Origin of the sequence: Chelatococcus reniformis (assembly GCF_014640075.1) — a bacterium.
GTDB classification, from domain to species: Bacteria; Pseudomonadota; Alphaproteobacteria; order Rhizobiales; family Beijerinckiaceae; genus Camelimonas; species Camelimonas reniformis.
Genome location: NZ_BMGG01000012.1, coordinates 61,381 through 117,199, shown reverse-complemented (window position 1 = coordinate 117,199; position 55,819 = coordinate 61,381). Strand labels below are relative to the sequence as shown.

At 68.8% G+C, this 55,819-nt stretch carries 51 protein-coding genes and 1 tRNA gene (2 of these 52 running past the window's edge); 28 read left to right on the top strand and 24 right to left on the bottom strand.

Translation table 11 applies throughout. From position 1 onward, the window contains the following. On the top strand, positions 1–134 hold the final stretch of the coding sequence (locus tag IEW34_RS28340; protein ID WP_188612608.1) for an acyl-CoA synthetase. 1,426 nt of this gene lie to the left of the window's left edge; 134 of the gene's 1,560 nt are visible here — the last part of the coding sequence; its start codon lies beyond the left edge, outside the window; its stop codon occupies positions 132–134. 123 nt (positions 135–257) lie between these two features. Then, a complete protein-coding gene (locus IEW34_RS28335) occupies positions 258–473 on the top strand; it encodes a hypothetical protein (protein ID WP_188612607.1) in 216 nt (71 codons plus the stop codon). 137 nt (positions 474–610) lie between these two features. Here IEW34_RS28335 and IEW34_RS28330 read toward each other — a convergent pair whose 3' ends face one another. Continuing rightward, positions 611–1,942 carry a Hint domain-containing protein gene (locus IEW34_RS28330; protein ID WP_188612606.1) on the bottom strand — a complete coding sequence of 444 codons (1,332 nt, stop codon included), beginning with the start codon at positions 1,940–1,942 and terminating at the stop codon, positions 611–613. 334 nt (positions 1,943–2,276) lie between these two features. Next, on the bottom strand, positions 2,277–2,564 hold the full coding sequence (locus IEW34_RS28325) for a hypothetical protein (protein WP_188612605.1): 288 nt from the start codon (positions 2,562–2,564) through the stop codon (positions 2,277–2,279). A gap of 791 nt (positions 2,565–3,355) precedes the next feature. On the opposite strand from IEW34_RS28325, the gene IEW34_RS28320 reads away from it, so the two are divergent. The 6 genes from IEW34_RS28320 to IEW34_RS28295 all read left to right on the top strand — a co-directional run bounded on the left by IEW34_RS28320 (position 3,356) and on the right by IEW34_RS28295 (position 9,262). Then, positions 3,356–4,231 carry an enoyl-CoA hydratase-related protein gene (locus tag IEW34_RS28320; RefSeq protein WP_188612604.1) on the top strand — a complete coding sequence of 292 codons (876 nt, stop codon included), beginning with the start codon at positions 3,356–3,358 and terminating at the stop codon, positions 4,229–4,231. A gap of 60 nt (positions 4,232–4,291) precedes the next feature. Beyond that, positions 4,292–5,275 carry a phosphotransferase family protein gene (locus tag IEW34_RS28315; protein WP_373288347.1) on the top strand — a complete coding sequence of 328 codons (984 nt, stop codon included), beginning with the start codon at positions 4,292–4,294 and terminating at the stop codon, positions 5,273–5,275. A 14-nt stretch (positions 5,276–5,289) separates the two neighbouring features. Continuing rightward, complete coding sequence (locus IEW34_RS28310) at positions 5,290–5,673, top strand: DUF6285 domain-containing protein (protein WP_188612603.1); 384 nt, start codon at positions 5,290–5,292, stop codon at positions 5,671–5,673. 64 nt (positions 5,674–5,737) lie between these two features. Continuing rightward, a complete protein-coding gene (locus IEW34_RS28305) occupies positions 5,738–7,048 on the top strand; it encodes an acyl-CoA dehydrogenase family protein (RefSeq protein ID WP_188612602.1) in 1,311 nt (436 codons plus the stop codon). A 101-nt stretch (positions 7,049–7,149) separates the two neighbouring features. Beyond that, a complete protein-coding gene (locus IEW34_RS28300; protein ID WP_188612601.1) occupies positions 7,150–8,361 on the top strand; it encodes an ABC transporter substrate-binding protein in 1,212 nt (403 codons plus the stop codon). A gap of 76 nt (positions 8,362–8,437) precedes the next feature. Then, complete coding sequence (locus IEW34_RS28295) at positions 8,438–9,262, top strand: SDR family NAD(P)-dependent oxidoreductase (protein WP_188612600.1); 825 nt, start codon at positions 8,438–8,440, stop codon at positions 9,260–9,262. 21 nt (positions 9,263–9,283) lie between these two features. On the opposite strand, the gene IEW34_RS28290 is transcribed toward IEW34_RS28295, so the two are convergent. The 8 genes from IEW34_RS28290 to IEW34_RS28255 form a co-directional block, all read right to left on the bottom strand. Then, positions 9,284–11,449 carry a hydantoinase/oxoprolinase family protein gene (locus tag IEW34_RS28290; protein ID WP_188612599.1) on the bottom strand — a complete coding sequence of 722 codons (2,166 nt, stop codon included), beginning with the start codon at positions 11,447–11,449 and terminating at the stop codon, positions 9,284–9,286. A 1-nt stretch (position 11,450) separates the two neighbouring features. Further along, entirely contained in the window at positions 11,451–13,109 is a 1,659-nt protein-coding gene (locus IEW34_RS28285; RefSeq protein ID WP_188612598.1) for a hydantoinase B/oxoprolinase family protein, read from the bottom strand. Positions 13,110–13,156: 47 nt separating this feature from the next. Further along, entirely contained in the window at positions 13,157–14,470 is a 1,314-nt protein-coding gene (locus IEW34_RS28280) for an aspartate aminotransferase family protein (protein ID WP_188612597.1), read from the bottom strand. 97 nt (positions 14,471–14,567) lie between these two features. Then, entirely contained in the window at positions 14,568–15,275 is a 708-nt protein-coding gene (locus tag IEW34_RS28275; RefSeq protein ID WP_188612596.1) for an ABC transporter ATP-binding protein, read from the bottom strand. Then, positions 15,262–15,999, bottom strand: coding sequence for an ABC transporter ATP-binding protein (locus tag IEW34_RS28270; protein WP_188612595.1), 738 nt, complete (start codon positions 15,997–15,999; stop codon positions 15,262–15,264). The genes IEW34_RS28275 and IEW34_RS28270 overlap by 14 nt, the downstream gene beginning before the upstream one ends. Beyond that, a complete protein-coding gene (locus IEW34_RS28265) occupies positions 15,996–16,970 on the bottom strand; it encodes a branched-chain amino acid ABC transporter permease (protein ID WP_188612594.1) in 975 nt (324 codons plus the stop codon). Before IEW34_RS28265 ends, IEW34_RS28270 begins: the two co-directional genes overlap by 4 nt. Before the next feature lie 5 nt (positions 16,971–16,975). After that, positions 16,976–17,851 (bottom strand): branched-chain amino acid ABC transporter permease, encoded by an 876-nt coding sequence (locus IEW34_RS28260; RefSeq protein ID WP_188612593.1) that lies wholly within the window; start codon positions 17,849–17,851, stop codon positions 16,976–16,978. Between the two features lie 29 nt (positions 17,852–17,880). Next, the gene (locus IEW34_RS28255; RefSeq protein ID WP_188612592.1) at positions 17,881–19,029 is read right to left on the bottom strand and encodes an ABC transporter substrate-binding protein; all 1,149 of its coding nucleotides are present in this window, start codon (positions 19,027–19,029) and stop codon (positions 17,881–17,883) included. Positions 19,030–19,187: 158 nt separating this feature from the next. Between IEW34_RS28255 and IEW34_RS28250 the strand changes: the two genes are divergently transcribed. The 3 genes from IEW34_RS28250 to IEW34_RS28240 all read left to right on the top strand — a co-directional run bounded on the left by IEW34_RS28250 (position 19,188) and on the right by IEW34_RS28240 (position 21,958). After that, complete coding sequence (locus tag IEW34_RS28250) at positions 19,188–19,994, top strand: IclR family transcriptional regulator (protein ID WP_188612591.1); 807 nt, start codon at positions 19,188–19,190, stop codon at positions 19,992–19,994. Positions 19,995–20,309: 315 nt separating this feature from the next. After that, the gene (locus tag IEW34_RS28245; RefSeq protein ID WP_188612590.1) at positions 20,310–20,894 is read left to right on the top strand and encodes a TetR/AcrR family transcriptional regulator; all 585 of its coding nucleotides are present in this window, start codon (positions 20,310–20,312) and stop codon (positions 20,892–20,894) included. 167 nt (positions 20,895–21,061) lie between these two features. Next, positions 21,062–21,958 carry an alpha/beta fold hydrolase gene (locus IEW34_RS28240; RefSeq protein WP_188612589.1) on the top strand — a complete coding sequence of 299 codons (897 nt, stop codon included), beginning with the start codon at positions 21,062–21,064 and terminating at the stop codon, positions 21,956–21,958. A gap of 55 nt (positions 21,959–22,013) precedes the next feature. Here the strand turns inward: IEW34_RS28240 and IEW34_RS28235 are convergent, their stop codons facing one another. From IEW34_RS28235 to IEW34_RS28220, 4 genes are all read right to left on the bottom strand, one after another. After that, a complete protein-coding gene (locus IEW34_RS28235; protein WP_188612588.1) occupies positions 22,014–22,853 on the bottom strand; it encodes an SDR family NAD(P)-dependent oxidoreductase in 840 nt (279 codons plus the stop codon). Beyond that, positions 22,853–24,418, bottom strand: a complete 1,566-nt coding sequence (locus IEW34_RS28230) for an AMP-binding protein (RefSeq protein WP_188612587.1) — start codon at positions 24,416–24,418, stop codon at positions 22,853–22,855. The genes IEW34_RS28235 and IEW34_RS28230 overlap by 1 nt, the downstream gene beginning before the upstream one ends. 120 nt (positions 24,419–24,538) lie before the next feature. Next, positions 24,539–25,768, bottom strand: a complete 1,230-nt coding sequence (locus IEW34_RS28225; RefSeq protein WP_373288343.1) for an ABC transporter substrate-binding protein — start codon at positions 25,766–25,768, stop codon at positions 24,539–24,541. A 310-nt stretch (positions 25,769–26,078) separates the two neighbouring features. After that, on the bottom strand, positions 26,079–27,200 hold the full coding sequence (locus tag IEW34_RS28220) for an LLM class flavin-dependent oxidoreductase (protein ID WP_188612586.1): 1,122 nt from the start codon (positions 27,198–27,200) through the stop codon (positions 26,079–26,081). A 406-nt stretch (positions 27,201–27,606) separates the two neighbouring features. Here IEW34_RS28220 and IEW34_RS28215 point away from each other — a divergent pair, with 406 nt between their 5' ends. After that, positions 27,607–28,818, top strand: coding sequence for an ABC transporter substrate-binding protein (locus IEW34_RS28215; protein ID WP_244642270.1), 1,212 nt, complete (start codon positions 27,607–27,609; stop codon positions 28,816–28,818). Positions 28,819–28,868: 50 nt separating this feature from the next. After that, the gene (locus tag IEW34_RS28210; RefSeq protein WP_188612585.1) at positions 28,869–29,513 is read left to right on the top strand and encodes a 2-hydroxychromene-2-carboxylate isomerase; all 645 of its coding nucleotides are present in this window, start codon (positions 28,869–28,871) and stop codon (positions 29,511–29,513) included. 136 nt (positions 29,514–29,649) lie between these two features. Here IEW34_RS28210 and IEW34_RS28205 read toward each other — a convergent pair whose 3' ends face one another. After that, positions 29,650–30,423, bottom strand: coding sequence for an SDR family NAD(P)-dependent oxidoreductase (locus IEW34_RS28205; RefSeq protein ID WP_188612584.1), 774 nt, complete (start codon positions 30,421–30,423; stop codon positions 29,650–29,652). A gap of 62 nt (positions 30,424–30,485) precedes the next feature. Continuing rightward, positions 30,486–31,502 carry an NADP-dependent oxidoreductase gene (locus IEW34_RS28200; RefSeq protein ID WP_188612583.1) on the bottom strand — a complete coding sequence of 339 codons (1,017 nt, stop codon included), beginning with the start codon at positions 31,500–31,502 and terminating at the stop codon, positions 30,486–30,488. 249 nt (positions 31,503–31,751) lie between these two features. Between IEW34_RS28200 and IEW34_RS28195 the strand changes: the two genes are divergently transcribed. Both IEW34_RS28195 and IEW34_RS28190 read left to right on the top strand, forming a co-directional pair. Continuing rightward, positions 31,752–32,594 carry an IclR family transcriptional regulator gene (locus IEW34_RS28195; RefSeq protein WP_188612582.1) on the top strand — a complete coding sequence of 281 codons (843 nt, stop codon included), beginning with the start codon at positions 31,752–31,754 and terminating at the stop codon, positions 32,592–32,594. Positions 32,595–32,634: 40 nt separating this feature from the next. Next, positions 32,635–34,191 carry an acyl-CoA carboxylase subunit beta gene (locus tag IEW34_RS28190; protein ID WP_188612581.1) on the top strand — a complete coding sequence of 519 codons (1,557 nt, stop codon included), beginning with the start codon at positions 32,635–32,637 and terminating at the stop codon, positions 34,189–34,191. A gap of 73 nt (positions 34,192–34,264) precedes the next feature. On the opposite strand, the gene IEW34_RS28185 is transcribed toward IEW34_RS28190, so the two are convergent. Next, positions 34,265–35,062: a hypothetical protein gene (locus tag IEW34_RS28185; RefSeq protein ID WP_194446532.1), complete on the bottom strand. Its 798-nt coding sequence runs from the start codon at positions 35,060–35,062 to the stop codon at positions 34,265–34,267. Positions 35,063–35,293: 231 nt separating this feature from the next. After that, positions 35,294–37,330 carry a S8 family peptidase gene (locus IEW34_RS28180; protein ID WP_188612579.1) on the bottom strand — a complete coding sequence of 679 codons (2,037 nt, stop codon included), beginning with the start codon at positions 37,328–37,330 and terminating at the stop codon, positions 35,294–35,296. Between the two features lie 204 nt (positions 37,331–37,534). Between IEW34_RS28180 and IEW34_RS28175 the strand changes: the two genes are divergently transcribed. The 4 genes from IEW34_RS28175 (at position 37,535) to zwf (ending at position 40,930) form a co-directional block, all read left to right on the top strand. After that, positions 37,535–37,831, top strand: coding sequence for a hypothetical protein (locus IEW34_RS28175; RefSeq protein ID WP_188612578.1), 297 nt, complete (start codon positions 37,535–37,537; stop codon positions 37,829–37,831). A 156-nt stretch (positions 37,832–37,987) separates the two neighbouring features. After that, positions 37,988–38,512 (top strand): sigma-70 family RNA polymerase sigma factor, encoded by a 525-nt coding sequence (locus tag IEW34_RS28170; RefSeq protein ID WP_244642282.1) that lies wholly within the window; start codon positions 37,988–37,990, stop codon positions 38,510–38,512. Then, a complete protein-coding gene (locus IEW34_RS28165) occupies positions 38,509–39,213 on the top strand; it encodes a hypothetical protein (RefSeq protein WP_188612576.1) in 705 nt (234 codons plus the stop codon). Before IEW34_RS28170 ends, IEW34_RS28165 begins: the two co-directional genes overlap by 4 nt. Before the next feature lie 253 nt (positions 39,214–39,466). After that, on the top strand, positions 39,467–40,930 hold the full coding sequence (zwf, locus tag IEW34_RS28160) for a glucose-6-phosphate dehydrogenase (RefSeq protein WP_373288341.1): 1,464 nt from the start codon (positions 39,467–39,469) through the stop codon (positions 40,928–40,930). A 48-nt stretch (positions 40,931–40,978) separates the two neighbouring features. Here the strand turns inward: zwf and IEW34_RS28155 are convergent, their stop codons facing one another. Continuing rightward, positions 40,979–41,548, bottom strand: coding sequence for a PaaI family thioesterase (locus tag IEW34_RS28155; protein ID WP_188612574.1), 570 nt, complete (start codon positions 41,546–41,548; stop codon positions 40,979–40,981). A 232-nt stretch (positions 41,549–41,780) separates the two neighbouring features. Between IEW34_RS28155 and IEW34_RS28150 the strand changes: the two genes are divergently transcribed. From IEW34_RS28150 to ada, 3 genes are all read left to right on the top strand, one after another. After that, positions 41,781–42,842 (top strand): acyl-CoA dehydrogenase family protein, encoded by a 1,062-nt coding sequence (locus tag IEW34_RS28150; RefSeq protein ID WP_188612573.1) that lies wholly within the window; start codon positions 41,781–41,783, stop codon positions 42,840–42,842. Positions 42,843–42,881: 39 nt separating this feature from the next. Next, complete coding sequence (locus tag IEW34_RS28145; protein WP_188612572.1) at positions 42,882–44,030, top strand: acyl-CoA dehydrogenase family protein; 1,149 nt, start codon at positions 42,882–42,884, stop codon at positions 44,028–44,030. 168 nt (positions 44,031–44,198) lie between these two features. Further along, positions 44,199–45,284 (top strand): bifunctional DNA-binding transcriptional regulator/O6-methylguanine-DNA methyltransferase Ada, encoded by a 1,086-nt coding sequence (ada, locus tag IEW34_RS28140; RefSeq protein ID WP_210324613.1) that lies wholly within the window; start codon positions 44,199–44,201, stop codon positions 45,282–45,284. A gap of 132 nt (positions 45,285–45,416) precedes the next feature. On the opposite strand, the gene IEW34_RS28135 is transcribed toward ada, so the two are convergent. Further along, positions 45,417–46,163 (bottom strand): SDR family NAD(P)-dependent oxidoreductase, encoded by a 747-nt coding sequence (locus IEW34_RS28135; protein ID WP_188612571.1) that lies wholly within the window; start codon positions 46,161–46,163, stop codon positions 45,417–45,419. A 382-nt stretch (positions 46,164–46,545) separates the two neighbouring features. Between IEW34_RS28135 and IEW34_RS28130 the strand changes: the two genes are divergently transcribed. The 3 genes from IEW34_RS28130 (at position 46,546) to IEW34_RS28120 (ending at position 48,817) form a co-directional block, all read left to right on the top strand. Further along, a complete protein-coding gene (locus IEW34_RS28130; protein ID WP_244642269.1) occupies positions 46,546–47,211 on the top strand; it encodes a L,D-transpeptidase in 666 nt (221 codons plus the stop codon). A gap of 161 nt (positions 47,212–47,372) precedes the next feature. After that, on the top strand, positions 47,373–48,299 hold the full coding sequence (locus IEW34_RS28125; RefSeq protein ID WP_188612569.1) for a glutathione S-transferase family protein: 927 nt from the start codon (positions 47,373–47,375) through the stop codon (positions 48,297–48,299). A gap of 32 nt (positions 48,300–48,331) precedes the next feature. Further along, on the top strand, positions 48,332–48,817 hold the full coding sequence (locus IEW34_RS28120; protein ID WP_188612568.1) for a PaaI family thioesterase: 486 nt from the start codon (positions 48,332–48,334) through the stop codon (positions 48,815–48,817). Positions 48,818–48,841: 24 nt separating this feature from the next. Here IEW34_RS28120 and IEW34_RS28115 read toward each other — a convergent pair whose 3' ends face one another. Then, positions 48,842–49,789, bottom strand: coding sequence for a DMT family transporter (locus tag IEW34_RS28115; protein ID WP_244642268.1), 948 nt, complete (start codon positions 49,787–49,789; stop codon positions 48,842–48,844). Between the two features lie 312 nt (positions 49,790–50,101). Between IEW34_RS28115 and IEW34_RS28110 the strand changes: the two genes are divergently transcribed. Together IEW34_RS28110 and IEW34_RS28105 are read left to right on the top strand one after the other, a co-directional pair. Next, positions 50,102–51,394, top strand: a complete 1,293-nt coding sequence (locus IEW34_RS28110) for an adenylosuccinate synthase (protein WP_188612566.1) — start codon at positions 50,102–50,104, stop codon at positions 51,392–51,394. A 32-nt stretch (positions 51,395–51,426) separates the two neighbouring features. Then, a complete protein-coding gene (locus IEW34_RS28105) occupies positions 51,427–52,758 on the top strand; it encodes a histidine kinase (protein ID WP_188612565.1) in 1,332 nt (443 codons plus the stop codon). A gap of 349 nt (positions 52,759–53,107) precedes the next feature. On the opposite strand, the gene rpoH is transcribed toward IEW34_RS28105, so the two are convergent. Further along, a complete protein-coding gene (gene rpoH, locus IEW34_RS28100; protein WP_188612564.1) occupies positions 53,108–54,025 on the bottom strand; it encodes an RNA polymerase sigma factor RpoH in 918 nt (305 codons plus the stop codon). 248 nt (positions 54,026–54,273) lie between these two features. Then, positions 54,274–55,302, bottom strand: a complete 1,029-nt coding sequence (locus IEW34_RS28095; protein ID WP_308424403.1) for an RluA family pseudouridine synthase — start codon at positions 55,300–55,302, stop codon at positions 54,274–54,276. Positions 55,303–55,552: 250 nt separating this feature from the next. Between IEW34_RS28095 and IEW34_RS28090 the strand changes: the two genes are divergently transcribed. After that, positions 55,553–55,628 (top strand) — tRNA-Glu (locus tag IEW34_RS28090). Positions 55,629–55,654: 26 nt separating this feature from the next. Here the strand turns inward: IEW34_RS28090 and IEW34_RS28085 are convergent. Next, positions 55,655–55,819: the 3' end of a tyrosine-type recombinase/integrase gene (locus IEW34_RS28085; protein WP_188612562.1), read on the bottom strand. It continues 330 nt past the right edge of the window; the window shows 165 of its 495 coding nt (coding positions 331–495); the start codon falls outside the window, past its right edge; the stop codon is at positions 55,655–55,657.

The window sequence follows — 55,819 nt, the reverse complement described above, 5'->3', positions numbered from 1 at the left end:
AGCAGCGGCTGGCCAGCTACAAGCTGCCTCGGCGCATCGAATTCACGGCCAGTCTGCCGCGCGAGGACACGGGCAAGATCTTCAAGCGCAAGCTCAGAGAGCCGTTCTGGCTGGGTGTCGGCCGCTCGATCTGACCGTGAGGCCCTCGGCGGTGTCTTGCGCAGGTTGCGGCTGCCCGATTAACCAATCGGTAGCCATGCCAGCGCCTTTTTTCCGCCAAGATGAAACCGGCAGGCCGCTTCGGCGGTTGATGCCCCATGACATCTGAAGACCAGAATGCGGCGGTCGGCTTCAGCGATGCGGTCGTCGCCCATATGCTCGGCCGCGCCATTGCCGAGGGGTTGTCCGACGTGGTCGGGCAGCCGCTGCCGCCGGCGCTTGTCGAGCTCCTACACCAGCTCGACAACGTTCCGGTGTGCAGAGGTGGCATGGCGGCGGGTGCCCGGCGACCGGCGACCGGCACGGTCGGTTGATCACCGCCGACGGCGCATATGCGTTCCGAAGCGATCGTGGCCGGCCGACGGGCATCCGTCGACCGGCCACGATTCGTGCTCATTGGCCGCTGCGAGCGGGGCGGAGAGCCCTGCCCGCGATCGCGAGCCCGTATGCCTCAGGCAGCCCGCTGGGTGCCAGCCGACAGCGCCACCGTCCGCGCCGCGAGCCGCTCGCGTGTGGCCTGGGGAAGCTGGCGCCAAGCCTTGGCCCGCGGCAGGAGCATTTCGGCGACCGGCGCTTCGGGGGCTTCCTGCCAGTTGTCGAACGCGCGGCGGCTGACATTGTCGACGAAGGTTTCGGCCGCCACGCCCTCGACCATGACCAGGGAGTGATCGTCCAACTCGACGTGGTAGTACACGAACGTCTGAGGCGCCTGGCCGAACTGCGCGATGGTGGTGCCGTTGAGGAGGGCGCCAGCTTGCACCAGGCAGCCGTCGATCAACAGGGCATGGTCCGGGGAAACGTAGAGGTCCCGCTCCGGCAGGTTGGCGCCCAGCGCGCCGGCCTGGATGCGGACCGGCAGGGACTTGGCCGGGTCGGCAAAGCGACGCGACACGGTCTGCCTGGCGAGCCAGCGCACCGGCTTGGCGGCGCCGTCCGAGGTCATGACCAGGTCACCGGCCTTCAGCTCTTCGATGGCGACCGCGCCGTCCGGCGTGGCGACATGGGTGCCGGCCAGGAAGCAGGCGGCGATGATGAGGTTGCCGTCGTCGGTGATGTTCAGCGGGCCGGTGCCGGCGGTGAACCCCGTGCCGGTCGCGAAGGTCGTGCCCGCCACCGCGAAGCTGAGGATCTCGTTGCCTTCGGAGTCGTAGCCGGTGATCGTCTGGCTGCCGCCGTTCTGCACGATATCGTAGCTGGCGAGCGGCGACGCGAGATCGTTGAACTGGATCTTGTCGGTGGTCGCGTCGAAGCTATTGATCGTCAGGCCCGAGATATCGAGCAGCCCACCGCCGGCGTCGGCGACGAAGGTTCCGCCACCGCTCTGGAAGTTGATGGTGGTGCCGGTGATCAGGTTCAGCAGGTTGAAGCCGCCGGTGAAGCTGCCGCCATTGTTGAGGTTGATGGTCGATCCGGACAGGGCGGTGGCCAGGACACCCGGCGCGAAGGTCACGTCGCCGCCGTCAGCGGTGATGATCGTGTTGCTGAGGGCGGTGGCGCCGGTGCTGATCACGGCCGACCCGCCAACGTGGATGTTGGTCGTGCTCGCCAGGGCAATGACGGTCGTCACCGTGCCGTCGATGGTCGGCGGAACGAAGAACTGCGAATTCAGGATGCTGAGGATGTTCAGCGTGCCGCCGTCGGTTTGCAGGACGTTGCCGGCCGGAACGGCGTTGAACGTCTGATCGGCGAAGCCGGGGCGCACCACCGTGACGTTGACCAGACCCAAGACGGGATCGGATACGTTATAGCTCACGCCGCTGGTGGGATCCGTGTAAATCGGCATCTGATCGCTCTCCGATGATCGTTGCTCAACGAACGAAGCCGGGTGGCTTCGCTCGACATGGATGTTCCGGGCAGCCGCGCTGGGCATTGCGCTGCTCGGGTAGCTCGACGTCTTCACCCCGTGCGATCGGCTTCGTTAAGCCGCGGGCGCCGACCTGAATCCATGCGCACGGCAGAGGCGGCGCGACACGGATTCCGCTGATCACTTGCTATGAATTCGCTCAACGCGGCGGCCAGTCTTTTGGGTTGCCGGCCATGCCCGAGCAAGCGACTTAGATCTACAGTAGAAGCAGCCAATTCGCTTGGGCAGTCACCTTTCCGCGATCCACTGAGGTTTAATTCGAGGTCCGGCCGACGCAATTCCGCATTTGCAGGATGCGATCTTTGGCGTTGGCGACCGCGACGCCGCCGAATGCAGCTCCTATACTTCGAACAACAATAGCGAAACTGCGCGCCGCGCAGACGGCGTCGAACAGCGCCGGCGCGAGTCGGCCCTGCCCGCCGAGCGAATTCTCGCTGCGCGCCGCCGACGCAATCGTTTGAACTGACAAATATAGAAGGCCGCCCCCGAAGCCTCCTCTATTGTGATGACGACGAAAGGCCGACTCGCACACCAGGAGCATCGCGATCTGCTTATGCAGCGCCGCCGCGGCTCCGCGCCGAAATTCCGCTAACCCCCTTATCCCCCGAGGTAGATCCGCTACCTCTTACGCGGTACATAGCCACGGGTCGTGCCTGTAATCAAGCAAAAAAAGCGCGCGCTCTAGCTCTTCGGCGTATTGACTGCAAAGACGGGAGTCTGGCGCCGTTGATCTCGAATCCTTATTCCGCGTGCCGGGGCGGGCACGAGCATCCAGCCGACTGGGGTCGACCCGCTCGGGCTGAAAAATGGCCACTAACCGCCCGGTCAGGCATTTTTCGACCAGACTATGTTGGGTAGTCGACACACCGACGGCGTCGCCCCTCAGTAAACTACGCAAAAGAACGTGATCCGCGGCATAGGCAGGCCAACTTCAAGTAAGGTCGACTACTGAAGCGGCATTTGCCACTTCACCATTTGGCCAACTATTCCCCGGCCCTCACTATGCGTGGGCTGAGCAATACGTCGCCCGCGGCACCTTCCGCCGATCGCACTGCGTTGTGAAATTGGGCAGTCATTTGCCGCCCCTGCGCGAATCAAGGTCGGAAGAGGCGCGCTTCGCCTCTACTTGGGCGGTCCAGCGAGAGCCGGTCTACAGCGGACGACGCCGATTGTAGCCCTCCTGCGGCGGCCCGCGCGCTGCTTGACGCTGCGGCGCTTATCTATAACCTGTTCTAAAATTGTGCCGGCGTGGCTGTTTGCCGCGCCGGTGGTGCTTGGGAGGACGGCGGTCCGCGCGCGGATCGCGTCGCAGCGGGAGGCGGGCCGACGCTCATGGATTACCAGCAGATCACGTGCGAAATCGACCAAGGGCTCATGGTCGTCACGCTCAACCGCCCCGACAAGCTCAATGCCTATACCGGCGCGATGGGCTCCGAGATCGAGCACGCCTTCCGGTCGGCCGACGCGGCCGACGATGTACGGGCCGTCATCGTCACCGGCGCGGGGCGGGCCTTCTGCGCCGGCGCCGACGTGTCGGGCGGCGCCGACAGCTTCAATACGGCGGGCGAGCACGGCGCCGGCGTGTTCGGCAACCGTCTGCCGGCGAGCAGCCCGCGGTCGGGCAGCGGCTTCGTCGATGCCATCTTCTCCTGCCGCAAGCCGTCCATCGCGGCCATCAATGGCCCGGCCGTCGGCATCGGCATCACCCTGACCCTGCCCATGGACGTGCGGATCGTCGCCGAGGGCGCCAAGATCGGGTTCATCTTCGCGCGCCGGGGCCTGGTGCCGGAGGCCGGCAGCGCCTGGTTCCTGCCAAAGATCGTCGGGCTTCCGCAGGCGCTGCGCTGGGCCATGTCCGGCCGCATCTTCGGCGTGGACGAGGCGGTGGCCGCCGGTCTGGTCAGCGAGGCGGTCGCGCCGACGGACCTGCTGACCAGGGCCAAGGCGATCGCCCACGAGCTGACGGCGGACTCCTCACCCGTCTCGGTCGCGCTCACCCGGCAACTGATGTGGCGCTTCGCGGGCGCCCCCGATCCCTTCGGACTGCTCGCCATCGACGGCCCCATCTCGGTCGAGCGCGGGGGCCACGCCGACGTGCGCGAGGGCGTCCAGTCCTTCTTCGACAAGCGGCCGCCGTCGTTCCCCGGCAAGGTGTCCCAGGACATGCCGAGCCAATACCCCTGGTGGTCGGACGGCGAGAAGGGCTGAGCCATGGCCCAGCCAATGCCCGCGGCCGCCGATTCACCGACCCCCGCCGATGATCGGGCCCTGCTCGAAGACGGGCTCGGCCGGCTCGCGCCGCGCCTGGCGCCGGGAGCCGTCCGTATCTCCGGCCTGGTCCGCCTCTCCGGCGGCGCCAGCCAGGAGACGTGGGCCTTCACCGTGGACGGCGACAGCGGGGCGGCAGCCCTCATACTGCGCCGCGCGCCGGGCGGCTTCCGCCAGGCCGACACGGCGGCTGGGCTGGAGACCGAGGCCGCCGTGATCGGGGCCGCAGGTGCGGCGGGCGTGCCGGTGCCGCCGATCCTCCATGTCCTGGAGCCGCGCGACGGCATCGGTCGCGGCTTCGTGACCGCGCGGGTCGACGGCGAGACCATCGCCCGCAAGATCCTGCGCGACGAGGCTTTCGCGCCGGCGCGCCGCATCCTCGCCCGCCAATGCGGCGAGGTGCTCGCGGCCGTCGCCCGCGTGCCGGCGGCGGCGCTGCCGCCGCTGCGGACCAGCACGGCGCGGGCCCAGCTCGCCGACGTCGAGCGCCGCTACCGCCAGATGAACGCGGCCAAGCCGGTGTTCGAGCTGGCCTTCGCCTGGCTCGCCGACCGCTGTCCCGACGATAAGGTCGCGCCGGTGCTGGTGCATGGCGATTTCCGCAACGGCAACCTGATCATCGGGCCGGACGGCATCCGCGCCGTGCTCGACTGGGAGGTCACCCATCTCGGCGATCCGATGGAGGATCTCGGCTGGCTGTGCGTGAACTCGTGGCGCTTCGGCGCGCTCGATAAGCCGGCCGGCGGCTTCGGCTCGCGCGAGGAGCTGTTCGCCGGCTACGAGGCCGCCGGCGGCGCATCGGTCGATCCCGAGCGTGTGCGCTTCTGGGAGGCGCTGGGCTCCCTGCGTTGGGGCATCTCCTGCACGGGGATGACCGCCACCTTCCGGGCTGGCGTCGACACCACGGTGGAGCGCGCGATGATCGCGCGGCGCGCTTCGGAAACCGAAATCGATCTGATGAGCCTGATCGCTCCCCGCTGGTAGGACGAGATTGCACCATGCAGGACGAACCCACACCGCCGGAAATCCTAGGCTCCGTCGCCGCCTTCCTGCGCGACGAAATCATGGCCGCAGTCCCGGCGCACCTCGCCTTCCATGTGCGCGTCGCCGCCAACGCGGTCGATCTCGTGCGGCGCGAATTGGAGCTGGCGCCCGCCGCCGAGGAGGCCGAACGCGCGCGCCTGGAGGGCCTGCTGGGGCGCGGCGGCGCGGCGGACGAGCTCAACCGCGAGCTCGCCGATGCGATCGCCGCCCGGGCGCTCGATGCGGCGACGCCGGGCCTCGTCGAGCATCTGTGGGCGACGAGCCTGGAGAAGCTCGCCGTCGACCAGCCGGGCTACTCGGCCTATCGCCGTGCGAAAGAAATAAGCCGGCAAGATTAGCGCACGCGCTGGGTGCGCGCGACAACAGCCGGGACGCCGCCCGGCAAACGAACGGGAGGACGCCATGGACTTCAATCTGCCGCCGGAACTCGTCGCCTATCTCGCCGAGCTCGACCGCTTCATCGATGCCGAGATCAAGCCGCTCGAGCAGCAGGACGACAACATCCGCTTCTTCGACCATCGCCGCGAGCACGCGCGGACGGACTGGGATAATCAGGGCCTGCCGCGCCACGAGTGGGAGGAATTGCTGGCCGAGGCCAAGCGGCGGGCCGACAAGGCGGGCCATCTGCGCTTCTGCCTGCCCAAGGAGTTCGGCGGCAAGGACGGCTCGAACCTGTGGATGGCCGTCATCCGCGAGCATTTCGCCACGAAGGGGCTCGGCCTGCACAACGACCTCCAGAACGAGCATTCGGTCGTCGGCAATTTTCCCTTCATCGTCATGCTGCGCGACTTCGGCACCCAGGCGCAGAAGGACGAGTTCATTCCCGGTACGCTCGAGCGCACCCGGCGCATCACCTTCGGGCTGACCGAGCCGCACCACGGCTCCGACGCCACGCATATGGAGACGCGCGCCGTGCGGCAGAGCCGCGACGGCAAGCCGGGCTGGCTGATCAACGGCCAGAAGATGTGGACGACCGGCATGCACGTGGCCACCCACTGCGCCCTGTTCGCCCGCACCAGCGGCAATGACGGCGACGGCCGCGGCATCTCCTGCTTCCTGGTGCCGACATCGACGCCCGGCGTGAAGGTCGAGGAATACCTGTGGACCTTCAACATGCCCACCGACCATCCGCGGGTGAGCTTCACCGACGTGTGGGTGCCGGACGAGGCCCAGTTCGGCCCGCCCGAGCTCGGCCTGGCGCTGGCGCAGTCCTTCGTGCACGAGAACCGCATCCGCCAGGCGGCGGGCTCCCTCGGCGCAGCCGTCTACTGCATCAACGAGAGCGTCAAATACGCCCGCCAGCGCAAGCCGTTCGGCGAGGCACTGGCGGTCAACCAGGCGATCCAGTTTCCGCTCGTCGAGCTCGCCACCCAGGCGGAGATGCTGCGCCTGTTGATCCGCAAGACGGCCTGGGAAATGGATCAGATGCCCCACCCCGAGGTGGAGAAGGTGCTCTCGGACAAGGTGTCCATGTGCAACTACTGGGGCAACCGGCTGTGCTGCGAAGCCGCTGACCGGGCCATGCAGGTGCATGGCGGCATCGGCTATTCGCGCCACAAGCCGTTCGAGCACATCTACCGTCACCATCGCCGCTACCGCATCACCGAGGGCTCGGAGGAGATCCAGATGCGCAAGGTGGCCGGCTTCCTGTTCGGTTTCATGGGCCCGCGGCGCAAGGAGTTCACCGAACTGGAGCGGGCAGCGGCCGAATAGGCCGTTGGGGCGTTGACGCCAACGCGTCAATGCCGATCATGATGAACGGCAAAGGCGGTGCCACAAGGTCACCGCCGCATGACAAACGGGGAGGGACAACCATGGAAACGCGTGATCGCGCCCGCTCGCAATGGCTGAGCTGGGCGCTCGCCGCTGCTCTGGCGGCGGCGCCAGCGGCGGCGCTGGCGGAGGGTAAATACGGGCCGGGCACCTCCGACAAGGAGATCAAGATCGGCCAGACCATCGCCTACAGCGGCCCGGCGTCGGCCTATGGTCAGCTCGGCAAGGTCCAGACGGCCTATTTCGATTGGCTGAACAAGACCAAGGGCGGCATCAACGGCCGCAAGATCACCTTCATCAGCAAGGACGACGGCTACCAGCCGCCGAAGGCCGTGGAGAACGTGCGCAGCCTCGTCGAAGGCGACGACGTGGCGCTCATCTTCGGCGTGCTCGGCACGCCGATCAACATGAGCATCCGCACCTATCTCAACGGCAAGAAGGTGCCGCAGCTGTTCATCGCGGCGGGTTCGTCCGCCTTCAATGATCCCAAGAAGTTCCCCTGGACCATGGGGTGGCAGCCCAACCTCCACGACGAGGCGAAGTTCTATGCCAAGCATGTGCTGAGTGCCAATCCGAACGCCAAGATCGCCGTGCTCTATCAGAACGACGATTTCGGCAAGGATCTGCTCAACGGCCTGCGCGACGGGCTCGGCGACAGGGCCGACAAGATGATCGTGTCGACGCAGAGCTTCCAGGCGGCCGACCCGACCGTCGACAGTCCGCTGGTCATCCTGCACAATTCGGGCGCCGACACCCTGTTTTTGTTCACTTATTCCAAGCAGGGCGCCCAAGCGATTTCCAAGATCGCCGACCTCAACTGGAAGCCCGCCACCTATCTGCATCTGGGTGCCGCCTCGGTCGGCGCCACGCTGAAGCCGGCTGGCCTCGACAAGTCGACGGGCGTCATGACGGCCGGATTCATGAAGGACGTCACCGATCCCAAGTGGGCGGACGACAAGGATGTCAAGGAATGGCTCGCCTGGACAAAGGAAAACATGCCCGGCGCCGACATCAACGACAGCTTGAACCCGGCGGGCTACGCCTACGCCCAGACGATCGAGCAGGTTCTCCGCCAGGCGGGAGATGATCTGACCCGCGAAAGCATCATGAAACAGGCGGCGAACCTCAAGAACTTCCGCGTCGGCCTGCTGCTGCCGGAGAGCCGCATCAATACGACGCCCGAGAACTACGCCGTCGTTACGTACATGAAGCTGCAGCGCTTCAACGGCAAGAGCTGGGACTTCGTCGACTGACCATGCCGGCCGGATCGCCCGGCGCTGCGCCGGGCGATCCGGCCTGTCTTCCTCGCGAACCAAACGGGACCTCACCATGGCACGGCTCACAGGGCGCGTGGCGCTCGTCACCGGCGGCGGCAGGGGCATCGGCGCGAGCCTGGTGCGCCAGCTCGCGGCGGAAGGGGCGGCCGTCGTCGTCAATGACCTGGACGAGGGGCCCGCGGCCGAGAGCGTCGCCGCCATCCAAGCCGCCGGAGGGCAGGCCGTCGCCTGCGCCGGCAGCGTCACCGACGCGGATTTCCCCGCCCGCTTCTTCGAGACCGCGCTCACGCGGTTCGGCGCCGCCGACATCGTCGTCAACAATGCCGGCTACATCTGGAACGCGGGCGTCGGCGCCACCACCGACGAGCAGTGGGATGCGATGCAGGACGTGCATCTCAAGGCGGTGTTCCGTATCGCCCGGGCGTTCGAGCCGGTGCTGCGCCAGCAGGTGGCCAAGGACGATGCGGCAGGCGCCCGCCACCACCGCAAGTTCGTCAGCGTCTCGTCCGTGTCGGGCACCCACGGTGCCTACAAGCAGATCAGCTATTCGGCCGCCAAGGCGGCGGTGGTGGGACTCACCAAGAGCCTGGCGCGGGAGTGGGGGCGCTACAACGTCAACGTCAACAGCGTTGCATTCGGCCTGATCGGCACGCGGCTGACGCAGGAGATCAGGGGCGAGACGGCGATCACCGTGGAGGGCCGGCAGCACCGCGTGGGCCTGACGCGGGCCATCCTCGATGACCTCGCCGCCCATATGCCCCTCGGAAGGCCCGGCCGGCCCGACGAGGCCGCCGGCGCCCTGCTGCTGTTCTGCCTGCCCGAATCCGACTACATCACCGGCCAGGTCATCGACGCCGACGGCGGCGCGGCGCTCTGACACGAGGGTCCGACGCGGTCGCTACGCAGGCGAAAGGCTCGAGCGAAGCGCGATGTCCAGCCAGCCGAGCTCGTTGACCGTCGCCCGATCGCCCTCGCCGATGACCACCGTGGTGGTCTCGGCCTCGAAGATCGCCGGCCCGTCGAAGGCCGCGCCCGGCGCCAACGTCTCCATGCGGTGCACCGGCACGTCGCGCCAGCCGTCGAAATAGGCGCGGCGGCGGGCCGTTGCCGGCGCCTCGCCGTCGGGGGCCGGCGGCTCCCGCTGCGCTCGAGCGGGATGGTTTTTCGTAGAATCACCATCCGGCCGCAAGACCTCGCCTCGCGCATGATCTTGTCCAAAAGCCGGTGTCCACCTCTTGGGATCATGCTCTAGCGTAGGCACGGCGCCCACTGCGGCGACGCGGGCGTTCACGAACACCACCTCCTGGCCGCGGGAGGCGTAGGTGTAGAGGTCTTCGTGGCGGCGGTGGAAGCACTCCTCCACACGGGCCACCAGATCGGGCGCCTGCCAATCGATGTCGCCCAGCGCTACGTCGATCTCGAACACCTGCTCGCCGTAGCGCATCTCGGCCGAGCGCTCGGTGCGGATGGCCCCGTCGAACCAGGCCGTGAGGCGTGCGCGGGCCTGCCGCTCCAGCTCGGCGAAGACGTCCTGCATGCGGGCGCCGGTCATCGCCCCGCCGTCGCCCACGTGGGTGCGGCTGACCTCGTAACGCAGGTCGCTCGCCAGCATGCCCCAGGCGGAGAGCACCGACGCGACGGTCGGCACGATGACGCGGGGGATCTCCAGCTCGCGGGCCACCTCGACCGCGTGCAGGCCGGCGCCCCCGCCGAACGACAGCAGCGCGAAGCGGCGGGGATCGACGCCGCGGCGCAAGGTCATCAGACGGATGCCGTCGGCCATCTTGAGATTGATGAGCCGGTGGATGCCGAGCGCGGTCTGGTCGCGGGTGAGGCGCAGGCGCTCGGCCATGGCGTCCATGGCCCGTTCCGCCGCCGCCAGATCGAGGGGCCGGCGGCCGCCCAGGAAGGTCGCGGCGTCGAGGTAACCGAGCAGCAGGTTGGCGTCGGTGACGGCCGGTGCTGCCCCACCCTGGCCGTAGCAGGCGGGGCCCGGCACCGCCCCGGCGCTCTCCGGCCCGACGTGGAAGCCGCCGCCGGCATCGAGCTGGGCGAGAGAGCCGCCGCCGGCGGCGACCGAGGCGATGTCGAGGGAGCGCAGGGCGATACGCTCGCCGGCCAGTCCGCGCTCGCTCGACAGGGCCGCCTCGCCGCCGGCGATCAGGGAGATGTCGGTCGAGGTGCCGCCGACGTCGAAGGGGATGAGGTCGCCGATGCCGAGCAGCTGCGCGCAGCGGCGCGAGCCGGCGACCCCGCCGGCCGGGCCCGACAGCACCGTCGCCGCGGCCAGGCGGCCGGCCTCGTCGACCGGCGCCATGCCGCCGTGGGACAGGATGATGAACAGGTTGCCGGCGAGCCCGCCGTCGCGCAGCCGGCGCTCCAGATTGGTCAAGTAGCGGCGCACCGCCGGCCCGACATAGGCATTGACGACCGTCGTGGAGAGGCGCTCGTACTCCTTGATCTGAGGCAGCACATCGCTCGAGCGCGAGACGTAGACGTCGGGCAGCTCGCGCGCCAGCCGCTCCACGGTGGCGATCTCGTGCGCCGGGTTCTTGTAAGCGTGGAGATAGCAGACGGCGACGGCCGCCACGTCCGCGGCCCGGATCGCGGCGATGGCGGCGTCGAGAGACGCCTCGTCGAGCGCCGTCTCGACCGTCCCGTCCGGCCGCAGCCGCTCGCGCACGCCAAGGCGCAGACGGCGCGGCACCAGCGGCGCCGGCGGCGCCACGCGCAGGTCGTAGCGGGCGTCCTTTAGCCCTTCGCGCATCTCCAGCACGTCGCGGTGGCCCTCGGTGGTCAGCAGCGCCACCCGTGCGCCCTTGCGCTCCAGGAGGGCGTTGGTGGCGACCGTGGTGCCGTGCACGATGCGCTCGGTGCGGGCCAGCATCTCGCCGAGCGGCAGCCCGTGGCGGCGGGCGAGTTCATCGAGCCCCGCCATGACGCCGATGGACGGGTCCTGCGGCGTGGAGGGGGACTTGGCGAACAGCGTGCGCCCGTCCGCATCGACGGCGACGAGATCGGTGAAGGTGCCGCCGACGTCGATTCCGATCCTGAGCGAAGTCACCTCACGCGCCTCCCTGCGCCGCCACCAGATCCTCAGCCACGTCCCGGGCGCGCGCCGCGGCGCTGCGCTCGGACGGCGGGCCCCAGCCGCCCCCGCCGCCGGAGCGGACTTCGAACACGTCGCCCGGGCGAACGGCGATGCCGACCTCCTTGGTCCTGAGCGTGCGGGGAGGCTGGCCGGCCGAGAGCAGACGGTAGGCGTGGGGCCGGCCGTCGTGGCCGCCGAGCATGCCGCAGGCGCCGTGGCGGGCCCCGTCGCCGGCCGTGTTGGCCAGCGCCGGCTCTGCCGTCTCGACCACGAGATCGAGCGCTACGCCGAGGCCGCCGCGGTGGCGGCCGTCACCGCCCGAGTCCGGGTCGAACTCGTGCCGCCGAAAGTGCAGCGGGAAACGTGCCTCGGCGAACTCCACGCTGCCGAACTTGAGCCCGCCGACGGTGTGCCATTCACCGATCGAAGACCAGCCGTCGCCGGCGACCGAGGCGCCGCCGCCGGGCCTGGCATGGAACATGTGCCAGATGAAGCTGCGGCCGGTGCGCGGGTCCTCGCCTTGCAGGGCAATGCGGAAGCGGCGGCCCCAGCCCGCCATCGCCCGCGCCGGGCAGGATTGCGAGAGCGCCTTCACGATCGCCTCGACGATCTCGTTGGATGGATGGCTGGTGCACATGGTCACCGGCCGGCCGGGCTCGGCCCACACGATGGTGCCCTCGCGCGCCACCACCGTCACCGGGCGGAACGAGCCGGCGTTCTTGGGGATGTCCGGATCGATCAGGAAGGCGAAGGCCATCATGCAGGCCGACTGCATGTTGGCGTGCGAGGAGTTGACGAAGCTGGTCGACTGCTCGTCCGAGTCCGAGAGATCGATGGTGATGTCGCTGCCCCGCTTGGTGACGCGGGCATGGATGCGCAGGTCCTGCCGGCCGTGGCCGTCGTCGTCGAGGAAGGCCTCGCCCTCGAAGACGCCATCCTCCCATTCGGCGACGATGGCTCGGGTGCGTTGCTCGGCGGCGTCGAAGATACTGGCGACGGCGTCCATCACGGTCGCGCCGCCGAACTCCGCGAATAGCCGGCCGAGGCGCCGCTCGCCCAGGTGCGCGGCTCCCACCATGGCGGCAAGGTCGCCGCGGAAGTCGCGGCCGTTGCGGGTGTTGAGCGCCAAGAGGTCGACGAGGTCGTCGCGCGGCCGTCCCGCCTCGTGGAGGCGGATCGGCGGGATGCGCAGGCCCTCTTGCCAGATCTCGGTCGCGCCGGGGTTGTAGCCGCCGTAGGTCGACCCGCCGATGTCGCTCTGGTGCGCTCGTACGACCGCCCAGAACAGGCGGGTTTCGCCGTCGAACACCGGCACGAAGGCGGTGAGGTCCGGCAGGTGCGAGCCGCCATGATAGGGATCGTTCATGAGGATGACATCGCCCGGCGCAACATCCCGGAATCGCTCCTCGACCGCCTTGGTGGCCCACGGCAGGGCGCCCACGTGCACGGGGATATGATCGGCCTGCGCGACCAGGCGGCCCTGCGTGTCGGTGATGGCGATCGAGAAGTCCCGGCTGGAGTTCAGGATCTGCGAGTAGGAGGTGCGTAGCATCGCCTCGCCCATCTCGGTGACGATGGACGACAGGCGGTGCTCGACGACGGAGCGGGTGATCGGATCGACGGCGCTGGACATGGGTGCTTCTCGTGCCTGGCCTGTGAACGCAGGCGGTGGGCGGGGTCTCAGGCGGCCGAGGCCAGGAGGGCGGCCGACACGCCGGCGACGATCGCCTCGACATCGTCGTCGGACATTGGGGTCGACAGCGCCATCAGGCCATAGCCGGCCATCAGCACGCCCTCGTTGAGCAGCGCCTTGAAGAAGGCGGCCTGCCGCCTGGCCTCGGGCTCGCGCAGATGGGCGGAGCGGTAGTCGCGCACCGGCCGGTCGGTGAAATGGATCTTGAGCAGCGAGCCGAGCCCCGTCGTGCCGCCGGCGACGCCGTGGCGGCGGAAGGCCTCGTCGATGCCGCCCCGGACGGCGTCGCCGAGCGCCGCGAGGCGCGCGAAGGCGGCCTCGTCGAGCAGCTCCATGGCGGCGATGCCGGCGCGCATGGTGACGGGGTTGGCGGAGAAGGTGCCGCCGTGCGGCAGCGCCGGCGTGCCCTCGCTCGGGTCGAAGACGGCCATCACCTCGGTGCGGCCGCCGGTCGCGCCGACGGGGAAGCCGCCGCCCATGATCTTGCCGAAGGTGGTGAGGTCGGCGTCCACGCCCCAGAGGGCCTGCGCGCCGGCGAATCCCAGGCGAAAGGAGATGACCTCGTCGAAGACGAGCAGCGCGCCCACCTCCCGCGTCACCTCGCGCAGGGCCTGGATGTAGGCGCGGTCGGCAGGCGCCAGCCCGGCCCGGTTCGGCATCGGATCGATGAGCACGCCGGCGAGCTCGGGCCCGTGGGTGCGGATCAGGCTCACGGCGCCGTCGATGTCGTTGAACGGCAGCACGACGACGTCGTCGAGCACCCCCTGGGGCGTGCCGCGGGCATAGGCGACGGCCGCGGGCGGGCCCTGGTTCCATGTCTCCGGCTTCGTTTCGAGGCTGATCTCCGCATAGTCGTAGCTGCCGTGGTAGGCGCCTTCGCACTTGGCGATCTTCGGCCGGCCGGTGAAGGCGCGAGCCGCCTTCAAGGCCATCATCACGGCCTCGCTGCCGGAGTTGCTGAAGCGCACCTGCTCGACCGAGGCGACCCGCCGGCAGAGCAGCTCGGCCAAGTCGATCTCCGATTCCGTCGGCATGCCGAAGGCTGTGCCGAGGCGCGCCTGGCGGCAGGCGGCCTCCACCAGCACCGGGTGGGCGTGGCCGTGAATCAGGGAGGTGAAGTTGTTGATGCAGTCGATGCGCGCCACGCCGTCGGCATCCCACACCCGACAGCCCTCGCCGCGGGCGGCGTAGATCGGGTAGGGCTTCATGAAGACGGTCGTGCGCGTGTTGCCGCCCGGCAGGCTCGCCTTGGCACGGTCGTGCAGGGCCTTGGAGCGCGCGGCGGGGTCCGGATAGGTCATGGACGGTCTCCTGGGCGGCGGGACGCCGCTGCAAGGGCGGGCGCCTGCGCCGGGTTGAGGCGGACCCGGGCGGCGGGTCGGGGTGGGCGGGCGGCCATCAGCGGCCGAGATAAGCTTCGCGGACGCGGGGGTCGCGCTTGAGCTCGGCGGCGGCGCCCTCCAGCACGACGCGGCCGGTTTCGAGCACGTAGCCGCGGTCGGCGACGGCGAGCGCCAGGACCGTGTTCTGTTCGACGACGAGGATGGTGAGGCCGCTTCTGCGGATGCGGCCGACACGCTCGTAGACCTCCTCGGCCAGGCGCGGCGCGAGGCCGAGGGAGGGCTCGTCGAGCAGCAGCAGCCGGGGGCGGGCCATCAGCGCCCGGCCGATCGCCAGCATCTGCTGCTCGCCGCCGGACAGCGACCAGCCGAGCTGCCGGCGCCGCTCCTTGAGCCGCGGGAAGAGCTCGAAGACCTGTGCGATCTCGTCCCCATAGCGGCCGCCCGGGGGTCGCCAGGGCGAGGTCGCCAGCACCAGGTTCTCCTCGACCGTGAGGCCCGGGAAGATGCGCCGCCCTTCGGGCGCATGGGCGATGCCCAGGCGGACCCGCCGTTCGCACGACAGGCTGTCGAGCGGCGAGCCGTCGAAGCTGATGTGGCCGCCGCGCACCTTGTTGAGGCCCGAGATGGTCTGCAGCAGGGTGGTCTTGCCGGCGCCGTTGGCGCCGATCAGCGCCACCGTCTCGCCGGCGCGCACCTGGAGCGTCACCCCGTGCAGGGCCACGATGTCGCCGTAGGCGACGGTGAGGTCGCTACAACCCAGCATGGGAGAACCCTTCGCCCAGATAGGCGGCGAGGACCGCCGGATCCGCCTGCACGGCCGCGGGCGTGCCCTCGGCGATCCTGCTGCCGAAGTTCAGCACGACGATGCGCTGGGCCAGCCGCATCACCATGCCCATGTTGTGCTCGATGAGGACGATGGCGAGACGGCGTTCAGTGCTGATGGCGCGCAGGCGGGTCATCAGGTCCTCCACCTCGCCGGAGTTGAGCCCCGCCGCCGGCTCGTCGAGGAGCAGGACGCGCGGCTCGCAGGCGAGCGCGCGGGTCAGCTCGACCATGCGGCTGTTGCCGTAGGAGAGCGAGCCGATGGCGTGCTCGGCGAAGCGCTCGAGGCCCATGCGGGCGAGCTGCGCGCGGGCGAGCTCCCGCAGCTCCCGCCCGCTGCGGCCGGGCCGGTTGGCGACGCCGGTCATGACGTTCTCGATGACGCTGAGCCGCCCGAACAGGCGCCCGCGCTGGAAGGTGCGCCCGAGCCCGGCGCGGACACGGGCATGCGTGGACGCGTGGGTGATGTCGCGCCCGTCGAGCGCGATGTGTCCCGCCGTCGGCGGCGTGAGCCCCGTCAAGACATTGAGCAGCGTCGACTTGCCGGCCCCGTTGGGGCCGATCAGGGCGACGAACTCGCCTTCCTCGACACGGATGTCGATGTCCGAAAGCGCGAGCAGCCCGCCGAAGCGCTTGCTGATGCCCTCCGCGCGCAGGATGCTCATGGCCGGCTCGCCTCCTCGGCGCCGATGGCTGCGTCCGCCTGTGGCGGCGCGGGGCGGCGGACCCAACGCGTCGCCAGGCCGACAATGCCGGTCGGCAGGAAGATCAGGATGGCCAGCGTCATGAGGCCGAAGAAGGCGAGGTAGGCGTCGCCGAGCACGCGCAGCCATTCCGGCAGGAAGGTCAGCAGCACCGCGCCCAGGATGGCGCCGGCGATCGTCGCCTCGCCGCCCACGATCAGCATGGCGAGGTGCGTGATCGAGTGGGCGTAGCTGAAGTCGTCGGGCGAGATGAAGTGGATGTGGGTGGCGAACAGGCACCCGGCCACGGCGGCGTAGAGCGCCGACAGGGTGAAGGCGGCGACGCGCATGCGGGTGACGTTGATGCCGGTCATGGCGGCGGCCGTCTCGTCGTCGCGCACCGCCATCATGGCCCGGCCGTAGCGGGAGCGGTGGATGACGGCCGCGATCAGGGCGAGCGCGGCGAGCACCGCCAGGCCGAACCACAGGAACGGCCGCTCGCCGGAAAGCTCGTGGCCGGCAATCGTGAGGCCGGGAATGTTGGCGATGCCGTTGGTGCCGCCGGTGAGATCGATCCAGTTGGTGGCAACGATGCCGAAGCTCACGTTGAGCCCGAGCGTGGCGAGCGCCAGGTAGTGGCCTTTGAGGCGCAGCAGCGGGTAGCCGAGCACGGCGGCCGCGAGCCCTGTGCCGATGACGGCCGGAACGGCGGCAAGCCAGGGCGACCAGCCGAGCTTCGTCGTCAGGATGGCGAGGACGTAGGCGCCCAGGCCCACGAAGGCGGCGTGGCCGAGCGAGATCAGCCCGGCGTAGCCGAAGGCGAAGTTCAGCCCTACCACGGCGACGGCGGCGACCACCGCCAGGTTGAGCAGGCGCAGGGTGTATTCCGAGACGATCAGAGAGAGCGCCAGGCCGACGATGAGCAGCGCGGCAACGCCGAGAAGCGAACGCATGGCCGTCACCCCCGATCCTGGATGCGCTCGCCGAAGACCCCCTGCGGACGGAGCAGCAGGAACAGGATCATGGCGCCGAAAGCGATGAGGTCCTTGTAGGCGGAGGACACGTAAGCGGCGCCGAGGACCTCGGTCAGGCCGACGAAGAGGCCGCCGGCGATCGCCCCGGGCAGGCTGCCGAAGCCGCCGATGATGGTCGCGGCGAAGGCCTTGAGGGCGATGGGATCGCCCATATTGACGTCGGCGAACCACATCGGCCCGAGCATCAGCCCGGCGACACCGGCGAGCACGGCCGCCAGGATCCAGGTGAAGGCCAGCAGCGCCCCGACCTTGAGCCCCATCAGCCGGGCGGCGACCAGGTCCTGCGCCACCGCCCGCATGGCGATGCCGAGCGTGGTGCGGTTGAACAGCAGCCACAGCAGGCCGATCAGCACGGCCGTGGTGACGACGACCGCGATGGCGTGCACCGGCACCACCGCGCCGGCGATGTCGACCGTCATGCCCTCGAACGGCGAGACGAGGCGAAACGGCCACGAGCCGAACCCGAGCAGGGCCGCGTTCTGAAGCGTGATGCCGATGGCCACCGTGCCGATGATCATGGTGACCGCCGGGCTGTTGCGGAGCGGCAGGTAGACGACCGCGTAGAACAGCGCCCCGAACAGCGCCATTGCCGCCAGCGCCCCCAAGTAGCCCGCCGGCAGCGACCAGCCGCCGTTGACCAGCGTGGCGACGCCCGCGAACGTGCCGAGCATGACGAACTGCCCGGCGGCGAAGTTCACGACGCCGGTCGCCGAGTAGACGATGACGAAGCCGATGGCCGCCAGCGCGTAGACGCTGCCGAGCGCGAGCCCGTTCATCAGGAGCTGGATGAAATCGGCCATGGGGCTTTGCTAAGGCGAGGAAGGGGGCGTCAGTCGAGCTTGACGCGCTCGAGCAGCTCGAGCGTCTTGGTACCGGGCTTGGCCTTGACCACCGCGACATCGGTGACGCCGTTGCCCTTGCCGTCGAAGCTGTAGACGTGGCCGACGCCGTCCCAGCCCTTGACCGCGGCCAGCCAGTCGCGCAGCGCCTTGGGGTGGGTGCCGACCTTGCGCATGCCGTCGGCCATGAGCATCGCCCCGTCGTAATAGGCGAGCCCATAGGGGTCGGCGTCGGTGCCGAACTTGGTCTTGTAGCGGGTGGCGAAATCCTTCATGCGCTCGCCGGCGCTGGGATCGACGAAGGCGTCGACGACCCCCCAGACGTTGTCGAGGTCACCGGGGGAGAGGAGCTGCATGGCCGCCGGCACGAAGGCGGCCGAAGACGACAGGATCGGCATCTTCAGGCCGAGCATCTTGGCCTGGCGAAGCAGCAGTGCCCCGTCGGCGGGGTAGACGAAGGCGAGGATCACATCGGCGCCCTTGGCCCGCAGGCTGAGCAGCTGGGCCGAGAAGTCCTTGTCGTTCTGCCCGTAGGCTTCGGTGCCCACCACCGGCACGCCGAGCGCCTCCAGCTGCTTGGCCGCCACCTGGGCACCGCCCTGGCCGAAGTCGTTCTGGATGTAGACGATGCCCGGCTTCGCCGCCCGAAGCTTGGCCTTCAGGAACTGCACCATGGCGCGCGCGGTGACGCTGTCGGCGGGCCGGATGCGGAACATCCAGCTGTTGCCGCCCTCGGCCACCGCGTCGGCGCCGCCGGCATACATGACCGGGATGGCCGCCTTCGCAACCTCCGGCGCCACCGCCAGGTTCTGCGTCGAGTAGCTGGTGATGAAGGCGAACGGCGGCTTGGTATCCTGTATCAGCTTGACGAAGGCGCTGACGGCCGTGCTGTTGGAGGCGCCCGCATCCTCGATCGCCAGCTTGAGCGGGCGGCCGTTGATGCCGCCGGCCGCGTTGATGTCCTCCGCCGCCATGGTGAGCGTATTGAAGTACTGCTTGCCGGTCAGCGACAGCGGGCCGGTTGTCGGCACGGTGGCGCCGACGACGATGGGCGCGTCCGCCGCACGCAGCGGCACCGCCATGGACAGGGCGGTCGTCGCAGCCGCCAGCGAGAGCAGGGTTCGCCGTGTCAATCTCATGCCGCGTGCTCCTGGTGCCGGTGTTGCCGCGGCCGCGCCGCTCGTGTTAGTACCGAAAATCGGGACTAAGTTCCGTTTAACGGTTTTAGTTAGGGGCCCATTCGCGGCTCTGTCAACTCGCCATCGGGATTGCCGTGCCTCGCAAATCAGCAGACCTCATGGATGATGCGGCCCAAGCGGGCGGCCCGTTGGAACGCTACATCGCCGTTCTGGAGCTGGTGGCGGCCTTTCCCGGCGCCATCACCGCCAGCGATGTCGGCTCGCTGCTGGGGTTGCCGAAGACGACCGCGCACCGCCTTCTCGGCGGGCTGGCGCGCTCGGGCCTGATCAAGGGCGGGGACGGCCGCAACCGCACGTTCCGCCTGGCGGACAGGCTGGTGCGGCTGGTGCACATGTCCGCCGACGGCGGCTGGATCGAGGCGCTGGTCCGACCGCAGCTGGAGGCCCTGGCGGCCGAGCGCGGCGAGACCTGCTACGTTAGCCGCCTGGTCGGCCACCGCGTGCATGTGGCCGTGACCGTGTCGCCGGAGGTCAGGTGGCGCGCATTTGTGCAGCCGGGCATCGAGATGCCGCCGCACGCTGCCGCGACCGCCAAGGTGATCCTGGCGTTTCAGAGCCCGTCGCTCGTCGCGCGGGCGCTGGCTGAGCCCCTGCCGCGGCTCACGTCGCAGACCCGCACCGATCCCGAGCTGATCCGGGCGGAATACGCGAGCGTCCGCGTCCAGGGCTATGCCACCTGCATCTCCGAGATCGACGAGGGGCTGGGCGCGCTCGGCGTGCCGATCGTGCAGGCGAGCGGGGCCGTGCTGCACAGCGTCGGCATCGTCGGGCCGGTCCCGCGCATCATGAACGACGCCATGGCCACCCGCATCGCGAGCCTGCGCGCCGCCGCCGCCCGGCTGTCCCAGGCCCTCTCGCTGGGCTCGGCGATCGCCGCACGGACGTCTGAGTTGCCACAGCTGTGACGACGCCGGGGGCTGGTTAGCAGGCGGCCAACCCGAAAAACGTCCGCCCGGGCCCGCCGCTGCCCGGACGCTTCATCAACACGTTGCGCGGCAGTCACGCCGTCATCACCGCTTCAACGGAGGAGCCGGAACTTCGCGGACTGCGCGCCGGGGCGTCGGTCGCCCAGGCCTATGGAAGGGGCGCGGCAATCGCCTCCCATCGCACGGTTTGACTTACCCCTTCGAACCCAGAATGGTCCGCGCCAGGAGCGAACGAGGCATTCGACTGCGATTGGGACGTGGAGACTTCGGCGGATGGCAAGGAGAGTGACGAAGTTGAGAGACGAGGTGATCGCTTTCAAGCGCGATCGCATCGTCAAAGCGGCAGAAAAGCTATTCTACCAGCATGGTTACGACAGCACGACCGTTGATGCGATCGCCGCCGAACTGAAGACGACAAAGCAATTCATCTACTCATATTTCGACAGCAAGTCCGAAATCCTGTTCATCGTCTGCCAAGCGGGAAGCGCGCTGGCGCTCGAGATGGCAGAGCGCATATCGAGATCGGAAGGAGAACCGGGCAAGCAGCTCGACGAACTCATTCGCGGCTTCGCACGCGTCATTACGCAGGAGAAGATGTCCGTCGCGATCTTCATCCGGGAAGAGAAGAATCTGGAGCCCGCGCATATCGCCGAGATCAACCGCCGCCGCCGCGCCTTCGACCAAATTCTGTCCGGCATCCTGGACGAGGGGCAAAGCAAAGGCCTCTTCCAGGTCGATGATACCCAGACGACCGCCCGGCTGATCTCAGGTATGATCAACTTCACCTATTCCTGGTTCAAGCCCGGACGAAAGCTGTCGGCGCAGGCCCTCGCCGAGACGACGGCGCGGCTGGTGCAACGAATGGTGCGGGCATCCTGAACGAGGCCGCGGCCAAGGCGCCCGGCAGAGGCGTGGGGTTGTCCGGTTGGTCGACGATTTTGCAAGTGTGGCATGCCGTTGACATCGTCGCTTGTCGGCGACGACACTGCTCTCGTCAAAGGTCGAGACGGCGGTCGTAGCCAGAAGCAAGACCGGTGGGAGAGACGATGCCTTATGCCCAGTCAGGAGCAGTCCGGCTCTACTACGAGGAAGTCGGCACCGGACATCCGATCATATTCGTCCATGAGTTCGGATCGGATCTGCGTGAATGGGAAGCACAACTTCGTTTTTTCTCACGGGAGTATCGATGCATAGCTTTCAATGCGCGCGGATACCCGCCTTCCGATGTGCCGAGCGCTGAGGATTCGTACAGCTATATCCATTCGGCCGATGATATCGCCGCCGTGGCGCGCCATATCGGGGTAGAGAAGGCTCACATCGTCGGATTGAGCATGGGCGCGTATGCTGCCTTGCAGTTCGGCCTGCGGCACCCAGGCTTGGCGAGCGCCATTGTCGTGGCGGGCTGCGGCTCGGGCGCCGCGCGCGAGCACCGCGCCTCCTTCAAGGCCCACGCGGAGGCCATGGCCGGGCAGTTCCTGGAGGCGGGATCGGCCGCCGTCGCCCCTGCGGTCGGGCTGGGAGCCACGCGCATCCAGCTGCAGAACAAGGATCCTCGCGGCTGGCAAGAGTTCGTCCGGCATCTGAGTGAGCATTCCGCCCAGGGTTCGGCGCTCACGCTGCGCAACTACCAGGCGATTCGCCCATCGCTCTATGATCTTGAGGAACAGCTGGACCGGTTGACAACGCCCATCCTGCTCGCGGTCGGCGACGAGGACGAACCATGTCTGGACGTCAACTTGTTCCTGAAGCGTACGATTCCGTCCGCGGGTCTGTGGATGCTTCCCAGGTCCGGCCATGCCATCAATCTGGAGGAACCGGCCGCCTTCAACGAAGAGGTGCAGCGCTTCTTCTCCACCGTCGAGCGAGGCCGGTGGGGGCTGCGCGATCCGCGCAGCCTGGCGGAAGGGCTTGCCAATCCGGGCGCCGTGGCCGGCAAGCGGTGACCGGGGCTCCGCGAGCCGCCGCCTGCGTCGACCGGCGGCGGCACCGCGCTCAGGTTCAGATATAGAGGCCGCCGCTGGCGACGAGCGTCTGGCCCGTCACGTAGTCGGATTCGGGTAAGCAGAGAAACCATATGGCTCCGGCGGCTTCCTCCGCCGTTCCGGGACGGCCGAGCGGGATGCGGCCGATGGGCTCGTCGCGCCCTTCGGCCTTGTAACCGAGCTTCTGCGCGCGGCCGCCGACTTCGACCTCGCCCGTCTCGCCCGGGCCCACCGGACGCGTCAGCCGTGTGTCCGTGAAGCCGAAGGCAACCGCATTGACATTGATGGCGAACGGCCCGAGCTCCTGGGCGAGGCTCCGTGTGAGGCCGCCGAGCGCGCCTTTGGCTGCCGCGTAGCTGGCCATCCGGGGAGCGCCGTAGACCGCTGCGACGGACGAGACGAAGACCACCTTCCGGTGCGTTGGCTTGCCTGTGGCGGCTGTCACCTGATCCTCACCGCGCAGGTGAGGCAGCGCCGCCCGGACGAGCCGGAACGACGAGGTCGCGTGCGTGTCGATCATCACCGCCCACTGCTCGTCGGTCTGACGGTCGAGCCGCGCATTCCAACCGTACCCGGCGTTCGCGACGATGATGTCGATGCGCCCGCATGCCCCCATCGCCGCGGCCACGAAGCGTTCGCCGAAGTCCGGCTCGGTCACGTCCGCCGCCAGGATCGTGGCCTGGCCGCCTTGATCGCGGACCGCCCGGGCGGTCGCCGCGAGCGGCTCGGCGTCGACATCGTTGAGCACCACATGAGCGCCTTCGTCCGCCAGCTTGAGCGCCGTCGCGCGGCCGATGCCGCGAGCGGCGCCGGTGACGAGAGCGACCCGCGCCCCGAGGCGTCCATACGTCGGCATCAGCTGAACTCCACCGATTGGCCAGCCGGGGCCGGCGCGAGCGGCGTGCGGGGCAGGACGTGCTTCTGGATTTTCCCCGAGGGCGTGTGGGGCAGGTCGCGGACGAACACGACCTCCGCCGGAACCTTGTAGCGGGCAAGCTTGGTCCGGCAGTGGTCGATCACCGCGCCGGGACCGATCTCGGGCGCCCCATTCCTGAGGGCGATGAAGGCGCGGCCGACCTCTCCCCACCGGTCGTTCGGAATGCCTACGACGGCCACCTCGAGAACCTGGTCGAGCTCGACGATGACCCGCTCGACCTCGGCGGGATAGACGTTCTCGCCGCCCGAGATGTACATGTCCTTCCAGCGGTCGACGATATAGTAATATCCGTCTTCATCGATACGAAAGGCATCGCCGGTCCGGAACCAGCCCTCGTGCCACTGGCTTGCGTTTGCTGCCGGATTATTGAGGTAGCCTGGCGAGATCTGCGGCCCACGCACGAGCAGCTCGCCGACCTCGCCCGGCGTGACGTCGTTGAACTGCGCGTCGACGATGCGGATGTCGACATTCATGACGGGCAGCCCGACCGAGCCGCGCTTCGTCTCGATGTCGTGCTTCGAGAGCAGCAAGATGAGCGAGCAGGCCTCCGTCATGCCCCAGCCCTGCTGTAGCCGCATCCCTTTCGACGCGAACAGATCGACCATCGGGATAGGCACCGCCTGGCCTCCCGAGATGACGCTGACGAGGTGGTCGAAGCGGGCAGCCTGGAACTGCGGCAGCTCCGACATGAACAGGAAGTGCGTCGGCACGCCCATGAAGTGTGAGAGGCCGGCTTCGGGGTCGGCGATCAGCCGGAGGCACTGGCTGGCGTCAAATGTTCGCATGACGAAGTTGGTGCCGCCGAGGCAGAGCACCGGGTTGACGTAGGTATTGAGTCCGCTGATATGGAACATCGGCAGCACGGTCAGACTGACAGTGTCCGTCGACAGCCCCACCTTCGCCACCAGATGCGCCACCAGGCAATCGACCATGCCGTAGGTGATCAGCGCGCCCTTCGGGTGTCCCGTCGTTCCGGACGTATACATGACGGTCCAGACGGTCTCCTCCGAGAGCTCGGGAATCGCTCGGGGAGCGCCGGCCCTGTGCCGGGCAATGCCTTGCTCGTAGTCGCTGTCGGCGCCGTCACGAACCGTCAGGACGTGGGGCACCCCGGCGGCATGCGCGGCTTCTCGTCCGACGGCCTCGAACTCCGGTCCAACGAAGAGCACCGACACACCTGCATCGCGCATGATGTATTCGAGCTCGGCCGCGGTCAGCCGCCAATTCAGCGGAAGGAACCGGGCCGGCAGCCGCCGGCAAGCGAACTGCACCTCCAGCACGTCGGTCGAATTGTGGCAAAGCACCGCGACCGTGTCGTCCCGGGCGATCGTAAAGCGCTGTTCGAGAAAACGCGTCAACGCGTCGATGCGTTCGTCCAGCGCCGCGTAGGTATATGATCGGCTGGAGTGCAGATCGATCAGAGCAAGCTTGCCCGGAATGATCTGGCGGTGGTGACGAATCCAATCGTAGGTACAGCGCGCCATGATCGCCTCCCTGACACTGCGCCGGTCTTCCGGTCGGTTGCGCATGGTGTACGGCCGGCGGCGAGGACGCCGGCGCAGGATGCGGGGAGCGGGTTGCGCCCGCTCTGCGACGTCGGTCGCCTACCTGGAGACCGAGGCGGCCTGCCCGCCGGCCAGCGGGCAGCCGCCTTGCTCCAGCGGCGGGTTGGCAATATCCCCCGGCACCGTTTCGATGAGCTTGAAGTAGTCCCAGGGGCCTTGCGATTCGGCGGGGGATTTGACGCGGACGAGATATTGATCGAAGACGAATTTGCCGTCGGCCCGTATTTGTCCCTTCGCGAACATGTCGTCGATGGGGGTCTGTTTCATCCTGGCGACGACCGCCAGCGAATCGTCGGTCCCGGCCGCCTCGATCGCCTTCAGGTAGTTGAGGGTGTAGGAATAGGCTCCCGCATGCGAGAAGTTGGGCATGGTGCCCATCCGCTCGAAATAGCGCCTGCTCCACGCGGCACTTGTCTCCGTGCGGGACCTGTAGAACGGCGTTGGTACGACGAGCCCCTTGGCGACGTTCAGGCCCGCGGCATGAACGTCCGTGTCGAGGAAGATCATGGCCATGACGTTCTGCTTCACGCCGTACTCGCTCGCCGTCTTCAACGCGTTGGACGCGTCGCCGGCCCCGTTGGCCAGCACGACGACGTCGGCCATCGACGACTGCGCCTGCAGCACCATCGACGAAAAGTCCAACATTCCGACAGGGTGCTTGACAGTTCCGATGACCTTGCCGCCCGCCTCCGTGATGAGTTTCGTCAACGACGATTCGATGGCGGTGCCGAAGGCGGAGTCGAGCGTGATGAAGAAGAACGACTTGCCCAGCGCATCGACCGCTGCCTTCGCGGAGGTCTTCGCAAGTGAATAGGTATCGAACACGTAAAGGACGGTCGTCGGCGAGCAGGACTTGCCGATCAGCTCCGTGGTGCCCGACCCGCTGATCAGCAGCGCGATGTTCTTCTCGCGCGTGAGGTGCTGAACTGCCAGGGCAACGTTGGAACCCGGCACGTCGGCGATGGCGTCCACCTTGTCGACATCGATCCATCGGCGGGCGAGGGCCACGCCGATGTCGGGCTTTCCCTGATGATCGCCGGCGATTACCTCGATCGGCTTGCCGAGCACCTTGCTACCGAAGTCCTCGACGGCCATCTTGACGGCGACGACGGAGCCGGGACCGGTCGCGGCGGCATAGGTGCCGCCCAAATCCGTGAGGACGCCGATCTTGACGACATCGTTCGACAGTTGGGCCTGTGCGGCGCCGACGCTCATCGTGCAGCCCAGCAGAGCGCACGTCATCGGCCTGAACACGTAACGTGTGAGCATCCCTTCCTCCCCTTTTGCTTTTTTGCTTGCCGTTTCGGCAGCGGCTTATATTGGAGCCCCTTGCGCTCCAGATCTATTGGTTCAAGTGGTTGGATGGCCGGGTCAAGCCCGACCACGACGAGTGGGGCGGAACGTCTTTACCCTCAACGTCATGGTCGGGCTTGGCCCGACCATCCATCGACAAAGACTCGCTACCCACAAAGGCTCTCCAGCCACGAAGGCTCGACATCCCGGTGCGAAGCTCCTCGCGAACGAGCTGAAGCGGGCGATTGGCGCGGATGTTCTCCCTTCATGAGGGGTGGTGATGCGCCTATGCGACGGCGAGGCGCCCGGGCAGATGCTGAGCGGGCGCGGCATCGATCCCGCGCGCGTCTCCGATCCTCTTCAGCGACGGCATGACCTCTGCGGCGAATAGCTTCATATTGCGCTCGGCCTCGGCAAAAGACATGTCGGCATAGCCGAAGATGCCTAAAAATCCGGAGTTGTTCACCTTCTCATGAAGGTGGACGATCTTGTCGAGGCATTGTTTCGGCGTGCCCCACACGTGCAGATCGACGAAGAAGTCGATCATCTTCTGTTCGCCACGCTTCTTGATCGTGTCGTGAAATTTGCCGTAGTATTCGTAGCCACTGATGGTCTTCATGTGCGCGCCGAAGTCATAATGGGCCAGCACCGATTCATAATAGTCGCCGATGTATTTTTGCGCGAGTTCGCGCGCTCGCACCGGATCTTCGTCGCAGAAGACCCATCCGGCCGAGATCGGCGCCGGCGCCCGGCAGCCGTTCACGTCCTCGAAGATGGCGCTGTAGCTTGCGACGTCGGCGACCGTGTCGTCCCAGGATTTCTGCGGGATGATGAGGATACCCAGGCCGAGCTCGGCCATGATGCGCATGGATTCGGGCGATACGGCCGAGGCGTAGGTGCGGCCCTTGAACGAGCGTAGCGGCAAGGGCCGGATCGGCGAGGGGATTTGCTTGATGTACTTGCCGTCGTGTTCGAGAACGCCGGTCTCGAGCCCCTCTATGACGCACGTCGCGATTTCGATGAAGCGTTCACGCGACTCGTTCATGTCGACCTGAAACCGGTCGAATTCGACCTTGCCGATGCCGCGGCCGATTCCGAGGATGGCTCTGCCGCCGGAGAGATGGTCCAGGACCGACAGCTCTTCGGCGACCCGGACCGGGTGATGCCAGGGCAGCACCATCACCATTGTCCCCAGCCGTGCCGTCCGGGTGCGCCCGGCCATGTAGGTCAGGAACTGCGCGGGGTTGGGGCACATGGTGTAGTCGGTGAAGTGATGCTCGGCCGTCCAGATCGATTCAAAGCCGAGCGGCTCGGCCAAGTCGGCAAGCCTGACGTTCCCCTCGTAGACTTCGCGATCCGTCAGACGCTGACCGGGGTTCTGGAAAATGACCGACGTGCCGACGTGCATACTGATGGCTCCATATTACGATTAGGCATGAAGTCATACTGATCAGTCTATGTCAACGCGAGGCGCGGCCATTGCTTGAGCAGGCGCGCCGCCGCACCGGCCTCGTCGCAATTTATGACCGGTCCGACTTGAAATGACCCGACGGTCGCTTTACCACTTGACCGACAAGTATGAAAAAGACGCGTATTGGGAGGAGCGGGTTTGCCGGCGCCAATAGACGTTGCCGCAGCGCCATCGCGACGGAGCCGTTCCCCCACCACGGGTGTCGGCAACAGCACATGCGGACGCTCGGCGACCCAGTCTGGCGCCGGCGCCGACCGGCGTGAGCCGGTCGTTGCGTGCCCGCTCTCGTGTTCGCCGCGACGGGCTCAGCGGACGGCAAGCTGGAAATCAGGGAGGAGATAGCATGCGCACGGGCGTGCTGCTGACGATGCTATGGACGTCGCTCGGCTCGATCGGCGCGGCCGCACCGGCGGCGGCGCAGATCACGAACGACGTCGTCAAGATCGGTGTGCTCAACGATCAGTCGGGGCCGGCCTCGGACGTGACCGGCGTCGGCTCGGCGATCGCGGCTCGGCTCGCCATCGCCGACTTCGGCGCCGCAGCCGCTGGCGCCAGGATCGAGCTGGTGGTCGCCGACCACCAGAACAAGACGGACCTTGCGTCCACCATCGCCCGCCGCTGGTTCGATGCCGAGCAGGTCGACCTGATCATTGACCTCGGCAATTCCAGCGTGTCGCTCGCCGTCCAGAGCCTGGCTAGGGAGCGCAAGAAGGTCGTCATCCACAGCTCTGGCTCCGATCGCCTCTACGGCGCCGATTGCATTCCGACCGGGTTCCAATGGGTCTACGATACCTATTCGATCGCGCGCGCCGTCGGGCTGTCGAGCCTCGGCGGACGGGGCAGCTCGTGGTACATCCTGGCGGCCGACTACGCGTTTGGCCACGCCATGCTCAGTCAGCTCAAGGCCGTCGTCGAGGGCGAGGGCGGCAAGGTGGTGGGGTCCGCCCTTCACCCCATCTACACGCCGGACCTGAGTTCCTTCATCTTGCAGGCCCAGACATCGCAAGCCAAGGTCGTCGCCTTGGCCAATGCCGGGCCTGATACGATCAACTCGATCAAGCAGGCGGCGGAGTTCGGCCTGGTCCAGGGTGGCCAGAAGCTCGCCGCGACGACCTTCTTCATCCAGAACGTCCACAGCCTGGGGCTGAGCGTTGCGCAGGGCCTGCAACTGGTCACGGCGTTCTATTGGGACAGGACCGAGGCGACGCGCGATTTCGCCAGGCGTTTCTTTGCCGAGGCTGGCAAGATGCCGAGCCAGAACCAGGCGGGCATGTACAGCGCGGTCCTCGCCTATCTGCGCGCCGTCGAAGCGGCGAAGACCGATGCGGGCGACGCCGTCGCCGCGAAGCTGAAGGAATTGCCCGTCGACGACTTTTACGCCGAGGGGGCGCGCGTGCGCGCCGACGGTCGGCTCATGAACGACCAGTTTCTAGCCCGGGTGAAGGCGCCGTCCGAGAGCAAGGCGGCGTGGGACTATTATGACATCCAGCAACGCATCGATGCCGCCGGGATACTGAGGCCGCTGGCCGAGGGCGGCTGCAAGCTTGACCAATAGAATGACCAACAAAAGCCGGTTCACGCGACCGCCAGCTGGACGAGGCCACGATGATTGAGATCTTCTTCGATTGCTCCAGTCCTTGGACTTATCTTGCCTTCCACGGCGTGCGTCAGCTCGCGGCCGAGCTCGACGTCGAGGTTGCCTTCAGGCCGATCCTAGTCGGTGGCATCTTCAACACGACGAACCCCAGCGTCTACGCTTGGCGGGCCAAGCCGGTGCCGGCGAAAGCGCGCTATCTCGACAAGGATCTCCAGGACTGGGCGCGCCTCTACGGCCTCAAGATCAAGATGCCGCCGAGCGTCTTCCCGGTGAACTCGGTGAAGGTGATGCGCGGCTGCATCTACCTGGGGCGTTCCGGCCGGCTGGTCGATTTTGCCACCGCCGCATTCGAAACCTACTGGGGTGATGATCTGGACATATCGAAGGACGAGGTGATCGCGACGGTCCTGGCCCGTGCCGGCGGCATCGACGAGGCTGCCTTCTTTGCCGGAATCACCCGGGATGACGTCAAGGCCGAGCTTCGCGCCAACACGGCCGAAGTGATGGAACGAGGCGGCTTCGGCTCGCCGACGTTCTTCGTCGACGGCACCGACATGTATTTCGGTAACGACAGGCTCGCACTCATACGGGACGCGGTGCTGCGTGACAGCACCCCGGCCGGACGTGCTTCCCGAGCGGGTGGAACCACCTGACCAAGAGGGAGCGCTGGATCAATCGGCGCTCAGGTAGCCCGAGATCCTGCCGCCAGTCGCAACGAATTGACACGGCACGCCGTGGGCGTCTCGTGCCAATTTGAAACTGGATCCGCTGTGATCGGTCGACCGCTCGCTACCGCGTCTGGCCGCCATCGACGGGGACCACCGCACCGGTGACGAAGCTCGCGAGTGGGCTCACCAGGTAGGCGGCCATGCTGCCGATCTCGTCGGGGCGGCCGAAGCGCCTGAGGGGGACCTCGCGTTCGATCCAGCGCGTCCAGGCTTCGCCGCGGCTGCCCTGGCTGCGCTCCTCCCAGCTGCCGCCGGGGAAGATGATGTTGCCGGGCGCGAGTGCGTTGACGCGCACGCCCGCGGTGCCGGCGATGCGCGCCAGTTCCTTGGCCAGGTGGTTCATCGCCGCCTTGGCGGGGCCGTAGGTCAATGGGGTGCCCAGCGCCCCGAGCCCGGCGATCGAGCTGATCATCAGGATGGCGCCCTCCTGGCGCGGCACCATGCGCCGCAGCGAGGCGCGCCCCAGGCGGAAGGCCGAGTCGAGGTTTTGCATCATGCCCGCGTCCCAGGTCTCGTCGTCGACCTCGAAGCCGGGTGGGCAGGGGGAGAGGCCGACGTTGGCGACGCTCGCCCACAGCGGCCCGAACTCCGCCTCGACCCGCGTCAGGGCCTCCTCGATCGCCGCCGTCTGGCGCATGTCGCCGGCATAGGTCCAGACCTTGTCGGCGCCGTAGCGGCCGGCCAGCGCCTCGCGTGCGGCCGCTAGATCGTCGGCACCGCGAGAGGCCATCGCCACCTTGGCGCCTTCGGCAAGGCACGCCTCGACGATGCCCCGCCCGATGCCGCGGCTCGCCCCCGCGACGAAGACGACGCGGTCCTTCAGTTGGAGATCCATGGTGGTCGTCCTCGCCCTTGGTGTTTTTGATTCTTACGATCGCATCGATTGGAGACGCCGGCCTACGGCTCGGGGGAGACGCGCACCAGCAGCTTGCCGTCGTTGCCGCCGGAGAACAGCAATTGCACGGCCTCTGCGGCATTCTCCAGCCCGTCGACGATATGGGTCTTCCACTGCAACTCGCCGCGCTGCACCCAGGGTACCAGCTCGGCCATCGCCTCGGCCATGCGGGGGAAATAGTCGATGACGATGAAACCCTTGATCAGCAGCCGGTGCATCAGCACGCGGCCGAAGTCGGCGGGGCCGGGCACCGGCCGCTCGTCGTTGTAGGTGGAAATCATGCCGCACAGCGACACCCGGCCGAAGGTGTTCATGCGGGCGATCACCGCGTCCATGATGGCGCCCCCGACGTTCTCGAAGTCGATGTCGATGCCGTCCGGACAGAGGCGGTCGAGGGCGGCCGCGACGTCCTCGCCCTTGTAGTCGATGACCCCGTCGAGGCCGAGGCCGTCGCGCAGCCAGTCGCACTTGGCCTTGCCACCGGCGATGCCGACGACGCGGCAGCCTTTCAGCTTGGCGATCTGGGCCGCGATGGAGCCGACGGCGCCGGCCGCCGCCGAGACCACCACCATTTCGCCCGCCTTGGGCTGGCCGATGTCCATCAGGCCGAAATAGGCGGTCACCCCGGTCGAGCCGAGCACGCTCATGTGCGCGGGAAGCGGCACCCCCGGCAGGTCCGGCACCGGCCGCATCAGGTGGTCCTTCGCGATGGTGAACTGTTCCCAGCCGCCGACCGCCGGCTTCACCAGATCGCCGGGCTTGAACTTCGGCGAAGCCGACCGCTCGACGACGCCCAGCACGCCGCCGCGCATCACCTGGCCGAGCTCGACCGGCGGCAGATACTGGTCGCGGTCGCTCATCCAGATGCGATGGGTGGGATCGAGCGACAGGTAGATGTTGCGGCTCAGCACCTCGCCGTCGGTGATGGCCCGCAGCGGCGTCTCTACGAGCTCCAGGTCCCCACTGGTGATGTCGGCCGTCGGGCGGCGGCGAAGAATCCACTGTTTGTTCGTCGTCATCGTCAAAGGCTCCGGGGCGGCCGCAGGTGGCCGGCCGACGCCGGGGGCGATCGGCGCAGCTGCAAGTCTCCGTCGTAACCGTCGCACCGCATGTTTCAAGTCCCCCCGGCCGGTGCTTTACTGCGCCGAGCGCTACCGGCTCGGTGCTTGCGGCCCAAAACTCGGTCCGGTACTGTCGACGCAAGTGGAATTAAATTCCGCACTGGAACCAAAAAGAGCCATCAGGCTCAGGGCTAGGGAGGGGAAACAGTGGGACGCCCGTCGCACAAGATTGGCCGGCTCGACCCGGCGCGCGCCGCGCCTGCGGTGGAGGGACCTCGATCCGATGACCGCGATTTCGTCCAGGTGGTGGCGCGGGCCCTCGATGTGATGCGCTGTTTCGACGGCGCTCACGCCCTGCTCGGCAACCAGGACATCGCCAGCATAACGGGACTGCCCAAGTCCACCGTCTCGCGGCTCACCTACACGCTGACGCGCGTCGGCTACCTCGCCTATGACGTGCGACGCCAGGCCTACCAGCCGGGCGATGCGGCGCTCGCCGTCAGCAGTACGCTGCTGCGCGGCCTGGAAGCACGCGCCATGATACGCGAATGGCTGGACGAGTGTGCCGCCGAGACCAACGGCACCTGGGGCATGACGCTCCGCGACCGGCTCGACATGGTCTTTCTGGAAACGGGGCGGACGAACGAAATCATCGCTCTGCAATCCACCATCGGCTCGCGCGTGCCGCTCGCCTCCACCGCCGCCGGGCGCTGCTATCTGCTCAGCGTGGCGGACAGCGAGCGCGAGCGCCTGCTGCAGGAGATCGCGGCGGCGACGCCGGAAGAGACGCCGCCGCTGCGGTTGTGGCTCGAAGCCAATGCGGACACCTTTGCGCGGGACGGCTACGCGGTGTCCTGCGGGGCCTGGAAGTCGCACATCAGCGGCGTGGCGTTGTCGGTCTTTTCGCCGGCCCACAGCCGCACTTTCATCTTCTCCGTGACCGTGCTCTCGGCCGAATACGGCGATCAGCGCCTGCGCCGCGAGGTGGCGCCGCGGCTGTTGGCGCTGGGCGAGCGCGTGCGCCTGCTCGCCGATTCGCTTGCCGCCTGACGGCATCCGTTCCCGCGCCTTCCTGGAGGACCCGCAACCGATGAATTGGCAGCCGGAGATCGACGAACTGCGCCGACGGGAGGGCATGGCCCGCGAGATGGGCGGACCGGACAAGGTCCGCCGTCAGCACGAGGGCGGCCGCCTCACCATCCGCGAGCGCATCGACCGGCTGGCGGATCGTGGCAGCTTCCACGAGACCGGGGCCATTGCCGGCAAGGCCGACTACGACGCCAACAACGACCTGGAGGCGTTCACCCCGTCCAACTGCGTGTTCGGGCGGGCCAAGGTCGACGGCCGTCCCGTGGTTGTCGTCGGCGACGACTTCACCGTGCGCGGCGGCTCCGCCGATGCCTCGATCCACGCCAAGCCGCTGATGGCCGAGCAGATGGCGGGCGAGTTCCGGCTGCCGATCATTCGCATCATCGAAGGCTCGGGCGGTGGCGGCTCGGTCAAGACGATCGAGACCACCGGGCGGGCCAATCTCCCCGGCGGCGTCGGCGGCGGCGAGGGATTCCACCTGATGACCGGCAACATGGCCGAGGTGCCCGTGGTGGGGCTGGGCCTGGGCTCGGTCGCCGGGCTCGGCGCGGCGCGCCTGGCCGCCAGCCATTATTCGGTGATGACCAAGACCTCGGCCATGTTCGTCGCCGGCCCCCCCCTCGTCGCTCGGCTCGGCCAGGACTTGACCAAGCAGGAGCTCGGCGGTTGGGAGATCCAGACCCGCAGCGGCGCCGTGGACCACGCCGTCGACACCGAGGAGGAAGCTTTCGCAGCCGCCCGGGCCTTCCTGTCCTACCTCCCCAGCTCGGTCTACGGGCTGCCTCCGCGCGCCGAAGCGAGCGACGATGCGGAGCGGCGCGAGGAGAGCCTTGCCACCGTGATCCCGCGCGACCGCCGCAAGGTCTACAAGATGCGGCCGATCATCGAGGCGGTGGTCGACCGTGGCAGCTTCTTCGAGATGGGCAAGATGTTCGGCCGCTCGCTGATCACGGGTTTCGCGCGCCTCGAAGGGCGGCCGGTGGCGGTGATGGCGAGCGACCCGTACTTCTTCGGCGGCGCGTGGACGGCGGACGCCTGCGAGAAGGCGATCCGCTTCATGGACACCGCCCAGACCTTCCATCTGCCGATGGTCTACCTGCTCGACTGTCCGGGCTTCCTCATCGGTCTCGATTCGGAGAAGGCCGGCACCATCCGCGCCGGCGTGCGGGCGCTGGCCGCCATGAACCAGACCACCATCCCCTGGTGCACCATCATCGTGCGCAACGCCTTCGGCGTCGCCGGCGCCGTGCACAAGCCGGCCGGCCGCTTCGGCATGCGCTATGCCTGGGTCTCCGGCTATTGGGGCTCGCTGCCGCTCGAGGGCGGCATCGAGGCGGCCTACCGGGCCGACCTCGACGGTGCCGAGAACCCCAAGGCCAAGCTCGCCGAGATCGAAGACCGGTTGAACAAGCTGCGCTCGCCCTTCCGCAGCGCCGAGACCTTCTGGGTGGAGGAGATCATCGATCCGCGCGAGACGCGGCCGCTGCTGTGCGAGTTCGCCCGCCTCGCCGAGCCGGTGCTCACGCCCGGCAAGAGCACGTTCGGGATCCGGCCTTAGCCATCCTGTCGCCGCCGCTTGGGGGCAAAGGGCGCGCAGCGGCCGTCGGCACACGCCGCCGCAGGCCCTTGCCCTACCGGGCGCTGCTGACAAGCAGAGTGAGGGTTTGCGGCAATTCCGCCCGCAGTTGAGCTGCCTTGGGCTTCCAGCTCTTCTCGGCCACCACACGAGGTTTGTACGTGCCGTCGCCCCCGGTTGCGATCGTCCGCCCCACGCCCCCCAAAGGGGTCGGCACCGCTTTGCTGGTGCCACGCTTCAGATTGTACGCGATTTCGTCTAAGCCATCCCGGCAGAGAAAGGCATCATCCCCCTCGCGTGTCCGCCTCGCTGCCGTCACACGATCGAGCTTGACCGCGGTATCGACCAAACGGGCGCGCTTCTCCGGCGACAGCGTGCCGACGAACGCCCAAATCGGGCGAAATACCGCCAGCACCGTTTCCCGGCGTCCGGTGGGGGCCGAAACGTCAGCGCAGCGCGTGCCGTCGATGCGTATGGCTGCATAGGTGTACAGCGCAGCCGCGGCTGCGGCTTGGCGCAATTCATCTCCGGGGCCGGCCGGCAGGGGCGCTGCCACGCCCCACAGCCGTGCAGCATACCACATGGCGACGGCGCTCGATGCGCCCCCGAACATCTGATCTCGGAGCCAGTCGAGATCCGTCTTGACGTCGGCTGGGGTCGCAGCGCTGAGCACCAATCGTTGCAGTTGCGCGTAGTCCTTTGTCTTGAGCGCCTTGGAGAGCTGCGCCTGCCGATTGTCCAGGGCCCGAGTCGGCTCGGCGTATCCCGCGGACATGGACAGAGCGATCGCAAACGCGGCGAGCTTGGACCCGCGAAGTAGCATCGAATCTTTTCGCCCCCGATTTTCCTGCATCCAGTTTCGCACCTGAGACGGTGCAGTGGAAAGGGCGGCGCTTACGCTCCCTGAAGCTTCCTGCGTGTGTGTCTTCACGGCCGCGCTTGTCCGCGAGTTGGAGCAGGCACGCTGCTCAGTGCTGGCCCGCTAGAGTATTTCCGCGTTTCTTCGAATCGCCGAAATACCATATCCGTTTGATTTATCGCGTTTTCTTAACGCGAACCGGCGTCCACTTCGCTCGAAAACGCTCTAAGGTGTCGCCTCGGCCACCGTCGACTTGGCGGCCAGCAAGGCCGGGGTCACGCCGATCATACCGCCGTCGTGAGCGAACAAGGGCTGCTCCTTAATGGCCTCGGCCTTCGGCGACGTGGCGGCGGTCACTTCGCTCCCTTCCCATCCGTCCGGCAGGATCGAGCCCTTACCGGTATCGGTCTCTGCGGCCTTGCCGGCTTCGAGCGGGCGCTGGCCCTCCCCCTCGGCCGCCGCCGCGACGGCGGCCCTGGCGTCGCTCAGCCCGGCACCGAAATCGTCGTCGCGGCCCGGCGAGCCCAGGTCCCTGGCCGTGCGGCGCAGAATCTCGCCGACGGCGCCGGCGGACAGTTCGGGCCGCTCGCTCACCAGCAGGGCCGCGACGCCGCTCACGTGCGCGGCGGCCATGGACGTGCCGGAGCTGTAGGCGTAGGCGCCCGCCGGCGCCGCCACCAGGATCTCCGCACCGGGGGCCGCGAGAGCCACATGGGCGCCGCGGTTGGCCACCGGGAGGCGCCGATCGTCCGCGTCGGTCGCCGTCACGGCGATGACGCCTGGCTCGGCCGCCGGGTACACGGGCTTTGCCGTCGGGCCCTCGTTGCCGGCTGCGGCGATGAGGATCATGCCCTTGGCGTGGGCGGCCGCGATGGTCTGCGACAGCAGCGGGTCGGCCGGACCGCCGAAGCTCATGTTGACGATGCGGGCCGCCTTGGCGTGGGCCCAGTCGAGGGCGACGACGACATGCGCCGTCGTCCCCTGGGCGCCCGGCTTGGTGGCCGTTGCCGCGAAGGCCCGGATGGCGAGGATCTCGGCGCGGGGCGCGACGCCCATCAGGTCGGCGCGAGCGCCGACGATGCCGGCGACGGCCGTGCCGTGGGCGTGCGGCTCCGCCGGCCCGCCGATCCCGTCCAGGCTGTCGGCGACGGCGCCCCTGAGCTCCTTGTGCGCGGTGTCGATGCCCGAATCGATGATGGCGACGCGGGCCCGCTCACCGAGCGCCACCACGTGCGCCTCAGCGGCGTGGATCTTGCTGACCGCGTACTGCGCCGGGGCGAGCAGCGGCGCGCCGGTCTGTGCCGCCGCGAGGGTGAAGACATAGTTCGGCTGCGCGGCGATCACGCGGCCGTCGCGCTCGAGGGCCCGCACCACGGCCGCGACGTCGCGGCGGTCGCCGGTGCGGTAGCGGTGCATCTGCGCGCCGATCAGCGCGACCGGCGCCGACGACACCAGGGTGAGCCGCAGGTTCCGCGCGATGCCGGCGCCGGTCGCCGCATGGCGCGTCGTGAACAGCACCTCGCCCGGCACGTAGCGCCGCTCGTCGCCGGCCGGCACGCCGCTGACGGCGCGGGGCGCGGTGGCGACGGATGCGGGCGGTGGCGGCGGCACGGCGCGCTGCGCCCTGACGATGCGCGCCGCAGGCTCGGGCCTCGCGGCCCTGGCCGGCTCCTGCCTGGGCCGCGGCTTGGCCACTTCGACCGGCTCCTGCCTGGGTCGCGGCCTGGCGGCCTTCACGGGTTCCGGCTCGTCGACCTCTACCGGTGGGCGTGCCGGCCTCGCCTTGACCGGCTTGCGCGGGGGCGCCGGCCGATCGACCATGACCACCGCGGGCCTTGGCCGCGGCCGCGGGCGCGGCCGGACCACCTCGTCCTCGTCCGCGCCCATATCGACCACGACCGGAGCGGGATAGGGGCGCGGATCGCTCGGGAAGGGCCGGGGGTAGGGCCGCCCAGGCCAGCGTCCGACGACGGGACCGGGATAGGGCCGGCTGGGCCATGGACCGGCAATGGGGCCGGGATAAGGGCGGCCGGGCCGGCCGGCGACCGGGCCGGGATAGGGGCGTCCCGGCCCATGCCCGACACGTCCGGGATGGCTGGCGGGAAAGCGGCCGCCTCCCTGCATGCCATACGGATCGAAGCGAGGCTGGGCCTGCGCATCGCCGATGCCGACGGCGCCGATGAAGGCCAGGCAGATCGTGCTCAGAAAGGCTCGGTGCGCCATCGGCCGACCGCCGTCGGCCATGGAGGTGTGGATAGGCATGGGCACGCTCCTCCGGCGGCCTCGTCGCGGAGCTGGCGCGAGGCCTCGTTTCGCCAGTGTGGCGGGCCTGCCGGAAGCCCGCGGTGCGGGCGGGCACACGCTGGCGATAAAAAAGCGAGGCGGGCCGTAAACCGGACGGGCCGGCGTTGCGACCAACGGATAGCGGGGATGCAGCGGGCAACCCCCTCTCGAAGGATCAGTCCGATGTCTCACAAGATCATGCGCAAGCTCGTCATCGCCGCTGGCCTCGGCCTCGTCGCAACCAGCCTGAGCCTGGCCCCGACCAGCGCCTCCGCCTTCGGGGGCCATGGCGGCGGCTTCGGCAAGGGAGGCTTCAGCAAGGGTCACTTCGGCGGCGGCCATTTCGGCAGCCACGGCCCGCGCTGGGGCGGTGGCTTCCGCTACGCCTACGGGCCGCGCTACGTCGCCTACGGCTACGCCTGCGTCGTCAAGCGCTTCATCGACGAGGACGGCGATATCGTCGTCCGCCGGCGCTGCTGAGGCCCGGGCGGTACTTGACCGCCGCGGCGCGCAACGGGAACGTGACCGCGGTCGATCGAGGGCGCCGTGATCCACCGGGTCGCGGCGCCTCAGCATGCGGGGCGCGCTTTGGCGGGGGCTGTGAGCGGCACATCCGACGAGGATCTCATCCGCCGGATGGCGGCGGGCGAGCGGATGGCGATGAAGGTGTTCTACGGGCGCCACCACGTGCGCGTGCACCGCTTTCTCGTGCGCCTGCTGCGCAGCGATACGGCTGCTGAAGACGTCATCGGCGACGTCTTCTTCGATGTCTGGCAGCAGGCGAACCGCTACGAGGCGCGTGCCAGCGTGACCACCTGGCTGCTGTCGATCGCCCGTTTCAAGGCCTTGTCGCAGCTGCGGCGGCGAACCACCGACGCGCTGGAGCCGGAGGCGGCGGAAGCGATCGCGGACGACGCCGACGATCCGGAGGTGACGCTCCAGAAGGCGGACAAGGCGGCGGTGATGCGCCAGTGCCTCGACCGTTTGCCACCGATCCACCGGGAGGTGATCGACTTGGTCTACTACCACGAACAAAGCCTCGACGAGGTGGCGCAGATCCTTGGGATCCCCGAGAATACGGTGAAGACGCGCGTGTTCCATGCGCGCAAGCGCCTCTCCGACCTCCTCGCCGCCGCCGGCATCGACAGGGGATGGCCATGAGCATGACCGAGCCGCCGAGCGGCCAGAGCGACATCGAGCTGCTGCTGCCCTGGTACGCCACAGGCCGCCTTGGGCCGGCCGATGCCGAGCGCGTGCGGCGGGCTCTTGCCGGCGACGCCGAGCTGCGCCGCCGCCTCGACCTGGTGCGCCAGGAGCAGGCCGAGACCGTCCTGTCGAACGAGGCCATCGCCGCTCCGCCGGCCCGGCTGCGCGACGATCTGTTCGCTCGCATCGATGCCGACGAGCGTGAGTGGGCGTCGCCGCGGGCCGCGGCGACGGTGCCGCGGCGCAGCGCGGTCGAGTGGCTGGCCGCGGCGATTGCCGCCCTGTCGCCACGGACGCTCGCCTGGACGGCGGCGGGCCTCTGCATCGTCTTTCTGCTGCAGGCCGGCGTTATCGGCAGCTTCATTGCCGAACAGCAGGCCGGACCGGGCTTTGAGACCGCATCGAGCGGCGGGGTCGAGACGCCCGGCACCTACGTGCTCGTGGCGTTCGCCCCGACGGCGACGACGGCCGACGTCACGGCGTTCCTCGGCGCGGCCAAGGCCGCCATCGTCGATGGGCCCAAGCCCGGCGGCATCTACCGGGTGCGGATCGCCGACACGGTGCTGGCGCGCGACGTGCTGGAGGCGCGCCTGGCGGTGCTGCGCAGCCAGAGCGGCCTGATCCGCGTGGCCCTGCCGGAGGCGGCCGGCCGCTGAGCCGGTTGACGGCACGAATTCCTTGCCGCGCAAGCGGGCGAGGCAGGTGGTGGGGCCTTCCGCGGCACCGGTGGGGCGGGAACGTCACACTGATGTCGCCGTCGTCTACTCTGGGTGGGCCAGGCCGATGCTGCAGGCGTTTGGCCATTGCGGCCTTGGCCCTGGTTTTGCGACGTTCGTTTGCGGGGCCGGGCGTGCCGCAACACGGCCGGCGTCCAAGGGCGCCGTCAACGATGGGATGGGGGTCGGAATCGTGCGCAAGATACCTCCCGGAGTCGGGCCCAAGCGACCTCAGGTCGTCGTGCTCTTCGGCGCCACCGGCGATCTGTCGCGGCGCAAGCTGTTGCCGGGGTTGTTCCACATCACCGGCGTCGGCTTCATCCCGGGCTGCCGGATCATCGGCGTTTCGCTCGACGAACTCGATACCGCGGGGTTCCGGCAGTTCGCCCGCGAGGCGGTCGACCAGTTCTCGACGCGCAAGATCGACGAGGCCGATTGGGCGGCCTTCGCCGAGACCCTCGACTATGTTCCCCTGGCCCAGGGCGCCGGCGCCCTGAGGGCGGCGGTCGAGCGGGCGGAACAGGCGTTGGGCGAGGGCTGCCGCCGGCTGCACTACCTCAGCGTGCCGCCGGCCGCGGCGCTCTCGGCCGTGCGGATGCTCGCCGAGGCCGGTCTCGTCGAGGGCTCGCAGATCATCATGGAGAAGCCGTTCGGCACCGACCTGGAGAGTGCCGTGGCGCTGAACACCAAGCTGCACGAGGTGTTCTCCGAGCGGCAAATTTTCCGCATCGACCATTTTCTCGGCAAGGAGCCGGCCCAGAACATCCTCGCCTTCCGCTTCGGCAACGGGCTGTTCGAGCCGATCTGGAACCGCAACTTCATCGACCACGTGCAGATCGACGTGCCCGAGACGCTCGGCCTGGGCAAGCGCTCCGCCTTCTACGAGGCCACCGGCGCCTACCGCGACATGGTGGTGACCCACCTGTTCCAGATCCTCGGCTTCATGGCCATGGAGCCGCCGACGGCGCTGGCGCCGGCGCCGATCAGCGAGGAGAAGAACAAGGTCTTCCGCAGCATGGTGCCGCTCGACCCGAAGGACGTGGTCCGCGGACAGTATGTCGGCTACCGTTCCGAGGAGGGCGTCGAGCCCGAATCCGACACCGAGACCTTCATCGCCCTCAAGTGCTTCATCGACAACTGGCGCTGGGCCGGCGTGCCCTTCTTCCTGCGCACCGGCAAGCGCCTGGCGGAGGGTCAGCGCATCATCTCCATCGCCTTCCGCGAGCCCCCCAAGAGCATGTTTCCGCAAGGCTCCGGCGTCGGCGCGCAGGGGCCGGATCACCTGACCTTCGACCTCGCCGACGCCTCGAAGATGTCGCTGTCGTTCTACGGCAAGCGCCCCGGCCCCGGCATGCGGCTCGACAAGCTGAGCATGCAGTTCGCCATGCACGATACCGGCATGATCGGGGACGTGCTGGAGGCTTATGAGCGGCTGATCCTCGACGCCATGCGCGGCGATCACACGCTGTTCACCACCGCCGAGGGCATCGAGCGCCTCTGGGAGGTCTCGACGCCGGTGCTGCAGGCGCCCCCGCCGGTCCGGCTCTATCCGACGGGTTCGTGGGGGCCCAAGTCGATCCACCAGCTCATCGCGCCGCACGCCTGGCGCCTGCCCTTCGAGCGCGCCTGGCGGGACCCCAACAGCGTCGGAAGCTGACGTCTGTCGCGGAGCTCAAGGAGCCCGCGCGCATGCGCTCCATCGGGATTACAACAGCTTCCAGATGCCCTGGGCCCGGGCGATAACGCGGTCGCCGACGGTGAGGGTGGCCGCCACGAACACCATCGACCGCGTGCGGCGCACGATCTCGCAGCGCGCCTCGACGAACTCACCGACCTTGACCGAGCTGATGAAGTGGGTGTCGAGGTGGATCGTCGCGTGCGGACTGTCGTCGCCGACCATGGCGATGTGCATGCCGAGCACCCGGTCGGCGAAGGTCATCAGCATGCCGCCGTGGATGATGCCGCGGCGGTTGCGGTGCTTGGGCAGCGCGACGAAGCCGAACACCGGCCCCTCGTCGGTGACCCGGAACCACATCGGCCCGGTGTGCCGGGTGAAGCCGCGGGTCTGGATCTCTTCCCAGCCGTCGCCCGGGGGGCGGCTCGCGGCCGCCAGCTCGGCCGATTCCAGCTGGTCGACGCAGGCGCGCGCCAACGCCTCGCTCTGGAAGCGGGCGAGCACGCCGCCGCCGTCGCGGACGCTCCAGCCCAGACCGTCGGGCGCCGCCTCCTCGACGATCTCCACGGCGAGCGCATAGGGCTCGTTCTTCAGGCTCATGGCTGTGGCCTCCCGGGCCCCCGCCCGCGCCGCTCGATCATCGCTGTGTTCGCTCCCGGTTCGCTATCGGCCGCCTTGTCTCACGACCTGGTCCCGACGCGGAAATGATTTTTGCGACGGCGCCCGCGAAGTTCGAAACGCGTTGCAAAAAAGGTGGATTTCTGCGCCGGACCGTCCCAATAGGGCAGCAACACGTCCCTTACGGGCGGCTGGCGATGGCGGAGAAACGTCCATGAGCGAAATGCGCGACATGTTCGTCGAGACGGCCGAGCGGCTGTTGCGGGACCATTGCACCCCGGCTCTGCTGCGCGAGGCGGCCGCGACCGGTGAGCTGCCGGCCGGGTTGTGGGCGGCGATGGTCGATGCCGGCCTCACCAAGGCGGCGGTGGCGGAGGATGCGGGCGGCAGCGGCGCGGATCTCGCCGACGCGCTCGCCCTGCTGGTGCCGGCCGGACGCCATGGGGCGCCCGGGCCGCTGGCCGAAACGCTGCTCGCCGGCTGGCTGCTCGGGCGGGTGGGTATCGCCGTGCCGGACGAGCCGCTGGCGCTCGCCGTGCCGCGCGCGGGGGAAGTGATTCGCTTCAGCGATGGGGCCGAGGGGCCGCGCCTCGCCGGCCGCGTGACGCGCGTGCCCTGGGCGCGGGCGGCGAGCGGCGGCATCGTGGTCATCGCCGACGGCAGCGCGGGGCCGGTGCTGGCCCTGGCGAGGCCCGCCGGCGGAGCCGTGTCGCCCGCTGCCAACCTCGCCGGCGAGCCGCGCGACGACGTCGCCTTCGACGGGGCGGCTGTGGAGGTGGCAGCCGCCTCTCCGGTCGGCCGCGACGAAGCCTGGGCGCTCGGCGCGGCGGCGCGCAGCGCCCAGATGGCCGGGGCACTGCAAACCGTGCTGGCCCTCAGCGTCCAGTACGCTCAGGACCGGGTGCAGTTCGGCAAGCCGCTGGCCAAGCTGCAGGTGATCCAGCAAAACCTGGCCATCATCGCCACCCAGGCCGCCGCGGCGGCCGCGGGCGCCGACGCCGCCATCGAAGCGGCGGGGCACGACCTGTCCTCGCTCGCCATCGGCGCCGCCAAGGCCCGCGCCGGCGAGGCCGCGAGCATCGCCTGCAACATCGCCCACCAGGTGCACGGCGCCATCGGCTTCACCCGTGAGCACGCGCTGCACGTCTCCACCCAGCGCCTGTGGTCCTGGCGCGACGAGTTCGGCAACGACGCCTTCTGGCAGCAGCGGCTGGGCGAGCGCGCGGTGGCGGCCGGGGCCGACGGGCTCTGGGCGATGATCACCGCCGCCGCCTGAATCGCGCGCCTCACCTTCGAGCTTTCAGGGAGCATCACGATGGATGCCTTCAGCTTCGCCCCGCCGCCCGCCTCCGAGGCCGCCGAGCGCGTGCGCGCCGAGGTGCGCGCGTTCCTGGCCCAGGAACTCGCCGACCGGCCGCCGTTCGAGCGCGCCGATTCGTGGAACGGCTTCGACGCGGAGTTCAGCCGCAAGTTGGGCGATCGCGGCTGGGTCGCGATGACGTGGCCCAAGCGCTACGGCGGCCACGAGCGCTCCGCGCTCGAGCGCTACGTGGTGCTGGAGGAGATGCTGGCCGCAGGCGCGCCGGTCGGGGCCCATTGGATCGCCGACCGCCAGAGCGGCCCGCTCATCATGAAGGTGGGCACCGACAAGCAGAAGGACGAGGTGCTGCCGCGCATCGCCGCCGGCGAATGCTTCTTCTGCATCGGCATGAGCGAGCCCGACAGCGGCTCCGACCTCGCGTCGGTGCGCACCAAAGCCACCAAGGTGCAGGGCGGCTTCGTGGTCAACGGCACCAAGGTGTGGACCACTAACGCCCACCGCGCCCACTACATGATCCTGCTGTGCCGCACCGGCGAGGTGACGGCCAACCGCCACGCCGGCCTGAGCCAGTTCCTGGTCGACCTCAAGGCCGCCGACGTGGAGATCAATCCGATCATCGACATCGCCGGCCAGCACCATTTCAACGAGGTGGTGTTCAAGGACACCTTCCTGCCGGACGATGCGGTGCTCGGCGAGGTCGGCGGCGGCTGGGCCCAGGTGACGAGCGAGCTGGCGCTGGAGCGCAGCGGACCGGAACGCTTCCTGTCGTCGTTCACCCTGGTGGTGGAGCTGTTGCGGGCGCTCGGCCCCAATCCCTCGCCGCAGGCGACCATCGCCATCGGCCGCCTCGTCGCCCATTTCGTGACGCTGCGGCGCCTGTCGCGCTCGGTGGCGGGCATGCTGCAGGCGGGCGCCGACCCAGCCGTCCAGGCCGCGGTGGTCAAGGACCTGGGCGCGCTCATCGAACAGGAGATCCCGGAAATCGCCCGCGGGCTCATCGCGGCCGAGCCCGATACCCGGTCGACCAGCGACTTCGTCGCCGTCCTTGCCCATACCGTGCTCAACGCCCCATCGTTTTCGCTGCGCGGCGGCACCCGCGAGATCCTGCGTGGCATGATCGCCCGCGGCCTGGGCCTGCGCTGATCGATCGGCGCCGGCGGACGCCTCACATCAGCCGCCGCCGGGCCGGCTCCGATTGCCGAGCAAGGGCCGGAGTGCGAGGACGGCCGGCTTGCTCCATCGTCATCGTCACATGAGCCGTCCCGCTCGCAGGGCGAGCGGCCGGCTCCCATATGACGACAGGAGCTGTCCATGCCCCAGGCATCGATCATGACCATGGAGCGGCCGCAGGGCCCCTTCGCCACCGACAACGACCGCTGGGCGGCGGTGGTCGGGCGCAGCGTAGCCGCGGACGACGTGTTCTTCTATTCGGTGAGGACCACCGGCGTCTATTGCCGGCCGTCGTGCGCGGCCCGGCTGGCGCGCCGCGAGAACGTCGCCTTTCATCGCTCGTGCGAGGCGGCGGAAGCGGCCGGCTTCCGGGCTTGCAAGCGCTGCCGGCCGAACGAGCCGGCGCGGGCCGAGCGGCAGGCGGAGGCGGTCGCCAGGGCGTGCCGGCTCATCGCCGAGGCCGAGGACGAGCCGGTGCTCGACCGGCTGGCCGCGTCCGTGGGCATGAGCCGCTTTCACTTCCACCGGGTGTTCAAGGCCGTCACCGGGGTGACGCCGAAGGCTTACGCGGCCGCCCACCGGGCCGACCGGGTGCGGGCGGTGCTGCCCGCCAGCGCCACCGTCACGGAGGCGATCTACGACGCCGGCTTCAACTCCAACGGCCGCTTCTATGCCAGCTCCGCCGCCATGCTCGGCATGACGCCGACACGCTTCCGTGCAGGTGGCACCGGCGAGGAGATCCGCTTCGCCGTGGGCGAATGTTCGCTCGGCTCGATCCTCGTCGCCGCCACCGCGGCGGGAGTTTGCGCCATCCTGCTGGGCGACGAGCCGGACGACCTGGTGCGCGATCTCCAGGATCGCTTCCCGCGGGCCGCGTTCATCGGCGGCGATGCCGCCTTCGAGGCCTTGGTGGCCCGTGTCGTCGGCTTCGTCGAGGCGCCGGCCCTCGGTCTCGACCTGCCGCTGGATGTGCGCGGCACGGCCTTCCAGAAGCGGGTGTGGGACGCGCTGCGGCGGGTGCCGGCCGGCGCGACGACGACCTATGCGGAGATCGCCCGGGCGATCGGCGCTCCTGCGGCCGTGCGCGCCGTGGCCGGTGCCTGCGCCGCCAATCCGGTCGCGGTCGCCATCCCCTGCCACCGGGTGATCCGCACAGATGGCGCGCTGTCGGGCTATCGCTGGGGCGCCGAGCGCAAGTCGGCCCTGCTGAAGCGTGAGGCGGCCTGAGATTATCGGGAGCGGCGGGAGCTCCGATGGGATGGGAGCCTCATCCCTCCACCGGTGTCCCCTTCGCGTCGCGACGGTCCAAGCCCTCCGGCGGCGGCGCGTCTGCGCCGCCGCCGCGGAGCCGTGCAGCCCTCAGAGCTTGGAGCCGCCGTCGACGGGCAGGGTTGCGCCCGTGATCCAGCGGGACGCGTCGGACGCGAGAAAGGCAATGACGTCGCCCACGTCGGCGGGCTGGCCGATGCGCTGCAGCGCCTGCATGCCCAGCAGGAATCGCCGTCCGGCCTCGGACCTGGGGGTTTGCGCCATGTCGGTCTCGATCACCCCGGGGGCGACCGCGTTGACACGGATGCCGCGTGCGCCGAGTTCCGCGGCCAGATAGGTCACCAGCGTGTGGATCGCGCCCTTCGTGGCCCCATAGGCCGCGAGCTTGGGGAAATAGGCGCGCGCTCCGAGCGAGCCCGTCAAGACGACGCTGCTACCGTCGGCGAGCATCGGCAGAAGCTGCTGCACGAGGAAGAAGGGCGCGCGCACGTTCAGGGCGAATAGCGCGTCGAAATCCGCGACCGTTGTCTCCTCCAGGCTCATCGCCTTGGCCACGCCCGCGTTGGCAACGAGGATGTCGAGCCGTTCGCCGGCGATGGCGCCGACGCGGGCGGCGAGCGCATGGGGGCCGTCCGGTGCCGCCAGATCCATCGCGACCGCGTGGGCCTCGCCGCCTCCCGCGCGGATCTCTCCCACCACGCGGTCGGCCTCCGGCGCCGCCTGGGCGTAGTGCACCAGCACCCGCGCGCCGGCGCGCGCAAGAGCGAGGGCGGCTGCACGGCCGATGCCCCGCGACGCCCCGGTGACCAGCGCGGTCTTATGCGACAGATCGATCATGGATCGACACGCCGTTGTGACACGGCGCGGGATGGGCAGCGCATCGTCGTTTCCTCCCCCTGCTTCGTTGTGAGCCGGACAATAACGTAAGTTACTCTATGATCCAGCGAGCTTTGCGTTGCTTGAATTCATCCGTTCGCGACCAACAACCGGCCTCTCCTCCGGGGGCGCGTGTGTGGCGCACGCGAGCGCTGGGCGGGAACCTGAGGCGTCGCGCTGCCGTTAGGTCATGCGGGTGGCGCAAAGCCTCACCGCGGCGGTGATCCCCTTCTTGCCGCAAACGAAGGCTATCGCGCCCACCTTCGCACCCGCCGCCTGGCGTCGGGAGACGATTCGTAAAGGGTTGTGCGCCAGCATGGCCCGGAGTTTGCCGAGGCCCCCGATGCTCACCCGCCGCCTCTTCATCGCCGGAACGCCGTTGGCGCTCGCCGCCTGCACGAACCGCATGGGCGCGCCGGACATGACGGCGTCCATCCCCGTCACCGATCCCTATTACGCGTCCATGTATGCGGCGATCGACGACGACCGGTTCCCGATCGCAGCCATCGACCTCAGCCAGATCGATCCCGCGTTTCTGCGGCGCGAGGTGGCCTATCCCACGTCGGAACAGCCGGGCACCATCATCATCGATCCCGGCCATCACTATCTGTACCTCGTCCGCGCCGGCGGACGGGCCATCCGCTACGGCGTCGGCGTCGGGCGCGAGGGCTTCGGCTGGAGCGGCGCCGCGACCATCCAGCGCAAGGCGGCGTGGCCGGTGTGGACGCCGCCGGCCGAGATGGTGGCGCGCGATCCCAAGGCCGCGCCGTGGGCCAAGGGGATGCCCGGCGGTCCCGAAAACCCCCTCGGGGCGCGCGCCATGTACCTCTATCAGAACGGCCGCGATACCCTCTATCGCATCCACGGAACCAACGAGCCGTGGACCATCGGCCAGTCGCTGTCCAGCGGCTGTATCCGCATGCTCAACCAGGACGTCATCAATCTCTACAACGGCACGCCGCTTGGCACCCGGGTGGTGGTGCTGCCGTCCCGCGGCGGCGAGGCCTGAACCGTGGCGCCGACGCCTCGAAAACCGGCCGCGCCGTCCGATTCCGGGCTTGGCTTTCGGCCCCTATGGACCGACAAGCAGCCTGGGGCAGCCCCGTCAGGTGAGGCCTTCTGACGGGAAGGCGTGCCCGGATCAAAGACGAGCGAGGGGAGGCGACGTCCATGGCGCTGAGCAGCGACAGCATCATCCTGCACCAGTACGATATCTCCCCCTTCTCCGAGAAGGTGCGGGTGGTGCTGGGCATCAAGGGGCTCGAGTGGCATGCCTGCCGCCAGCCGGTCATCATGCCGAAGCCGGAGCTGGTGGCGCTCACCGGCGGCTACCGCCGCATCCCGGTGATGCAGATCGGCGCCGACATCTACTGCGACAGCGCCGTCATCGTCCGCGAGCTCGAACGGCGCCATCCGTCGCCGACCCTGTTTCCCGCGGGCGACCACGGCCTCGCCTATGGGCTGGCCGCGTGGTCCGACAAAGCGATCTTCAATGCCGTCGTGGTCATCCGCTTCGGCGACGGCTCGGAGATCGACGAGGCCTTCGTGAAGGATCGCGAGAAGCTGTCGGGCCGCTTCGACGCCGCCGCGATGCGCCGGGCCGTGCCGGCCATGACGGAGCAGCTGCGCGCTCATTGGGATCTCGTGGAGGCCCAGCTCGCCGACGGGAGGCCGTTCCTCACAGGCGCGAAGCCCGGGCTCGCCGATGCCAGCGTCTACCATAATCTCGCCTTCCTGCGCTGGGGGCCCGAGGCGTGCGGCCGCAGCCTCGACGGCTTCACCCGCGTCCTGGCCTGGGAGCAGCGGGTCAAGGCCATTGGCCATGGCACGCGCCACAAGACCGACCGCGAGGCGGCGTTGGCCATCGCGAGGCAGAGCTCCTCCACCGAGCGGCCCGGCTGCGCCGGCGAGCCGAACGGTCTCGCAGTCGGCGACCGGGTCGTCGTTGCGGCCGACGACTACGGCCGCGATCCGATCGAAGGGGAGCTGGTCTCGGCTTCGCCGCACCACGTGGCCATCCGGCGGCGGGAGGGCCATGTCGGCGAGGTCACCGTCCACTTCCCGCGGGCCGGCTTCATCGTGAAGCGGGCGAGTTGACCGGAGGGCGCGCCGCAGGTATCGGCCGGGCAATGTCCGCTGTTTCGGCTTCCGACGACGACCTCCGTCACGCTCCACCCCTGGGCTTCGTGCCGTTCAGGATCGGCAACGGTCAGGATTTCCTGACCCTGACCGGGCCGTTCCACGTCAGGATCAAAGACGGCCATCTCAGCCTCGGCTTCCGCATCGAGCCCAAGCACTGCAACATCGCCGGCGTCTGCCACGGCGGGATGCTGCTGACCTTCGCCGACATTCAGATGGCGATCGCCGCCAAGCACCAGGGCGGGCTTTCCGGCTTCCAGCCGACGGTGGGCCTCGCCGCGGACTTTCTGGGCGGCGCCCCGCGCGGCGCCTGGCTCGCAGGCCGCACCGACATCGTCAAGGTCACTGAGGGCTTCGTGTTCACGCAATGTCTGATCACCGCCGACCAAGCGCCCGTGTTGCGGGCGAGCGGCAGCTTCAAGATGGCCAAGGCGACACCGGAGCTCGAGGCGGCGATGCGCCTGCGCCTCGATTGAGGGTATCGGCCGAGGGGATCGCGCCTACGTCCGAGCTCGGCGCGGCCTCCCCAGCCGCTCGGCCACGTAGATGCCGCCCAGCACGAGCACCAGCGCCAGGGCTTCCACCAGGCCGAAGCGTTCGCCGAGCAGCAGCACACCGAGCAGCGCGCCAAAGATGGGCACCAGATTGATGAACAGCCCGGCGCGGTTGGCGCCGATGAGCTCGACACCACGCATGAAGAAGAGCTGCGAGAGCAGCGACGGGAACAGGCCGATATAGGCGACGAGGAGGACGCCGTTCAGGCTTGCCGGCCATAGCGCCGCGCCCTGGGCCACCTCGAAGGCGAGCAGCGGCAGCGAGGTCAGGAATGCTGCCGCGGCCATCGCGGCGAACAGCGTCACGCCCGAGACCTTCGGCCGCGCCGCCAGGGCCACGGTGTAGCCGGCATAGAGCACGCAGGCGATGAGCAAGAGGCCGTCGCCGATGTTGAAAGCGAAGGTGCGCAGCACCGACAGGTCGCCGTGGGTGGAGGCGAGGACGACGCCGAGCACCGTCGTGCCGACGCCGACGACCTGCATGGCCGAGATCGGCGTGCGATAGGCGAGAAAGCTGCCGATCAGCACGACGATGGGGATGCTGGCCTGAAACAGGGTGATGTTGACGGCGCTGGTGTAGTGGCCGGCAGCATAGAACAGCGCGTTGAAGGCGGTGTAGCCCAACCCGCCGAGCGCCAGCACCAGCGGCCATTGGGGCAGCACCTGACGCCACTCGGCCGCGATCGTCCGGCGCGAGGTGACGCTGAGGACCGCCAGCACGAGGGCCCAACGCAGCGTCGTGATCACCATGGGCGAAAGCTCGCCCGGCGCCAGGCGGCTGGCGACGGCGTTGCCCGCCCACATCAGCGCGGTGAGCGTGAGCAGCAAATAGGCATTGCGCTCAAGGCCGCGCAGGCGGCCGATGCGCGAGGACGTGAGGGCCGGTGACGACATGCGCATCGCCTTAGCCTATCGCTTAGGCGTGCGGCACTAAACTTTGGGCATACCGGCCAAGTGCCCGCTGCCTGGAGCAGGTCGCCCAGACGCGGCGCGGTGCCGCCGGCGACGGCGCGCTTGACCTTGCCGAGCGAATAACCGATGACGGGCTGCAAGGACCCCGGCCTTGCAGCCGGGGTTTTTTGTTGTCAGGGGTTTACGGCATCGGGCCTGGAGGCGACAGCCGCCTGGGGACTGGTCCGGTGTCAGAGCAGAGGGATAGGGTGGTGGCTCCGGCTTCGTCGGGGCGGTGGCCGCTCTAGAAGCACGATGACGAACGTCGTGGTGGTCGGCGCCCAGTGGGGCGACGAAGGCAAAGGCAAGATCGTCGACTGGCTGTCGGAGCAGGCCGACGTGGTGGTGCGCTTCCAGGGCGGCCACAACGCCGGCCATACCCTGGTGATCGACGGCACCACCTACAAGCTGGCGCTGCTGCCCTCGGGGATCGTGCGGCCCGGCAAGCTGTCGGTGATCGGCAACGGCGTCGTCGTCGATCCCTGGCACCTGGTCGAGGAGATCGACAAGCTGCGGGCCCAGGGGGTCTCGATCGGCCCGGACAGGCTCAAGATCGCCGACAACGCGACGCTGATCCTGCCGCTGCACCGCGAGCTCGACCATTTTCGCGAGACATCGAATTCCGGGCTCAAGATCGGCACGACCAAGCGCGGCATCGGCCCGGCCTACGAGGACAAGGTCGGCCGCCGCGCCATCCGGGTGATCGACCTCGCCGATGCCGCGACGCTGCCCGACAAGGTGGAGCGGCTGCTCACCCACCACAACGCGCTCCGGCGCGGCCTCGGCATCGAGGAGGTCGGGAGTGCGGAGCTGATCGCGGCGTTGACCGCCATCGCGCCGGCCGTGCTGCCTTACGTGGATACGGTCTGGTCGCTGCTCGACGGCCTCAGGCGCGAGGGGCGGCGCATCCTGTTCGAGGGCGCCCAGGGCGCGCTGCTCGACATCGACCACGGCACCTATCCGTTCGTGACCTCCTCCAACATCGTCGCGGCGCAGGCGGCGACCGGCTCAGGCCTGGGCCCGTCGGCGATCGGTTACGTGCTCGGAATCGCCAAGGCCTACACGACGCGCGTCGGCGGCGGCCCGTTCCCGACCGAGCTCACCGACGAGATCGGTGAGACGCTGGGCCGCAAGGGCAAGGAATTCGGCGTCAACACCGGGCGCAAGCGCCGCTGCGGCTGGTTCGACGCGGTGCTCGTGCGCCAGACGGTGCGGACCTCCGGCATCGACGGGATCGCGCTGACCAAGCTCGACATCCTCGACGGGTTCGAGGAGATCAAGGTCTGCGTCGGCTACCGCCTCGACGGCCGCACGCTCGACCATTTCCCGGCGAACCAGGCGGCCCAGGCGCGCGTGGAGCCGATCTACGAGACCATCGAAGGCTGGTCCGGCTCGACCGCCGGGGCGCGCTCGTGGGCGGAGCTGCCGGCTCAAGCGATCAAATACGTTCGCCGGATCGAGGAGTTGATCGGCGCGCCTGTTGCACTCTTGTCAACAAGCCCGGAGCGCGACGACACCATCTTGGTCCACAATCCCTTCGAAGGTTGACAACAAGCTGGGCGGGGGCGATTCCAGCGGGCATGGCGGACTTTTATCCTCTGTTGGTGCGTGCCGTCGGCGGCCTGCCCGACAATAACCCCAAGACGCGCGAGGCGGTCTACGAGCGGGCGAGGGACGTCCTGCTCCGGCAGCTCCGGGCGCTCGATCCGCCGTTGGCCGACGAGGACGTCGCGCGGGAAATGGTCACGCTCGAGGAGGTGATCGACCGCATCGAGGCTGAGCATCTCGCCGCCGAACAGGCCGAGCCCTCAGTTCCGGTCAGCGCGCCTGCGCCTTCGCTGCCCCCTCCGCCCGCCGCGCCGCCGGCGGCCATCCCGCAGCCACTCCCGTCGCCGAGCCAGCCGCTGCGCCCGGCCTTCCCGGCGTCGCCGGGCCGCCCGCCGATCGGCCCCCGCCGGCCCGAGCCGGCGCCCGTCGAAGCGCGCGAGACCGCTCCACCCGACGACGACGCTGCCGCCGATGCGGAGGGCAACGGCGACACCGGTGATGGCGCGCCCTCCCGTGACGGGGCGGTCGACGCCGGCGTGCGGCGGCCGCGGATCGCGCCGTCGCGGCAACCGGGCGAAGGCAGGAGCCGGCGTACCCTCCTCATCGGCGGTGGATTGGCGGTGGCGATCGCGGCCATGGCTGGCGCCGCTTACTGGCTCAACAAGGTCAACCAACCCCAGCGGCAGGCGGCTTCGCCCGAGACGACCGCGCCCCCGAGCGACGGCGAGCGCAAATACAACGAGCGCATCGGCGAGCCGGCGGCGCCGGGGGCGCCGCAACGGCCGGCCCAGCCGGCGCCGGCCCAGCCGGTCGCCGGCGCGCAGCGCGCCATCCTCTACGAGGAGACGCCGGACAATCCGCAGAACCCCACGGTGCTGCAGGGCAAGGTGGCGTGGCGGCTGGATTCGGCCAGCCCCGGGCAGGGCCAGCCCCTCGAGACGGTGATCCGGGCCGACGTTCAGGTGCCGGAGGCGGGCGTGACGCTGGCCATCACCATCCGCCGCAACACGGACGCGACCCTGCCCGCCTCGCACATCATCGAGATGACGTTCGGCAAGACCGGAACGGCCACCGACAACCGCATCATCCGCGACGTCGGCGTGCCGCAGTTTAAGGGCGAGGAGAACGCCCGCGGCGTGCCTCTCGCCGGCCTGCCGGTGCCGGTGACCGATTCGGTGTTCCTGGTCGGGCTCTCGAACCTGCCGGCGGATATCGAGCGCAATCTCGACCTGATCCGCACCCGGCCGTGGATCGACATCCCCATCCGCTACGGCAACGGCCGGCGGGCGGTCCTCGCCCTCGAAAAAGGGGCGAGCGGTGACAGCGTGGTGACGCAGGCGCTCAATGCCTGGCAAGGCAACTAGAGCGTTTTCGGCCGGTTCGCGTGAAGAAAATGCGACAAATCAAACAGATAGAGCATTTCGGCGATTCGAAGAACGCGGAAATGCTCCAGGCGCTTCGCGATGGGGGGAAGCACCCATCGCGAGAGACGCACGCCGGTTTCAAAAGGTTATGCGCATTTTCCGATCAGAGCGACTGACCTGATTAAAGGAGCGCTCCAGGTCTGCTCGGGCGGTTGCCGCGAACCCCCATCACTCGCGGCCAGACGAGACGCGCGGGCGCGGGGGACCGCAGGCAAAAGTATGGCCGGGCGCGGGGCCCGGCCATACATGGTATGCTGCGATACGGCGCGGCCTCGGGCCACGCCGCCGGTCAGGACGGCGAAGCCTCCAGCATCGGCCGCGCCGCGCGAGGCGCTTCGAGCCGCGCGACGCCTTTCTTCACCGCCTCCTGCACCTTTTCGAAGGCGCGCACCTCGATCTGGCGCACCCGCTCGCGCGACACGCCGAACTCCGCGGAGAGTTCCTCCAGGGTGATCGGGTCCTCCGCCAGGCGCCGCGCCTCGAAGATGCGGCGCTCGCGCTCGTTGAGCACGCCGAGCGCCTCCAGAAGCGCCTTGTGCCGGTTCTGGCTCTCCTCGTCGGCGACGAGGAGCGATTCCTGGCTGGCGCTATCGTCGACCAGCCAATCCTGCCACTCGCCATCGCCTTCACCCCCTGCCCGCAGGGGCGAGTTGAGCGAGGCGTCGCCGCCGAGCCGGCGGTTCATGTCCACCACGTCCTGCTCGGGCACGCCGAGCTTCTCGGCGATGTACTTGACCTGGTCGGGCTTGAGATCGCCCTCCTCCAGCGCCGAGATGCGGCCCTTGGCCTTGCGCAGGTTGAAGAACAGCTTCTTCTGGTTGGCCGTGGTGCCCATCTTCACCAGCGACCACGATCTCAGGATATACTCTTGAATGGCGGCCTTGATCCACCACATGGCGTACGTGGCAAGGCGGAAGCCCTTATCCGGTTCGAAGCGCCGCACGGCCTGCATCAGGCCGACGTTGCCCTCGGACACCACCTCGGAGATCGGCAGGCCGTAGCCGCGATAGCCCATCGCGATCTTCGCGACGAGACGGAGGTGTGACGTTACGAGCTTGTGTGCCGCATCGCGGTCGCCATGTTCACGCCACTGCTTGGCCAGCATGAATTCCTGCTGCGGCTCGAGCATGGGGAACTTGCGGATTTCCTCGAGGTAGCGAGACAGTCCGCCTTCGTTGGCTAACGCCGGAAGAGATGCTGCGGCCATGTGAACCTCCTTCCGCGCTCCCTTTCAGGCGAGCGCCCGGACGGCTGCGGGTTGTGCCAGCCGTTCGTCATTGTGCTGCACCGACGGTGGCCGAATGAGGGCCTGCAGCTGGTGGCCGTTGCTCGGTGAGATCGACATCCGATGACGTCGGTCACGATGGCGACAGTTTTTCCCTGTCGCGGGCGAGGCGGCTCGTGGTTGTGCGACTATGACGGGTCGGCGACCGGCATGATGTGCGCTGGCGCACATCAGCGCTGAAGCAGGCTCCGTGTGTCGAAACCGAGCGATTGCGCCAACGCCGCAAGATCGCCGGGGGGCTCGCTCGTGAAGGAAAGAGCCTCGCCTGTCGTCGGATGAGCAAACCCGAGCACGCCCGCATGGAGCGCCTGACGGCCCAGCGCCACCAGGCACTCGCGCGCGACGGACGGTAGCAGCGCCGCCTTGGTCCTGAAGCCCCCGCCATACAGCGGGTCGCCCAGCAGCGGATGGCCCAGCGAGGCCAGATGTACGCGAATCTGATGAGTTCGACCGGTCTCTAGCTCACAACGCAAAAGCGAAACCACCGGTTCCTGGCTCGCGGGCCAAATTGCGCCGACCTCGACATGTGTGATCGCCTCACGCCCCTGTCCAGGCGGCGCCACGGCAATTTTTTCGCGATTGCGGGTGCTGCGGGCGAGCGGCCTGTCGATGCTCAGCCCGCCCACCGGCAAGCCCCCCCAGGCCAGCGCGAGATAGGCCCGCTCGAGCGGGCCGGTCCGGCCGTGATCGGCGAATTGCCGCGACAGGGCGGCATGGGCTCGGTCGGTCTTGGCCACCACCATCAGGCCGCTGGTGTCCTTGTCGAGCCGATGCACGATGCCCGGCCGGCGCACGCCGCCGATGCCGGAGAGCGAGGCGCCGCAGTGGGCGATGAGCGCGTTGACGAGGGTGCCGGTGTGGTGGCCGGCGGCGGGGTGCACCACCATGCCCGCCGGCTTGTCGACCACCAGCAACTCGTCGTCCTCATAGAGCACCGTCAGCGGGATGGCTTCGCCCGCGGGCGCCGCGGGACTCGGCGGCGGCACGATCAGGGCGATGGTCTCGCCGGCCGCGATCTTCAGCGACGGGGTGTCGGCGAGCCCCGCGCCGATGCGGACGGCCCCGGCGCGGACCAGCTGCTGCAGGCGGGTGCGCGACAGCTCCGGCAGCGCCGCCGCGAGGATCCGGTCGAGCCGGCCATCCGCCGCGGCCACGACCGTGTGCTGCTCGCCGCCCACGCCCTCGTCCTCCTCGCCCACGTCTTCCTCGCCATCGTCCTCCAGCGGCAGAACGTCGGCCTCTACGGCATCGTCGTCCGCCCCGGCCGGTGTGGTGCGGATGGGTCGTTGGTTGGCGGGGGGCGATGTCATGAGCCGCGGCGAGAGATGGTGGCCAATCGGAGATGTGTGAGTGCGGAGGCGGCCGGGCGCATTTTCGCTGCCCACGATCGGCAGAAGACGCTTGAATGCGCGGCGCGATATCGTTATACGACCGCTTCCGCGTTTGGAAGCTCCCATCGTCTAGCGGTCTAGGACGTCGCCCTCTCACGGCGAAAACAGGGGTTCGAGTCCCCTTGGGAGCGCCACCTCTTTTCAGACGCGTTGATTATCCTCAGCTTTTTCCCCTAATTGTCGCACTTTTCTGAACCTCGACTTGAGGTGCGACAATTTCTGTTCCCGTTTCAGGCTCGGTGAGCAGGCCCATGGCCGCCTTTGCCGTGCCCCGGCGGTCCGCCGCCTTGGTGTAGCGCTGCACCTCTGCGAGCGTCTTGTGCCC

Excerpts from the sequence above, each read along its gene's own strand:
- IEW34_RS28120 (WP_188612568.1), top strand. The coding sequence starts at position 48,332 with ATGTCCGCTGTTTCGGCTTCCGACGACGACCTCCGTCACGCTCCACCC.
- IEW34_RS28190 (WP_188612581.1), top strand. The coding sequence starts at position 32,635 with ATGAATTGGCAGCCGGAGATCGACGAACTGCGCCGACGGGAGGGCATG.
- IEW34_RS28325 (WP_188612605.1), bottom strand. The coding sequence starts at position 2,564 with ATGCTCCTGGTGTGCGAGTCGGCCTTTCGTCGTCATCACAATAGAGGA.
- IEW34_RS28280 (WP_188612597.1), bottom strand. The coding sequence starts at position 14,470 with ATGACCTATCCGGACCCCGCCGCGCGCTCCAAGGCCCTGCACGACCGT.
- IEW34_RS28255 (WP_188612592.1), bottom strand. The coding sequence starts at position 19,029 with ATGAGATTGACACGGCGAACCCTGCTCTCGCTGGCGGCTGCGACGACC.
- IEW34_RS28285 (WP_188612598.1), bottom strand. The coding sequence starts at position 13,109 with ATGTCCAGCGCCGTCGATCCGATCACCCGCTCCGTCGTCGAGCACCGC.
- IEW34_RS28200 (WP_188612583.1), bottom strand. The coding sequence starts at position 31,502 with ATGACGACGAACAAACAGTGGATTCTTCGCCGCCGCCCGACGGCCGAC.
- IEW34_RS28260 (WP_188612593.1), bottom strand. The coding sequence starts at position 17,851 with ATGGCCGATTTCATCCAGCTCCTGATGAACGGGCTCGCGCTCGGCAGC.
- IEW34_RS28235 (WP_188612588.1), bottom strand. The coding sequence starts at position 22,853 with ATGCCGACGTATGGACGCCTCGGGGCGCGGGTCGCTCTCGTCACCGGC.
- IEW34_RS28230 (WP_188612587.1), bottom strand. The coding sequence starts at position 24,418 with ATGGCGCGCTGTACCTACGATTGGATTCGTCACCACCGCCAGATCATT.
- IEW34_RS28115 (WP_244642268.1), bottom strand. The coding sequence starts at position 49,789 with ATGTCGTCACCGGCCCTCACGTCCTCGCGCATCGGCCGCCTGCGCGGC.
- ada (WP_210324613.1), top strand. The coding sequence starts at position 44,199 with ATGCCCCAGGCATCGATCATGACCATGGAGCGGCCGCAGGGCCCCTTC.
- IEW34_RS28130 (WP_244642269.1), top strand. The coding sequence starts at position 46,546 with ATGCTCACCCGCCGCCTCTTCATCGCCGGAACGCCGTTGGCGCTCGCC.
- IEW34_RS28310 (WP_188612603.1), top strand. The coding sequence starts at position 5,290 with ATGCAGGACGAACCCACACCGCCGGAAATCCTAGGCTCCGTCGCCGCC.
- IEW34_RS28240 (WP_188612589.1), top strand. The coding sequence starts at position 21,062 with ATGCCTTATGCCCAGTCAGGAGCAGTCCGGCTCTACTACGAGGAAGTC.
- IEW34_RS28295 (WP_188612600.1), top strand. The coding sequence starts at position 8,438 with ATGGCACGGCTCACAGGGCGCGTGGCGCTCGTCACCGGCGGCGGCAGG.
- IEW34_RS28125 (WP_188612569.1), top strand. The coding sequence starts at position 47,373 with ATGGCGCTGAGCAGCGACAGCATCATCCTGCACCAGTACGATATCTCC.
- IEW34_RS28210 (WP_188612585.1), top strand. The coding sequence starts at position 28,869 with ATGATTGAGATCTTCTTCGATTGCTCCAGTCCTTGGACTTATCTTGCC.
- IEW34_RS28215 (WP_244642270.1), top strand. The coding sequence starts at position 27,607 with ATGCGCACGGGCGTGCTGCTGACGATGCTATGGACGTCGCTCGGCTCG.
- IEW34_RS28265 (WP_188612594.1), bottom strand. The coding sequence starts at position 16,970 with ATGCGTTCGCTTCTCGGCGTTGCCGCGCTGCTCATCGTCGGCCTGGCG.
- IEW34_RS28165 (WP_188612576.1), top strand. The coding sequence starts at position 38,509 with ATGAGCATGACCGAGCCGCCGAGCGGCCAGAGCGACATCGAGCTGCTG.
- IEW34_RS28170 (WP_244642282.1), top strand. The coding sequence starts at position 37,988 with ATGGCGGCGGGCGAGCGGATGGCGATGAAGGTGTTCTACGGGCGCCAC.
- rpoH (WP_188612564.1), bottom strand. The coding sequence starts at position 54,025 with ATGGCCGCAGCATCTCTTCCGGCGTTAGCCAACGAAGGCGGACTGTCT.
- IEW34_RS28300 (WP_188612601.1), top strand. The coding sequence starts at position 7,150 with ATGGAAACGCGTGATCGCGCCCGCTCGCAATGGCTGAGCTGGGCGCTC.
- IEW34_RS28335 (WP_188612607.1), top strand. The coding sequence starts at position 258 with ATGACATCTGAAGACCAGAATGCGGCGGTCGGCTTCAGCGATGCGGTC.
- IEW34_RS28270 (WP_188612595.1), bottom strand. The coding sequence starts at position 15,999 with ATGAGCATCCTGCGCGCGGAGGGCATCAGCAAGCGCTTCGGCGGGCTG.
- IEW34_RS28135 (WP_188612571.1), bottom strand. The coding sequence starts at position 46,163 with ATGATCGATCTGTCGCATAAGACCGCGCTGGTCACCGGGGCGTCGCGG.
- IEW34_RS28180 (WP_188612579.1), bottom strand. The coding sequence starts at position 37,330 with ATGCCTATCCACACCTCCATGGCCGACGGCGGTCGGCCGATGGCGCAC.
- IEW34_RS28105 (WP_188612565.1), top strand. The coding sequence starts at position 51,427 with ATGGCGGACTTTTATCCTCTGTTGGTGCGTGCCGTCGGCGGCCTGCCC.
- IEW34_RS28205 (WP_188612584.1), bottom strand. The coding sequence starts at position 30,423 with ATGGATCTCCAACTGAAGGACCGCGTCGTCTTCGTCGCGGGGGCGAGC.
- IEW34_RS28220 (WP_188612586.1), bottom strand. The coding sequence starts at position 27,200 with ATGCACGTCGGCACGTCGGTCATTTTCCAGAACCCCGGTCAGCGTCTG.
- IEW34_RS28175 (WP_188612578.1), top strand. The coding sequence starts at position 37,535 with ATGTCTCACAAGATCATGCGCAAGCTCGTCATCGCCGCTGGCCTCGGC.
- IEW34_RS28275 (WP_188612596.1), bottom strand. The coding sequence starts at position 15,275 with ATGCTGGGTTGTAGCGACCTCACCGTCGCCTACGGCGACATCGTGGCC.
- IEW34_RS28185 (WP_194446532.1), bottom strand. The coding sequence starts at position 35,062 with ATGCAGGAAAATCGGGGGCGAAAAGATTCGATGCTACTTCGCGGGTCC.
- IEW34_RS28320 (WP_188612604.1), top strand. The coding sequence starts at position 3,356 with ATGGATTACCAGCAGATCACGTGCGAAATCGACCAAGGGCTCATGGTC.
- IEW34_RS28110 (WP_188612566.1), top strand. The coding sequence starts at position 50,102 with ATGACGAACGTCGTGGTGGTCGGCGCCCAGTGGGGCGACGAAGGCAAA.
- IEW34_RS28250 (WP_188612591.1), top strand. The coding sequence starts at position 19,188 with ATGGATGATGCGGCCCAAGCGGGCGGCCCGTTGGAACGCTACATCGCC.
- IEW34_RS28145 (WP_188612572.1), top strand. The coding sequence starts at position 42,882 with ATGGATGCCTTCAGCTTCGCCCCGCCGCCCGCCTCCGAGGCCGCCGAG.
- IEW34_RS28305 (WP_188612602.1), top strand. The coding sequence starts at position 5,738 with ATGGACTTCAATCTGCCGCCGGAACTCGTCGCCTATCTCGCCGAGCTC.
- IEW34_RS28225 (WP_373288343.1), bottom strand. The coding sequence starts at position 25,768 with ATGCTCACACGTTACGTGTTCAGGCCGATGACGTGCGCTCTGCTGGGC.
- IEW34_RS28155 (WP_188612574.1), bottom strand. The coding sequence starts at position 41,548 with ATGAGCCTGAAGAACGAGCCCTATGCGCTCGCCGTGGAGATCGTCGAG.
- IEW34_RS28150 (WP_188612573.1), top strand. The coding sequence starts at position 41,781 with ATGAGCGAAATGCGCGACATGTTCGTCGAGACGGCCGAGCGGCTGTTG.
- IEW34_RS28330 (WP_188612606.1), bottom strand. The coding sequence starts at position 1,942 with ATGCCGATTTACACGGATCCCACCAGCGGCGTGAGCTATAACGTATCC.